This window comes from Pseudoalteromonas sp. 78C3 (assembly GCF_002836695.1).
GTDB lineage: Bacteria > Pseudomonadota > Gammaproteobacteria > Enterobacterales > Alteromonadaceae > Pseudoalteromonas > Pseudoalteromonas arctica.
The window spans coordinates 1-45,141 of record NZ_PJAV01000129.1; the positions used below are offsets into that span (position 1 = coordinate 1).

Here is a 45,141-nt window from a genome sequence, read left to right on the forward strand (position 1 = left end):
AGAATAATTAAAAAGTATAATTTTTTAGTTTAAAGTAACTTTTCAGTATATTTCACAGCCTTTGAGTTACTAAATTTTAGATATCCTTATGAGTTAAGGCTTCTTCAGTCTATTTTGGCCTTAGGTGAGACTGAGTCGATGCAACTTACGTACTACCAATGAATAGGAAATGGAAATCTATAAAAGGCAAACATGCACCGCAATTAAATCGCTATAAATTAAAAAAGAGCAAAAAAACATCAAGTATATTTAAAACTTGGAACGAAAATATTTTTTGATTTAGAACAACAATTTATATGCTACCCCTTTAACTGTTTTATATTTACGTTACACTAAATGTACACCCGTTAGGTAAATGGAGTAGCATATGAACACTATTAAACGCATTATTGCGGTTATTGACCCCACCAAAGATGATCAACACGGTTTAGCACGTTCAATAGATTTAGCTAAAAAATCTGGCGCAAGTATTACCGCCTTTATGACGGTTTACGACTTCTCTTACGAAATGACGACTATGCTATCTGGCGATGAACGCGAAGCAATGCGCGATGCCGTACTAAAAGATCGCCAGCTATGGCTAAACGATTTAGTTTCCCCTTACAAAGATATAAATATTGAAACCCAAGTGGTTTGGCATAACCGCCCTTACGAAGCCATAATCGATACTGTAATTGATGAAAAGTACGATTTAGTAATTAAAGGCACACATCAACATGGTGCACTTAAATCAGTTATTTTTACCCCGACCGATTGGCACTTAGTACGCAAATGCCCCGCTCCGGTATTATTTGTAAAAGAAATGGCATGGCCAGCAAACGGTAATATTTTAGCTGCTGTAAATGCGGTTAGTGAAAATGAAGAACATGTAGCACTTAATAAACGCGTTATTAAAGACGCACAATATTTATGTGAACTTGCCAACGCAAAACTTAATTTAGTTAATGCCTACCCTGCAACTCCTATTAATATTGCCATCGAAATTCCTGAGTTTAACCCAGGACTTTATAACGAATCAGTTAAAAAGCATCATCATGAATCAACCAATGCACTTGCTGCAGAGTTTAATTTAAACCCAGAGCAATGTTTTATTGAAGAAGGCCTGCCGGAGGATGTAATCCCTGATGTAGCGAAGCGGTTAAATAGCGAATTAGTTGTTATTGGTACTGTAGGCCGCACGGGCTTAAGTGCCGCTCTTGTAGGTAATACAGCAGAGCATGTAATTGATAGCCTAGACTGTGATGTACTGGCACTCAAACCCGATGGTTACGTGAGCCCTATGGCAAAGGATTAATTTTAAGCTTTATGTGCAAGTTATAAGCGAGTTATTTTTACGTGTTAATAAGGCACGTTTAAATCAATTTTAATTACATCCTAAACTCGCATATTCAGGTGGTTTGGGTATAATACGCCCCTTTATTTTTAGCAAATAACTTTGCTGTATTGTTTTACTAGGGGGCGTAATTGTCACACTCAGATCAAGCTAAAGCTCAATTTAACTTAAATAAGCTGCAAAAGCGTTTACGTCGCCAAACTGGTCAAGCCGTTATGGACTTCAATATGATTGAAGAAGGTGACCGTATAATGGTATGCCTTTCTGGCGGCAAAGATAGCTACACAATGCTTGAAATGCTTCAACATTTAAAACGTGTAGCACCTATAAAGTTTGACCTAGTTGTTGTAAATCTTGATCAAAAACAACCTGATTTTCCTGAGCATGTTTTACCCCAGTATCTTGATAAATTAAATGTTGAATACAAAATTGTAGAAGAAGATACTTACAGTATTGTTACCGATATTATCCCTGAAGGTAAAACAACGTGTTCACTTTGCTCACGCTTACGTCGTGGTATTTTATACCGCACAGCAAAAGAACTAGGCGCTACTAAAATAGCCCTTGGTCATCACCGTGACGACATGATTGAAACATTGTTTTTAAATATGTTTTACGGCGGAAAGCTAAAAAGTATGCCGGCTAAATTAATGAGTGATAACGGCGAGCATATGGTTATTCGCCCACTTGCATACTGTAAAGAAAGCGACATAAGCCAATACGCATTTGTACAAGGTTACCCTATCATTCCGTGTAACCTATGTGGCTCGCAAGAAAACTTACAGCGTAAACATACAAAAACAATGCTCGCTAAATGGGATGCGGAGCACCCAGGTCGTATTGAAAGCATTTTTACGGCAATGCAAAACATAGTGCCTTCACATTTAGCTGACGCCGACTTGTTTGATTTTAAAAACTTACAAACCGGTGAAGTAATTGATGGTGGCGATATAGCCCTTGATAAACCAGATATTCCTAAAGTGCCTGTTGCTAATGAGCTTGATGAACAAGAAGCGCCAAGTGTAGTTACTATAAATCTAAGCTAACAAATTTAAGGGGGTTGTATTTATGTACAACCCCCTTAAATTTACCAATTCAGCATTGCGTTCTATTTTTAACTCTCAGCTAAGCCTTGTAAAAATTCCAAACTTAACTTTTCTTGTGCATTAGCCTGATATGGTAATTGCTGCAAGCTATCGTACGAAAAATCGTTAATATCAAAGTGACTTATTTCACTATTCCCAAAGCTATTTCGCTCACCTGGGCTTGGCGACATTCTCTCAATAACAAAGTCGCTTAAGCGCATATCTGTAATGCCTTGTGGTAGCACCGACCAATGAGCTTTCAAATTAAGAGTTTGGCTTCCCTTCGTTAACCGCTCTTTAGATACTAAATGAGCAAGTGGTGTATCGCCACTGTATAAATTAGCCCTAACACGATACAAACCACTTTTTACTACCACTATGTTAGCTGGCAAAATCATGTTTTCGTTTTGTGCATAAGCAGTTTCAAAACCTGTTAAAGTTGCACTCGGCGGCATATATTGAATTTGCGCAACTACGGGAACTTTTTTACCCGCAACATCACCCTCTACAAACACTTGTAAGCTACGAGGGTAATCTTCATCCTCTTCAAATGTAATAATTGCTTCACCGTCACGCGCATTGCCTGTATGGGTATTTAACACTTCTTTTGTATCAGTATTTGCAAGCTCAACGACCACTTTTCCAAGCCCTTGGGCGCTTATCTTTATTGTTATTTCTTCTGGGTATACAAAACGATATTGTTTAAGACTTAACGTTAAAGCATCGCCACTTTCATCAATAGGGCTCGATACCGGGTAGAATTGATTTGGCTTTAATCGATCTTCATCTAATGGACTCAATGGCTGAGAATAAGGAGGAAATTTAAGTGCACTTTCATATTGCATAACCACTTGCTGCGCTGCTTTTGTTAAGTCTTCATTAAACGCGATTTGTTTTTTTGATTGTGTTTTTTTTGCTGTAGGTACGTCTATAGGGATCACTTTTACAGGCGATAAATCAGCTACGCTCGCACTGTGTTTAACCTGAGGTGTTATTGGCTCAACAACTTTATGAGCATCATTTTTACCTGTAAACCATAGCGAGAATAAAATAGTGCTAATAATTAAAGCAACGGCATAAAATTTTTTCATTTTTATATTTCAATCTTTTATAAGGCGTATAGTTTTTAACTACACGCCTTGTATGTTATGGAATCACATTATAAATAAGTGCTGATGCGCTTAAATTATTTGAATCCTTAATATAACGATATTGTTTTTTCCAAAACCAACTACCTGTAGTTTTATCAAACGTATTAAAACCTACATTGTCACCTTCCACATTTACGTTATTCATGGCTATTGTTACATTACCTTTTCGCTGCGCGTTATGTATTTCGTTATGGCTATAACTGTCACTCATCATCATTGGATAATGGTTTGGCATAAAGCTACTTACTGCATCACCTTGCGATTTTAAATGGCCATTTGTATCAATACTGCTGCTACAACTTCCAAACGAGCCAGCCGAACTGGCACCACATGAAGAGTGCGATGCAACAACCGAATCATCATTGCCTTTTAAAAAACCACCCGTTAAACCCAAATATGCATTTCCATCGGCAACAAAGCGTAAACGAGGTGTACGTGCATCAGGAAATGGAGATATTTTACGTGCATTATTCACTTTTAAATCGTGTAATACACCAACGGCCTCGGTTACATCACTTCCTAGCCACCATTTGAGTGCTGCATCGACCGCAAAGTTCCATGATGCGCCAGTTAAAGCACTAACAGCTACGTCAGCCAGCTCACTTCCACCACCCGCGCCTGCTAAATCAAACGTAGCAACAATATTAAGCGGCTCTAAGCCTTCGTTTTCTAACCAGTTTTCTTGATTATCAATAATATGGCGTGCAACTAAGTCTCCTGTTGAATGTGTTACAAATACACAGCCATCACTGCATAAATTAGAGCGTGAAATTTGCTTTAGCTTTGGCCACACCCAATCGGTAGCAATTTTACCTTCAATACGCTCATAAGCAGGCCAATCAATTCGCTCATCTGCACGATTATTCCAGTACGATTGCCAATATGTTTCACCATCATTGATTACATCACTACCCGACTTATTTGTTATTTGCGAAGTTTGTAACCCATGAATTAATATAATTTTGTAGTCTTTACTCGCTGCAGAAAAGCTCATTAACATAGCTAACCCCGCACCAATTAGGTGGCTTGGCTTAATTAATTTGTGTGTACGCTTTGTGTTGTTCATACAATTCCTTAATGTTGTGTACTTAATATTTTATTATCATTTAAGGTATTCATGTTGGTTTACATAAGCTTGTCAGCTTAGGTGTTCACTAGGGTCTGTTGTTCTTTGCGGATTAAAATTTGTTCAAACTAGAGGCTATTTAATCACGGCGCGAGATTTGTAACCTAGTGGGCTAAGTAAAAACCGAGCAACAAAGAGTAAATAGCCTCTAGGAAGTATCCTTTGGGCAGCGTCTGTTTGGCATTAATGCTACGTTATCGCCTATTTATGGGGAACAACCACACTACATAGGCTCTGCCTTGCCTAAATACCAAACAGACTGCTGCAAATTTAACCTTGAAAGATCAACAGACTCTAGTATTAGGAACAACGAACAAAAATGCAACAACTTATTATCATTTAGAGAAGAGAAGAAACTTATTTCATACTGATTAATGAGTTAATAGAGGTATAGTTGTTATATTTGAAATTATTAGATGGGTTTCAAGGGGTATATTGAGGGTAGTAAGATTAAAGCGGATACCATTGAAAGTGCCCGCTTTAGAATAAGGACGAAGCTAATCTAACCGTTAGCTTTAAGTTCACTGGTAAATTGCCCAATCGCATTTACAACTTCTTGTGCACCTTGTTGGATCTCTTGCATCACTTCACCAGATTCTTTAGATAACGCCAAGCCTTGCTCTGCCTTCTCTTTACCTTTTTCTATTACAGCCACCGTATTTTGGGTTTGTGATTGGTTGCGCTGTACAACTTCTACAATTTCTTCTGTTGCTTTTGAGGTACGCGATGCAAGCAATCGGACCTCGTCTGCAACCACAGCAAAGCCTCGCCCCTGCTCGCCAGCTCTTGCCGCTTCAATTGCGGCATTTAATGCTAATAAATTTGTTTGCTCAGCAATACTACTAATGCTTTGTACAATACTCGATATTTGTTGCGACTGCTGATCAAGCGCTGAAATTTCATTTGCAGCTTGCTCCATGTTAATAGCCAGCTCAGTCATTACTGCGACTGTATCTTGTATAACGCTCGCGCCTTGCTCTGCTTTTTTATCAGTTTGGGTTGAAGTGCTATAAGCAATTTCGGCAGCTTGTGATATCGCAATTTCTTGATTTACTTGATCAGTGATAACAGTTGCAAACTTCATTACTTTATAAAGCTCATTCGCGTCATTTGAGATTGGGTTATATGACGCTTCTAGCCAAACAATGTTGCCATGTTTATCTACGCGCTTAAAGCGCTCAGCAATAAACTTACCTTCTCTTAATTTAGCCCAAAATTGCAGATATTCTTGGGAGTTGTACTCTGAAGCCTCACAAAATGTGCGATGGTGCTTTCCTATTAATTCACTTTCTTGATAACCCATTGCAGCTAAAAACTGATCATTTGCTTTTAACACATGGCCCTCTAAATCAAATTCAATTACCGCCATAGAGCGATATATCGCTTTAATAGTGTCGCTTTGCTCGCGAGAAGCCGTAATTGTTTTTGTAAGCACACTCCCGAATATAGAAAAATAGAGCAACTGATCTTGCTCCCCTTTTACAGGATGTACTATTAAACGTAACCATTCAGCTTTGCCATCGCTGCGCATAACTTGTAATGCACCGCCCCAATGCCCTTCTTTTTTTATAGCTTGCTGTAGGCTTTTAAATTCTGAAGATTGACGAGACGAATCTGTAATAAAATCATCAAAAGAATTATTAGTTAGATCGTCTTCACTGTAGCCTAGGTTTTCTAAAAATCTATCGTTGGCGTGCGAAATTCGGCCATCATAAAGAATGTTCAGTACTAACATCTCTCGGTAAAGCCCTTCCCACACTTGTTGTAATGGATAGAGTTCTGCTTTTAAAGAGGCTATTTCATTTTGTTTATTTTTTGAAAAAAACATTAATATCCTTACTAACACATTCAATATAAAATTAATTTTAGTATAGAAGATATTTATAATAACGCGATAAATAACAAGCAGTTTGAAGCTAAATTATTAATCAAAAATACAAACTAAGCTTAAAATTGTAACCTTTCATACAAACCAGATGCTCTTGATACGCTTTTATTCATTGCTAGTTGCAGTACTTTTTTGTCAGCTACCAGCTCAAAGGTGTTTTTAGCACGAGTTATTCCCGTATACACTAATTGCCTGTTAATACCCATGCGCGCTTGTTTTAGCGGTGGCAGTACCATAGCGGTGTAGCTAAACTCTGAGCCTTGTGATTTATGAATAGTCATTACATATACTTTATCGTGTGCAGGGAGTCGTGCTGGCGAAAATGCTCGTTGATTACCTTGCTCGTCAATAAATATGGCTTTGAGCTGATTACTTTCATCGGGCATTAAAATACCAATATCGCCGTTAAATAACTTAAGCTGGTAATCGTTTTGGCTCACCATAATAGGCATACCCGTATAGTGATGAGTATTAGGGCTTACGGTAATTAAACCTTGCTGTTGCAATACGCGCTCTATTCGCTGATTTAAGCTATGCACGCCGTAATCGCCCTCTCGTACCGCAGCTAAAAGCTGATAACTAGCAAAAGCAGTATGCACCTGTGCAACATCTGCACCTTGGGCAATTAAGTTAAGGTATTTTGCATAATGACTGGCTGCACTTTTAACAAGCTTTTCAATCGGTTTTGCTACAAAGTCGTAATCTAAAATTACATCGTTAAAACGCCCTTCAACACTTTCTTGTTCTACGTAATTTAAAATACCGGTGTTATTGGTATTTACCGCAAGTGCGAGTTGACCAATGCCGCTTTGTGCATCAAATCGATAACTGTGCTGTAAAAAGGCAATGCAATCTGCGAGTTTAAATTCACTCACGCTTTGCGATACGAGTTTAGGCTCATTATTAAAACATAAGCTATTTAGCTCATCACAACGTGCTTGCGAGTAGCGTGGCGTTTGCCCAAGTGTTAAACCTTGGCATAAATCGCTCATTACACTGCCGGTATCTACCGAGGCAAGCTGATCTTTATCACCTAGGAGTATTAATCGCGCGTGCGCGGGCAATGCTTCTATTAATTTAGCCATCAGCGATAAATCGACCATACTGGCTTCATCAATAATTAGTACATCTAAATGCAGCGGATTGCTTTTGTTATGTCTAAATTTATTAGTAAACGGTTTTACGCCCAATAAGCGATGAATAGTTTGAGCGCTTTGCGGGATTAGCTTTTTTATATCATCAGGAATCGTTGTGAGCTTATTTTTAGCGCCCAAAATAGACTCACTTAAACGTGCAGCGGCTTTACCTGTCGGTGCCACCAGCTTAATGCTAAGCGGTGCGGTTTTATAAAGCGACTGCAAAATAGCCAGTAACTTAGTCACTGTGGTAGTTTTACCTGTGCCAGGGCCACCCGTGATCACGCTAAAGCCTTTGGTGGCGGCAATCGCACATGCCACTTTTTGCCAATCAGTTTCAATTGCAGAATCTGCAGGAAAATAGGTATTTAAAAGTTCTGCCAATATTTCATTATTAATATTGAGCTTTCGCTCGCTCATGCTTAATAATCTATCTGCGAGTGTTTGCTCATAACCTGCAAGGCGCGCAAAATAAAGTCGCTCGTTAAACAATTGTAGTGGTTTACTCTCGCCTACGCTTTCATGGCTTTGTAAATAACTAAGCGCTGTGCGCACATTAAAATTATCACTAAACGGGCTTAGCGTACTGGGTACATTGCCATCGAGTTTATTAAAGTCACTTTTGCGCAAGTTAAAAGGATTACTCCAATCAACTTCATTTAAGGTTAGGCAGCTATGTTGGCTTTGCTGCGATAAGCACAGCAATAAAATAATATAAAACAGTTCATTGTGAGTTTGCTCAATGTCATTAGCACACAGTAATTCGGCAAGCTTTACATCAACCACACGTAGTCGATTTTGCGCTAATAAATACTCAAGTAACGGGACCTCTGTAATCGTATTGTTTAACACAATGTCCTCTAATGGGGCATCTTGTGCTACATTTTTTGAGGTAATAGGCTCTGCTGCTTCATTATTAAGTGTCTCGTCTATATCGTCAAACAAGCCAGGTTGCTCATTTAAATCGCTCATAGCATAGCTCCTTGGCTAAATAAGCCATCTAAAATAGTTACTTGCTCTACAGTTAGCTTTTTAAAGTACACGCCTTGCCCTGCCGGCATCCCACGTAAAAACGTGTAATACACGCCGCCTAAATGGGTTTCTATTGAGTAATCAGCTATACGTTGTTTTAATAAACGATGCAGTGCTACGGTGTAAATTAAATACTGTAAATGGTACTGATGACTGCTCATTGCTTGCTCAAGCATATCGCCTTCGTAATCAGCTGGCGTACTGCCTAAGTAATTAGACTTATAATCTAAAATATAATACTTGCCTTGGTAGCAAAATATTAAATCTACAAAACCTTTTAACAAGCCCTTTACGTGCGAAAATTCAAGCTTACTTTGCGTAAAGCCAAAATGTTTAACCAGCATTTCGTTTAGCTTGGGTGCACTTAAGCTCTCAAGTGGTAAATTAAATTCCATTTCGACTAGGCAATCATTGGGTGTAAGCACACCCAATGAAAGAAGCCCCTCATCTAAAGGACACTCAAGAACATCAAGCACCCACTTTTCAGCCACTTCTCGCCATTGCTCACCTATGTGGTATTTTTCAAGGCTGCGCTTAACTACCTCAGATAAGTTTTGCTCGGTATTAGTTGGGTGAACTATTGGGCTAATAAAATCTATTTGTTCAAATATTTCGTGTAAACAGCTACCGGGCTTTGGCCCTTTAGGAAAACTATAAGGTGATGGTAGTTCGTCCTCTTGCACTGCAAACTCGTCTTTTTCGTGATCTTCATCACTTCGCCCTGGGGCTAATTGGTCGCTGTGCTTTTTAAAGCTCAACGCACTAAAGCTGGTTGCTCGCCAGTTACGCTCAATATTTGCCGTTACTCTATTAACACTTAATGTTTGCTGCGCAATTTTGCCATTACTAAAACAAAGCGTGCCCTGCTCTAATAACGTTTGTGAGGTAAATTGCTGATAGCTCATCGCGCTATTAGCGTCGCAAAACTCACTTAAATGCGTGCGCCATGTTTGGCTACTGGCAAGCTCAAGCCCTGCAAATAACACATGCCCTAGTGCACTACTTTGCATAGCTAAGCGGCTACTTTGCCCTTGCCCAATGTTGTAAACACCAAGCGCACAAAAATGCACAGCGCGAGTAAGGGCTACATACAGCAGGCGTAAATCTTCAGCTAGGCGCTCTTGCTCTGCTTTTTGCAGGGCATCTTCGTCTTTACTTAAATCGTAAATTAGCTTGCCATTATTGTGATAAAGCGCTTCTTTAGTTTCGCGATAACCACTGGCAAACGGCATAAATACCAGAGGGTATTCAAGCCCTTTTGAGGCATGCATAGTGACAATTTTAACTAAGTTGGCGTCACTTTCTAGGCGTACTTGTACTGTTTCGCCGTCTTGTTGGCTTACCTTTTGTGCAAACCAGCGCAGCAAACGCAGCGTGCCTTCAAGCTCTATTTGTTTTTGCTGAAGTATTTCGCCCAAATGCCTAAAGTCAGTCAGCCAACGCTCAACGTTATATCCCAATCCTTGCCATTTAGCGCTAAGCTGGTTATGGCCCATTAAGCGCTCAAGCATGGCCATAGCGCCTTGCTTGTTCCAAATATGGCTAAGTTGAGCAAAAAAGTTTAAGTAGTCTTGCCATTTATTTTCATCATCGGCGAGTGCATGTATTTCGTTATAACTTAAACAAAATAGTGGACCAGCTAAAACACCGCGCAGCAATGACTCGTTATATTGACCATGCAGCGCTGTTAAAAAGTTAAGTAGGTGATGGCTAAGCTCTTGGCTAAAAACGCTTTCTCGCGATAAATACACGCTAGCTATTTTGGCTTCGCTAAGCGCTTTTTTCATTATTTGCGCTTCAACACGGTCACGTACTAATATACAAATATCGGCAGCGCTTACAGGGTTACTGCCAATGCACGCGTCCCCTTGTTTTGCTTTTTCAAGCAGGGTCACTATTTTATTAGCAAAGTGAGTGGCTAAATGCGCTTGCCCTACACCTTTGTTAGTTGGTTTGTTTTTTTCATCGGCGGCTTCATCCACAAATACATTAAATTCGAATGCGGTAGCGGGTTTGCCATCAATTAAAAAAGAGTCATCCGCTTTTTTACCTTTGGCAGCTACTGCGTTAAACGGTATGGCGTCGTTATAAATAAAGCTGTTAGCGTGTTTGCCAAATAAACTATTAACGCTATTTACTATATCGGTGCTTGAGCGAAAGTTAGTCCCCAGCGTAAATTGCTGATCAATCTGTACAGCTTCTTTTGCGCCAATGTACGTAAAAATATCTGCGCCCCTAAAGCCATAAATAGCCTGTTTAGGGTCGCCTATCATGGCAAGCGTAGTATTTTGTTGCCCATAAATTTTACTAAAAATACCGTACTGAATCGGATCGGTATCCTGGAACTCATCAATCATGGCAACCGGAAACAACTGCGCAATTTTTTGCGCTAGTACGTCGCCTTGCTCGTTATTAAGCGCACTGTGTAAATTGGTCAATAAGTCATCTGGGGTGATCACGCTTTGCTCTTGCTTGCGCTTAACTATTGCGGCTTTTACCCAGCGTGCTGCATGTTGTATAACTGCTATTTTAAGCCCTTGGTTTATGGTGTTATTAAGGGCGGCAAGCTCGTCAAACTGACTCAGTAATGGATGCACAAATAATGGCTGATTCTTTTTATAATTGCTCACATCGCTTAAGTTTTCTGTACTCCACACTTCAAACGAATACTTGTTAGTGCCAAATTCAAAAAACAAATCGCCGCCTAAACAAAATGCTTCAAGCGCACCAAGGCTGCCTTTTCGTGCTGACGTTTTAGACCCGCTCAAACCCGAGCTTTTAATAGCACCTATAAACTCTTGCTCTAACACCGCTTTTTTAAATGCAGGCACACGGGTTATGTACTCGTCACGCGCCTTCCATACATCATCTAAATTTATTTGTGGTGTAATGTGCGCATTGGCTTTGTTTAAAATACTCGCCACTTGAGCGAATAAAGCCTCTGGTGCGGCAAATACATCTAAAATAGCATCGGTGCGCTCTTTGTTAAGTGGGTATACAAACGCACGCCAAAAATCTTTAATGGTTTCGAGTAATATGTCGCGCTCATCTAAAATAAATTCGAGATTAAACGCCACTCCCGACTCAAACGCATGTTGTTTTAGCATCCGCTGACAAAAGCCATGAATAGTAAAAATAGCGGCTTCGTCCATTGATTTAGCAGCTGCATCGAGTAAATCAAACGCGCGGTGTTTATCGTCAATTTTGGCAATTACGCCTTCAATGAGTTCGTCGTTTGGGTTTTGCCCAAGCAGTGCGTCGCGTGCAGCAATAATTCGGCTGCGCACGCGGTCTTTAATTTCTTGGGTGGCAGCGTCGGTAAAGGTTACTACCAAAATTTGCTCAACACTGAGCGGCGTATTTAACTCACCTTCTATTTGCATACCTAGTAAGTAGCGTAAATACAGTCCCGTAATTGTATAAGTTTTACCAGTACCCGCACTGGCTTCTATTAAACTTTGACCAATGAGCGGCATAGTAAGAGGATTAAGCGCTTGCATGGTCACTCTCCTTTGCGTGTTCAAATAAAGGCGTGAGCAATTTATCACTCCATTTTATAAATTCGTCTTGGCAATCGTTTAGCGATTGCACCGTTAAGCGAATATACGGATTTTCGCCCTCGCCTCGCCCTATGTATTGCGGGCTAAATTTGCTCATTGCTTTTGTTATATCGCCGCCGCTTTTAACGTACTCATAACCACTTACCGGAAAAAACGGCACAGGCTCTGCGCGCAGCGCTTTGTATAACTCAAACCAATCGGCTAATAGTGCATCGGCATCGGCTTTGCTTATGGGCGCAAAGGTAATTTGCTTATCAAGCCCAAGTAACAATGTTTCTACTTGTTGATCCATACTTTGCGCTGCAAGGTGATAAATAAAGCCTTTAATTAAATCTTTCGCTTTAATACTGGCGCTGCGATAAAACACTTGTTTTTGCAAATAAACATGATTTAGCCAGCCCTCTATTTTGGTGCCTTCAATGGTAAGCAAAACTTCTATCGGCTCACTTTTCCCGCCTTTAATGTGCTCTTTTACTTGCCCTGCAAGCGCGTCAACTCGGTGCTCCATACTTTCAAATATGAGGCTGCCTACATTGGCTTGAGGTAACTCACCCCGCTGCAGTATTTGCTCGGTACTCAGTGGTTGCTCGTTTATATTGGCTTTAAGTATTTCATCAAGGTAAAAATAACGGCGCAGTGCATCTAGGCTAAATGGTTCTTCGTCTTTTGCTACTTCGTTAAATTGTGGCAGGCGTAAACCTAATGTTTGCTGATAAAAGCTCTCTTGTGCGCTGCACACACTTCTAATAAACACATCGAGATCTAGCTGCTCTGGCACAGTCACATCAAGTGCAATAACTGGCTCTGGTTTAATTGACTCACTTGGCAGCCAAATTGGGTTGTAACTGTGGTTACTCAGCACAGTATTAGCTTGCTCATCGGCTAAATAATAATGGCTATTAAAGGGCTGTAAATGCTGCTGATTGATTAGACATGCGGGCAGCGTTTTTTCACTCTTTTCGTTTAATACAAAACTACGGCCAATATATTCTAACAGCTCACTTACAAGCGTTGATGGCATGCGCGGTTGGTTATCAAAACACGAGCGACCAATGTAACTCATGTATAAGTTGTCGCGGGCACTCAGTAGCGCTTCTAAAAATAAGTAGCGGTCATCTAATTTACGTGATCGGTCACCTTTTTGCTTTTTAGAATAAGGCACTAAGTCAAAACCAATGGGCTGTACGTTACGTGGGTAGTCAGCATCGTTTAAACCCAGCATGCATACCACTTTAAATGGCACGGCGCGCATGGGCATAAGCGTACAAAAATTGACTTGCCCAACTAAGAATCGCTGCCCTACGCCTTTTTCTTGAATGCCTTGTTTAACTAAGTAACTAACAATACGCTGCGAAACCGCCTTGCTGTAATCGCCGTTTTCGTGGTGTTTTTGTAACTCTTCGAGCACGTTTTGAAGTACTAATAAATCCCAGCTGTCATCGCTTTCACTTTCGTATATGGCGTTTAACAGCTCGCTTAAAATATGCGCTTTATTGGTGAGCGTATCATCGGGCGTTAACTGCTCTTTAAAGCTTTGCAGTACATCAATAAAGTGCACGAGCTTATTGAGTGTATCAAGCGCCATACCTTCTACTTCGTCAGCGCTGTAAATACCGTTAAACGGGCATTGCTCGTCGCGCATGGCAATGCCAAGCAATAAACGGTTGAGCCCGTGTTGCCAGGTATTTAAATCGATAGCGGGTAAATCAAAGCTGCTTTTATGCGCTGCGTTTATACCCCATTTAACCCCAACACGTTCAAGCCAGTATTGAATTTGCTCGTATTCGTGCGCTTCAAGCCCAAATTTTTCGGCTATTTGCGTAACTTGTAATAAATCGAGAATATCCGACACACCAAAGCGCGAAAACGGTAAGTTAGCTAAACTCGCAAATGAGCTAAGGACAGGCTTTTCTTGCTCTATGGCTAAATCGGCCAATGCGTAAGGAATAAAGCGGCTGCCTTGTGCCCCGCCAAATACAGCTTCAATATAAGGGCTGTAAGTGCCTACATCGGGCATCATGACAATTATGTCTTTGGGGGTAAGCGCTGGGTTTTGATTAAATAAGTTAAGTAAGTAGTCGTGCAAGCGCTCAACTTCTCTGAGCGGTGTATGGCAATCGCTGAGCGTAATGCTGGTGTCGGTTGCGCTGATTGGTAATTTACCTTCGTCGTTTATAAACCACTCTTTGTTATCGGTCAGCGATTCACCTTTAAACGCAAGCTGATAAATCTCGCTTTGTACTTGCCCTAGTAAGGTGTCGTCAAACACATCAATAAAACCATCAATCCAACGGGCATCTAACTGTACGAGTTGCTCAAAATAGTCGCGACCTAATTTACCCCACGACGATAACAACGGATTACCTATAAAGTAGTATTCTTCATCTGGGTTGGTTTGTTTTTTTTGCTGCGCTTCCACCAGCGGCATTTTAGCGTATTTAGCGCTTATTTTAGCCGCTGTTTTTTCATCTATAATATCGCCCCAGTAATGCTCACTCGGGTTAAAAAAGAATAATATAACCTCGGTTTTTTTACTCAGCGCTTCAAATACGTCTAGCTGGGAACTGGCAATCGCCGATATACCAAATAAACTAATGCGTTGTGGCAGTAAGCTATTGTCCATAGTCTCAAGTGCTGCTAGTAACTGCCCTTGCATATTAGCGCGATGAAATTGGCTTTGCCCAAGTTCTTGGCTTAGTTTTACAATGCGTCGCCATAAGTCAGGTTGCCATGGGGCAATGGCTACATCTACATCATCAAGCTCATCTTTGCCGCTATCCCATGTGGCTATCCAGTGCGGTCGGTACATTAAATATTGGTCGTACACATCGGCTATTTTTTCGCACAGCGCAAAGGTTTTTTGCCCGTCAATATCGCCCTCTAAATAAGTTTTTAGCGGTAAATATAATGGCTCGTCAATACAGTTTGGTAAAATTGCAAACAGTTTCCAAGCAAGGTTCGGCTTATTAAATGCCGACTCTTTAGGGACATTTGGCAGCAATTGCTGGTACAACTGCCAAATAAAGCTCGATGGCAGCGGAAAATCCACCTGCGCTGCGACCCCTAAGTTTTCGCTCAAACCTATTTTTAACCACTGCGACATACCCGGCGATTGCACTAGCACCACTTCTTTGTCGAACGGGCTTTGCAATGGGTTTACTTTTAACAGCTGGTGGAACTGCGCTTGCAGGGCTTCCATCCGGTTTGATTGAATAATATTTAGCATATAGCACTGACCTTGCTTGAGATAAAACCAGTGTAAGATATTTTCAATATTAGGGGTAGCGCAAACGGGTAATTGGCTCTAATAAATCAGAGAGTTAAGAACTAACTTACAGATTTTATACGCACAGCATCTATTTTATATACTGTGCGTAGTAGTGAGTTTATTTATAAGGGCTAATACTTGATAAACTAAAGTCACTTTGCATTATTACTTCGCCATCAATGCCTTTTAATTTAAGTGAAATAGTGGGATCAATTTGCTGCCAGTCTATGCTTAAATCACCATAATTTACGTTATGAGTAAAATCCCCTACTCGGTGTTTGTTAGGACTCACGTCTTTCCATTTTTCAGTTAAGCCAGAGCTGGTCATCTCAATTAATGGGTAATCAAGGTTTTGCTGATACTTTGATATTTCACCCCAGTGCGTATCGCCGCTGATGATCACTACCCCATTTACTTTATGCTTTTTAATCAATGTAAATAAACGGTTTCTATCTTCAGGAAAGTTTGCCCATGACTCCCAACCTGTAAAATCGGGTAAAAGCTGTAAGCTTGAGGCAATCAATTTTATTGCAGCAGGCTTTTTAAGCTCTTGTTCAAGCCATTGCCACTGGGCTTCACCTAGCATTGATGCGCCTTTAACATGACTTGGACTATACGGGCCTTGGTTATTTAACTTACGCTTAGTGTAGTATTCAAGCTCACCTACATGGTTTAGCGCATCACGGTTCCAACGTAAATCAGGCATTATTACTTGTATGGTTTGCTCATTTTCACCATACATGTACGAGGTATAAATTCCATCAGGACGAGTGCGACGCGCTGAGTTTACAGGTTCATCCCAAAAATTAAGCATAATTTGGCGTGATTGCTCTTTATGCGGATACTCTTTACCAGCATCGTTTTGGCCATAATCGTGGTCATCCCACATAGCAATGATAGGCGTTTGCGCTTTTAACGTTTTAAAACCAGCCTTTGCCCCTAAACGTTGGTATTTTTCGGCAAGTACATCCATATCGTTGGTATCGCCATAAATATTGTCACCCAAAAATATAAACAAATCCCCCTGCTCTTTGTTAATTGCATTAAATATAGGTATGTTTTTATCTTGATGCCCACACGAACCAAATAGGATTTTAGATGGCGCGGCAGTAACACTTGCGCTAATAACCAAACTCAGCGCCAAGGCAGATAGGGTCAATGGTTTAAATAGGTTCTTCATTTTAAAATTTCGCTAATAGCAGGCGCCATATTTGAATTTATTTCATTTGGGTTCTGCCCAAGAGCCTTTAAAACGGTAGCCGCTATTTGCACTTGTTTAAGCTCATTTTCAGTTTTAATTAAGCCACGTCCTTTTATTGCGGGGCCAATGGCTGCAAGCCAAATATGTTCAGAGCCGACAATTCCTTCTGGGTAGGTATTTTCACCTAACTCTAGTTCAGCAAGTGCACGTTTAGAGCTGTGATGTTGCCAATCATTGGCATTATTGCCACGGCCGTGATCAGTAGTAATAATTAGTGTGGTGTTATTTTTATAACCCGCTGTAGTTTGAATGGTTGCCCATAAGTCTTTTATAAAGGCGTCACTTTGCCTTGCCGATTTAAGGTATTGATCGTAATGTCCATCATGCGCAAAGTCATCGGTTTCGCCTAAACTTATTACTAACAACTTAGGCTTTTTAGCCAACATATACGCTTTAGCAAAGCGATATGTAAAACTGTCTAGTCGTACGTTATACCAAGGACTGGGAATTTCATTTTGTAGCGCATTTAAGAGTGGCGCATCAGTGAATAAATTCTCTTCAATTGACATAAAGCCTGCATTTACATACACGTTACTGCGCTTAGTATTTACAATGTATGGGAATACATCCCAACTGCCAAATAAGGCAGTGCTATCTTTAAACTCAGGTAACTTATCTAAACGCTCTAAAATAGTTTTATTTGGGTTGAGCACTTTGTTGTTACTATTTATATTTTCGTCAACTTCACCGGTGAGTATTTCGTTATAACCAGGGTATGAAAAATACCACGGGTTACTTACCGACATAGTAGAGCCGTTAGTCCTATCGCCAATTATAATCCTTTTTTTAGCCACTACTTGCGTTAAAAAAGGCATTAGTAATTGCTGGCGCTCATTTGCTGTTTTTGCCCAAAACTGGGTCTTTAAATGCTCAGGCTTTTCAACAAAATCAGTATTATTAATTAAGCTATTATCAGCCCCGTTAAATACTTCTTGCCAGCGTACTCCATCAAGCGTTACCAGCACTACATTTTGCGCTGCTGTTGCAAAGTTACTCGCTAATACACTTAAGCTAAATAGTGTTACTTTTATAATTGTTTTCATCGCGTTTTTGCGCCCTTTCATATAATAAAGCCCATCAATGATGGGCTATATTTTAATTCAATTACTAAAACCTAATTAAAAGTCAGCGGTAAATGTCACTGCTGCGGTGCGAGGCGCACCAATGTAATAAGTAGCGCCGTTACCAGTACCACCTGCTAAGTAGCTTTTGTCGGTAACGTTATAAACAACAAACGATACGTCAATGGCTTTAAACGGGCCGGCATCTACGTCAGTTGAATAACCTGCATTAAAATCAAGTACGGTGTAGCCGTCTACTTTATTGCGGGCGCGCGTGTCTTCGTCTTGCCATGCACCTAAACGCTCGCCGGTGTATTTAGCCGATAAACCAACACGAAAGCCATCGCTAAAGTAATCGGTAGATACCACAAATAAATCCTCTGATGAATCTATTATGCTGTCGCCTTTTCTAAAGCTTGGTACTACCTCATTACCACTTTCATCTTTTAATATTACGCCTTGTGAATCGTATGCATTTGGATCATCGGATGAATACTCAGAACTGCTATTAGTATACGACGAGTAGACGCTCCAGCTTGGTGTTAACATATAGCTTGCTGCAAGCTCAAGCCCACTTGAGTCAATACCTCCTACATTTACGTACGAGCCATTTGTACCAATCGTATAATCAATGCCGTCTGTGCCACTACCAGGCGCAATAAAGGTAATGCGGTTATCAAACTTAACACTGTAAGCCGTTGCTGTAAGGGTTAATCTGTCGGCTTGGTAACGTACACCAAAGTCGATATTGTCGGCAGTTTCTGGCTCTATGTTTGTAAGTGTTGAGCTATCTCGCTCAAGCACACCGTCTTTTATTGCGGAAAAATTCTCGCTGTAACTGGCAAATAATTCTGTGCTGTTATTTAGCTGATACAATACACCCCCGCTAAATAACACGTCTGAGTCGCTATCTACTTTATCTGATCTTTCGTTAGCAAAGTGGTCGTACTTTTGTAATTCAACTAAATACTGTTTTGCACCAATATTTAATGTTAAGTCACCAAAATTAATCGAGTCTTGTAGGTACCATTTGAATGTATCGGTATCAAAAGTGTTTTTGTATTGTGTCCAGTAAGGCGTGCTATCAAAGTGATGATAAATACGCGCATCAATTACTTTGTGCCAATCACGCGACTCGTCACGCTCGCTTTGCTCATACCAAAAGCCCGCTTCTATATCGTGATCACCAAATGTAGCTTGGTAATTTGCCGTTACACCTAAGCGATCTTTGTTGTAATGCGTATGGCGGTAAGACATAACCGGCGTTGCTGTTGCATCGTAACACGCAGGATTTAAACCAGGACCCGACTCCCATGGCCAGCTCAAACTTTGCGTACAATCGGCATTTGGTGCAAGCGGATTGCCTTCACTATCAGCAAAACCATAAGAGCCTGCATTAGTACCGCCCTCGGTTGTTGGGTCGCCATTTTCATCAACGGGCGTTGTTAAGTAAGGTGGGATCCAATCGCCACGACCTGAATTTTTATGGTAATAAGGGCTGACGGTTAATAATGAAGTTGGCGAAATCGCATATTCAAATTTTAAATAGCCTAAGGTATTTTCACGAAGCGTCCCCCAACCTTCTGCAAACATTTGGTCAAAGTGCGGAACTCCCGTCCAATTCCATGTTAGCTGATCCCAATCGGGTGTTTGTTCAAACTGCTCAAGGCTTACGCTGTTATAGTTTGTCTCGCTTACATCATCGTAAGATAAACGACCAGTAAGTGTTAAGTCGTTAAAATTAGATACAAACTTAAGCTCAGCGTGTTGGTTGTCTTTACCCCCATTACTGCCAGAACCAATCCAGCGGCTTGTATCTGTTTGCGAGTAACTTACGTACGCTTGTGTGTTATCAAAAACAGTGCCTGTTTCGTGTCTAAAGTAATAACGCGTGGCATCGTGACTGCCTGAGGTATAAGCAAAGGTAGTGCCTTTTTCAAGGCTTGGGTCTTTACTTACAAAGTTAAATGTCCCGCCTAGTGCTTCAAGTGAAGCCGACTTAATATCAGACGTACCTTGACCAACTTCAACCGTTGCCAGGTTTTCGCTATCTAGGTAACGGTTAGCTTTAGCACCACCGCCATAATTAGAGCCACCATTGGGAATGCCATCAACGGTCATACCTAATTGTTGTTGGTTCCCATCAATACTAAAACCACGCATGGTGATTGTAGTAGACCAATCGTCGCCACCAAATGCATCACCTTCATTTATGCTAATACCTGGTAAGTTATCAATAACCGATAATATGCTCGATACCGAACTTTGTTGCTCAAGCATTGCAGGCTCAATAACATTGTTAGCGTAGCTGGTTGGTTTAGCAACCACGGTTACTTCTTCTATGGTGTTGTCGTTAGCATAAGTAGATGTTGATACCGCCATGGCAATTGCCATGCTCAAAAGCGATTTGTTTTTTAAAGCGTACATTGTTGTCCCGTTTGATTTTAATTATGAAATATGAAAACGCGGACAGTATGAATTTTAAATATGACAACGAGGATGAACTTTATTTACATAAAAATTAAACAAATATGGAAGATTTATGGCGGGAATATGTACAAAAAAAGACACCCAAAGGTTTAACTTTGGGTGTCTTAATTATTTTCTAGAACTTATTACAAATAGTAATTTATTTCAATTCAGCTAGCATTTCATCGCTGTATGGTACTAACTCTTCACCGTTTGCAATTTTGCTAATGTAATCTGGGTTTGCAATAAGTGGGCGACCAATAGCGATTAAGTCAAACTTAGCATCGTTAATAGCCTCTTTTGCTGACTCAAAACTATAACTACCTACGCCTACTAATGTACCTTTGTAGCCTGCACGTAAAAATTCAGAGATGCTTTTGCCTTCAAGCGAGTCAAAGCGCATGCTGTCGTCAAAAATACCGCCGTGTAAGTACGCTAATTCTCTGCTTTCAAGTTCTGTTAATAAGTAATCAAATACCGCTTTATCGCGGCTATCTTCGCTCATATTAAAGTAAGCACCCGGTGTTAATCTAAGTGCAGTACGATCACTGCCTACAGCTGCAATAACCGCATCGGTTACTTCTAGTGCAAAACGCGACATATTTTCAGGCGTTTGCCCGTACTCGTCGCTGCGTGTATTTGCAGCGTAATGTAAAAATTGGTCAACTAAATAACCGTTAGCACCGTGAATCTCTACCCCATCAAAACCCGCTTCAATTGCGTTTTCAGCAGCTTTTGCGAAATCAGCAACTAGACTTTTAATATTATCAGTAGTGGCTGCTTTTGGTGTTATGTATGTAAGCTCACGCATACGAGGGACAGAACCTTCAACGCCAATTGCCGATGGAGCAAGTACATCGCCATCAAAAAAGTGAGGGTGTGCAACACGGCCAACATGCCAAAGTTGTGCAAACATTTTGCCGCCATTAGCGTGCACAGCGTCAGTTACTTTTTTCCAACCTTGAATTTGCTCGCTGGTAAATAAACCCGGAGTATTTGGGTAACCTTGTCCGTCTGGACGAATAATAGTTGCTTCGCTAATAATTAAACCGGTTTCGGCACGGCGAGCATAATATTCAACCATATCTTGTGTTGGCACTAAGTTATCATCAGCCATGCATCGTGTTAGTGGCGCCATAAGTACGCGGTTTTTAAGCTCAATCGTGTTATTTAGTTTAAACGGAGCAAGTAGATCAGTAGTCATTTTTAAATCCTTCATTAAGTATATGCTTACTACAATGTGGTCTTTTTACAAACATTCAAGCTTATTTTGAATGATCGCTCAAATTAGTGAGAGATTATACTGATCAATCTACAAATTAGATCTGCATTGCTGAAATTAAATAGCAACTTTTCAACACTCTGTCATATAACTCGATATACTTGTGTGCATATAATTTAGATATATTAATATCAATAGTAATTAAGAGTGAGCTAATTATGACAACGCCAAATTTAAGCGAAGAACACGCAGTAATTTTAGGACTTGGAGCAAAAAAACGCCTAGCTTATATGTTCGAAACCGTACAACAGTTCAAGCAAGTATGGATTTTAAACGATGATGATGGCTGCGTTATGCTTGCCAACGAAGATGACGACTGTGTGCCAGTTTGGCCAACTCGTGAATTTGCAGAAGCATGGGCAACTGGCGAATGGGCTGGCTGCAGCGCTAAAGCAATCCCACTTGCTGACTGGTTTAGTCGCTGGACACCGGGTCTTGAGGAAGATGACTTACTTATTGCTGCCTTCCCTACAGAGGAAGATGATGGCACGATATTGTTTTCAGATGAGTTTGAAAAACAATTAAAAGCGCCAAAGCAAAAATATTAAGGCTCAGAGACCAAATACTCAGAGTTCTAAAATTTATAAACGCGGCACTTAATTTAGTAGCCGCGTTTTCATTTGCAATATCTAAAATTCAAATAAGCCTGCGTAATTGCATCTGGATTTTCTACTTGCGGATAATGCCCAAGCTCTACAAACTCTTGTACGCGCGCATTGGGAATAAGCTTTTTATAATGCTCAATCATGTACTTACCAGAGATGGGGTCTTCTGCGCCTGCTATAAACGTAAGTGGTATATTGCTATTTATGATGGCACCAACCCAGCGTTCTCGGTTTTGCTGCCTCTGCTTTATATAACTAATGAGTTTGGGCATTACGGCTAAGCCATCTTTATAAATTAGCAGCTCCCAAAGTGTGTCTACCACTTGTTTTGAAGGCGGTGTACTCTTACCAAAAATAGTAAGTAGATTATTGCCAAATTTTTGTTTATTCATTAATTTTGGCACTATCCAACCTAGCTTTGAAAGTAAAAGCTTTTGTATAAATAATGGTTTGTGCACTTCTGGAAACAGTCCACCATTTAAAAAGCAAACACTATTGATCGTTATGGCACTTTGATTATGTACTTGCCTTGCTAATAACTCTTGAGCCACTGTATCGCCATAGTCATGAGCTAAAATATGTACGTCATTAATATTTAACGTTTTTAAAAATTGAGTATATAAGTCGGCTTGTTCGGTAATTTTATAAGTAGCGTTTATTGGTTTATCTGACAAACCAAAACCTAGCATATCGAGCGTAATTACAAAATAATGTTCACTAAGCGTTTGCCACATACCTTCCCAATCCCAGCTAGCACTTGGAAAGCCATGTATCAAAAGCAGCGCAGGCTTAGTTATATCGCCAGCTGTTTTAGTAAAAATTTGATGGCCACTAATTTGAGTAAATTGACCCTGTGATTGCCACTGTTGAAGAGAAAACATATATTAGCTTTATTTTTATTATTTATTTGTTAGTTTTATCATAGAGGTAATTAAAAAAGGAAATAAAACCAATGTATAATTTGCATTGGCTTATTAAACGTCATTTTAAAATTTAATAGTGTAATCTACATAAACTCGGTGGTCGGCTCTGTCGCCTTTAACACCATCAACACTGCCTAACTTTTCGGTTGTATAATCTACAAATAACCAGCGCAAACTTAAGCCTTTTATTTTCTCAACTTTATAGCGGGTATCTACAGCCCAATATTTTTCGTCAGCTGTGCCAGCTAACTTACCCAGCGCAGAGTTTTCAGCATCGCTACCGCTTGTGTAGTAAAACTTTGTTGTTAAACCTGGCGATACTGCTTTTAAATCAATACCAAAACGTGCCTGCCACGTTGCCTCGTTTTGATTTGTTAAATCGGCACCAATCAATGAGCGAGTTGGAAATGGGTTTGTACCATGATCGCCACTAAAGTTATCTTCAATCCAAGCATCACTTACCTTAGTAAATGCCGCACCTACACTCCAAATATCTTTTTTCCAATCAGCATCTAAGTAATAGGCAAATCCATCGTTTTCACTTTTAGTTAAACCTGTTAAAGCGCCAGTTGCATCTTCATCATCTAAATCGCCGCCCTCTGCGCCTGTTACAAATAAATCACCATCATCTTGTGAGGTAAATATGCCAGTTGAAAGGGTTAACTTACTTTGCTCAAGTTTAATGTCGTAACTGATTTTTAACCCGATTTTACTTAAATAATTGTGCGAATTTAAATATTCAGCCTCTAATATTAGATTGTCTTTTTTATGCGTAGCACCTACGCCCCAAATTACGCTAATAGCACCAGTTGCCGATTGATCGGTAGAAAAGTCTTCCCATCTATCATCGTGTCGACGGCTCCATTTATCGTAAACGTAACCGTATAATTTAGTGTTACCAATTTTGTAATCGCCAAAAACGCCTCTAAAAGTATTAGGAATAGCCCGACTCCCAGAGCTTTTAAGCAACATACTTTTGGTTTTTTGCCCGCCCACTTTAACGTGACCGTTGTTGCCCAATTTAAAATCTAAAAAATATTGCCCAAATTTAGAAAAGCTATCGTCAACTCCACCGCTCTCATTACCCGCTGGTAAAATATTACCTGCGGCTGAACCCGTAGAATTAATATCCATCACGGTGTAAGTCGATACACCCACACTCACTAAATCGTTTATATAACCCGATGTGTAATTGAGCTCTATACCTTGAGCAAAAGTTGAATCGTCACTTGCGTCGTTATCGTAGTCACGGTCAAAATAAATTGATCTAAGTTTTATATTAAATTCATCTTGTTCTGTCAGCCCATTAACAGCGGCATACGAAGGAATAGAAATACATGTTAATACTGCGCCTGTTGCCGCAAGTAATTTAGATACTCGGTGAGCCATAGTTATCTCCGTTACCTTGTTTTTTTTAAGTTTTCACTGTGCAGTGCATAGCAGCGTGTATTTTTTCGACCTACACGGCAAACATGTCATAAGGTAATTACATTTTAAGTAATCACATTTCTTTCATGCTAGTAAATATAGAACAATATAAACTTATAATGTTTTAATTTCTATATTATAAAATATTAAGAGTTTGTTTTGTTTCGGATGAATTGTAAAAGTAGGTAAAGATTACCTCTTGCTCACTCGTATCTAAGTCGCTAATTTTATTTAAAAAAACATCATAATATTAATTGAATTTTACTTGATTTAAACTTACCAAAGTAAAGTCATGAGCAAAAACTAAAAGCTATCCGTTGTTTTTTGAGCACCTAATATCTACTAAAAAATCGATTAATATAAAAACCAGCACCTTTAGCTAATACTTTTGTTGTTCGCTATAAAGTAGCAAAGAACATAAAAATTATTATATTTATATACATGTTCGTCTTAACTTGGTGAGTAAAATCAACTTTTTATATTACATCCACTCTAAACCTTTATAAAATATATATATTCTAATTAATAACAAAGTTGTATCCTGAATAATAAGTGCTATATTTATTTCGATGATAAAATAGATATACTGTCAGTATATTAATAATAAAGGATGAGTTAATGTTTTCAGGACGACCGGTTAGTAAAAGGTTATTAATCTCGGTGCTTACTCATGCTATTTTTTTCATCAGTGGTGTTGTATTAACTTACTTTGCCCACGCTGCACATCAAGATGCTGTTAATAACAAAATAAATGAAGCCCTCAACAACCGCCTTTCTTCACTCTCAACAGGCGTTACTAGCAGATTCGACTTGTATAAATATGGGCTATACGGTTTAAAAGGATTTATACACGGCATTGGCGTTAATAATTTAAGCTACCAAACAATTTCTAATTACTCTAACAGTCGTAACTACGCCCAAGAATTCCCTGGAGCAAATGGTATTGGTTTTATAAGAAAAGTGAATGCCGAAAACTTAGCTCAATTCTTAAAAACTGCAAAATCCGATCGACCTAACCAAATATTCAAACTAAATAAACTAGCTAACGAAAGTGATGAGCACTTTATTATTCAGTATATATTTCCTGAGCAAAGTAATTCACGGGCTCTAGGACTCGATATTGCATCGGAAAGTACACGTAAAAAAGCAGCATTAAACTCTGCAATTAATAACCAAGTTCAATTATCAGCGCCTATTACTTTAATCCAAGCGGATAACAAATCGAAACAAGGCTTTTTAATTTTACTACCAGTTTATAAAAATATTATTATTCCAACTGATAAAATCCAGCGTTTAGAGCAATTAATTGGATGGACTTACTCCCCTTTATTAATAAACAATATTTTAGACTCTCTTTCCCAAGCTGATGAAAATAAGTTAGTCATTAGCGACATAAGTAACAACGTTAAAACTGACTTTTTTAGCTACGGCATTAAAAGCAACACGGCTGATTATCAGTTAAATAAAGTAATTAAAGTGATGGGAAGAACATGGGAAATCACACTTAGTGCTTCAGACACATTTATTGAATCACTACACTTACCGAGTAAATATCAAGCTATTGTCAATGGTGTTTTTTATACCCTTATTTGTATGTTTATAACTTTAATAATTCAGCTGTTTTTTTATCGTAGAGCACAAAGAACACAGCGAAGAATTATCAAAGCTAAACAAAATAAGCATATGCTGCAGCAAACAAATTTAAAATTAGAAAAAGAAGTAAAATTACGTACTAAAGAAATTGCCGATATAAGTATGCTTCAACAAAGTATTTTAAACAGTGCCAGTTACTCTATTATTGCGACCGACATAAATGGCTTAATTACTTTGTTTAATCCCGCCTCTGAAAAGTTATTAGGCTATAAAGCGCAAGACGTTATTGGAATTGAAAATCCGGGTATTTTTCATTTAAAAGAAGAAATTATAAAAAAAGCCAAACAGCTTAGTGCAGAGTTAAATGAACCTGTTTTCCCTGGTTTTGAAGTGTTTATCTTAAAAGCAACGGCTACAGAGCCTGATATCAATCAGTGGACATACATTTCTTCTACAGGCGAGCACATACAAGTTAATATAAGTGTCACCTCTTTATTAAATAACGAAAATGAAATTGTTGGCTATTTGGGTGTAGCATACGATTTGACCGAACAAATTAATCACGAACAAGCTCTCGGACATGCTAAAGAATTAGCTGAACAGGCATCACAAGCTAAATCTGAATTTTTAGCAAATATGAGTCACGAAATACGCACACCTATGAATGGCATACTAGGTACATTACAGTTACTGCAAGAGCAGCCATTGAATGAAAAATCAAAAGAGTATTTAAAAAAATCACTTTATTCGACCCGCTCACTCACCACTATTATTAATGATATCCTCGATTTTTCTAAAATTGAAGCTGGGAAGCTTTCATTAGAATATAAATCATTCGACCTTTTTGAACTTATTCACCACTTAGAGTCTGATCTTGGCCTGCAAGCCAGTGATAAAAATATATACCTTAAATTTATAATTAATATTGAGCATAAGTACTGGGTGGGCGACCCCGTTAGACTCAGACAGATATTTTTAAACCTAATATCTAATGCGATTAAGTTTACGTCGCAAGGTGGCGTTACAGTCACCTTTAGGCTAACCGACGAAAACAAAATATGTTGTTGTATATCAGACACCGGAATTGGAATTTCTGAGCAGGCTATAGAGCGATTGTTTGAGCGCTTTGAACAAGCAGAGCAATCCACTACGCGTGAATATGGCGGTACAGGTCTTGGTTTACCTATTACTAAATCATTAATAGGTTTAATGAATGGCGAAATTAAAGTAACAAGCCAATTAGATTCAGGTAGTCAGTTTTATGTGTACTTACCATTAAAACAAGCACAGATTGATGACAGCACATTAATAACAAAAAATGTTGAGCTTCCTGACCTATCTGGAAAAACTATTTTATTAGCTGAAGATAATAAAATAAATCAGCTTGTTGCATCTGCGATGCTTGAGCCTACAAAAGCCACCATTATTATTGCTAACAATGGTTTAGAAGCAATCTCATTATACGAGTCACACAAGCCAGACATTATTTTTATGGACATTCAAATGCCTAAAATGGATGGTCTTCAGGCATGTAAAAAAATTAAGGCGCTTAATAACGAACAAATTGTTATCGCGTTAACCGCTAATGTTTTTACAGAGCAAAAAGAAATATACAGGCAGTTATTTGATGGTTACGTTTCAAAGCCAATTGAAAAACATGAGCTTGTAGGCATGTTATCAACACTCTATTTAGTTAATAGTTAGTCATTGCGAAGGCATTAAAAAACCCAGTTACTAATACCTTTCGATATTAGTAACTGGGCTCTAAGAATAATGGTGGGGGGAGAGGGATTCGAACCCTCGTTAGGGATAAACCTAAACACACTTTCCAGGCGTGCGCCTTCAGCCACTCAGCCATCCCTCCACAGTGCTGCAATTGTGTAATGCAACAGCGCGCTATAGTATGAAATAGACCCTTAAGGTGCAAGGCATTTTTAAATATGAGCCTTTAAATGCTTACTTATCAAGCAATAGCTTATCTATAGGCACAAAAAACGGCTAAATCTAAGACCTAACCGTTTTAATTTATACTTTTAAAATTACTTAGCCATGCTCGCAGTAAATTCAAGCATGCGATTAAGCGACTTAAGTGCGCCTTCGCGTAAATCCATATCAACGAATACTTCTTTACCTTTAGGGCTTATGAGAGCTTCCTCAATCGCTTTTAAGCCATTCATTGCCATCCAAGGGCAATGTGCGCAACTTTTACATGAAGCGCCCTCACCTGCCGTTGGAGCCGCAAAAAACTCTTTATCTGGACATAGTTGCTGCATTTTATAAAAGATGCCGCGATCGGTTGCTACAATAAACTTTTTATTGTCCATTGTTTGCGCAGCTTTAATTAATTGGCTCGTAGATCCAACCGAATCGGCAAGTGCAACAATTTCTGCTGGTGACTCAGGATGAACTAATACGCCTGCATCTGGGTGTAGCGCCTTCATATCTTTTAAGGCTTTAGTTTTAAATTCGTCATGTACAATACATGCGCCATTCCACATAAGCATATCAGCACCGGTATTTTTTTGAATATAACTACCAAGGTGCTTATCTGGGCCCCAAATAATTTTTTCGCCTTGCTCATCAAGGTGCTCTACTATTTCAAGTGCACATGATGAGGTTACAATCCAATCTGCACGCGCCTTAACTGCGGTAGAGGTGTTTGCATACACAACCACTTTACGGTCAGGGTGCTCATCACAAAACGCTGAGAACTCGTCTATCGGGCAACCAATATCTAGCGAACACGTCGCTTCAAGCGTTGGCATAACAACCGTTTTATTTGGCGTTAAAATTTTGGCTGTTTCGCCCATAAATTTCACGCCCGCGACGATGATCATATCTGCATCGTGACGTGCACCAAAACGCGCCATTTCTAGCGAATCGGCAACGCAACCGCCGGTTTCTTCAGCAAGTGCTTGAATTTCAGGATCGGTATAATAATGTGCAACAAGTACTGCATTTTTATCTTTTAGTAATTGTTTTATACGCGCTTTATATTCGCCTTGCTCGTCATTTGTTAACGGTGCTGGCTTAGGGGGGAAAATATAACCTTCAGGCATAATAGTTTGAGCTAGACTCATGTTCTCGACCACTTATCTACAGTGCATTAATTAGGGCGAATTATACGAGAATATAAACACAAATAACAGCAAACTAGTAAAGCTGTTTATAAAAATTAGAATGGGAATTTAAAAAAGAATATAAAGGAAAGTATTAGAGAGTGGTGGGTCATGATGGATTTGAACCATCGACCAATTGATTAAAAGTCAACTGCTCTACCAACTGAGCTAATGACCCGCTCTAATATAAATCTGCTTTGTAAAAAGCTGCGTAAATCCGCCGATTAAAACTTTCATAGAATGGTGGGTTATGATGGATTTGAACCATCGACCAATTGATTAAAAGTCAACTGCTCTACCAACTGAGCTAATAACCCAATCTATGCGCTTATTCAATTATGAATGAAGCTTATGTATATCCGCCGATTGATGCCAAACATTATTCATAAGAATAAAGAATGGTGGGTCATGATGGATTTGAACCATCGACCAATTGATTAAAAGTCAACTGCTCTACCAACTGAGCTAATGACCCGCTCTTATATAACTTTTCATAGAATGGTGGGTTATGATGGATTTGAACCATCGACCAATTGATTAAAAGTCAACTGCTCTACCAACTGAGCTAATAACCCGCTCTATGCACTTATTCAATTATGAATGAAGCTTACGTAAATCCGCCGATTGATGCCACACACTATTCACAAGGAATAAAGAATGGTGGGTTATGATGGATTTGAACCATCGACCAATTGATTAAAAGTCAACTGCTCTACCAACTGAGCTAATAACCCGCTCTATTGTTGCGTTTAAATGCAACTTACTACTTTACGTAAATCCGTCGATTGGAACCAATCACTATTCAAAGGAATAAAGAATGGTGGGTTATGATGGATTTGAACCATCGACCAATTGATTAAAAGTCAACTGCTCTACCAACTGAGCTAATAACCCGTTCCAGTTGCTAACTTATTTCTAAGTTAAAGCCTGCGTAAATCCGCCGATTGATGCCACACACTATTCACAAGGAATAAAGAATGGTGGGTCATGATGGATTTGAACCATCGACCAATTGATTAAAAGTCAACTGCTCTACCAACTGAGCTAATGACCCGCTCTGACGTTGCGTTTTATAACAACTTAGTATTCTACGTAAATCCGCCGATAAAAGACCATTCAAAGAATGGTGGGTTATGATGGATTTGAACCATCGACCAATTGATTAAAAGTCAACTGCTCTACCAACTGAGCTAATAACCCGCTCTTTTTGTCGCATTTCGAGTGGGGTAACCATTCGTTTGCTGCGGGCGCTTATAATACTTATTTATAAAATGAGTGCAACCGAAATTGTCTCTTTTTTTAAGTTTTTATGTCTAGATGCACAAAATTAAACCGTTTGTGCTCAAACTACATGCAAATCCAAGATTCTTCGAGAGTTTCCATGTAGTTTGCTCGCCCTAACTAGAAATTTAATCGCTAGTGAACTTTAGTTTCCTAAACGATCAGTTGCTAGTTTTGCAGCGGTTGTACTTGGGTATTGATTGATAAGATCGCTCAATATTTTTTGTGCTTGCGCCGCTGAACCTTGATCTTGTAAAAGTGTGCCTAACTTTAGCATTGCATCTGGACGTTTATTAGAATTTGGAAATTCGTTCACAACGACTTTAAAGTGCTCTACTGCTTTTACACCATCATTTTTAATAGTAAGCAACTGCCCTAACCAATAATGCGCATTAGACGCATAGACAGAGTTTGGGTAGGTAGTTAAAAACGTTTGAAATTCAGGAATCGCTTGGTCATAGCGTTTATCTTTCATTATTAACGCAACAGCGCGCTCATAGGCTTCGTTTTCAGATAAGTCACTGCTATAGGTCTGTGCATTGCTTTGTTGCGTGTAATCAGTTGCGGGAGCTGCTGCTGGCTGTGTATAAGCCTGGCTCACGCGGTTTTCAATTTCTTGATACAACTCACGCTGACGCTGCAGTACTTTTTCAAGCTTGTAGCTTTGCTCTTCGGTTACACCTCGAATTTGGCTTACTTCGTCTTGTAACAAGTTAAGCTGTTGCTGTAACTCTACTTGCAAAAAGTTACGCTGTTGCATCATATTCTCAAGCGACGCTAATCGCTTCTCAATACTTGATTGTGAACTCGCAGCTTCTGAAACAGGAGCGGGAGCAGCCATTAACTGGGTGCTCCCGCTCAATATCATGGCTGCCAAAATAATTTTCGGCTTCATAATATCTCTTATCTTAGTAAACTAGTACCGCACGGCGGTTTTTAGCGAAAGCTGATTCAGTGCGAGACTTAACCATTGGCTTCTCTTCACCGTAGCTTACCACTGACATTTGGCTAGCTGAAACACCTAAGCTTAATAAGTATTTTTCAACTGCTTGGCCACGGTGCTCACCTAGTGCAATATTGTACTCTGGAGTACCGCGCTCATCTGCATGGCCTTCAATTAGTACTTTAACTGATGAGTTTTGAACTAAAAACTCAGCATGTGCACGAAGTAAGTCTGCGTACTTGCTTTCAACTGTCGCAGTATCAAAATCAAAGTAGATTACTTGCTCTTGACGAAGTGCTTCGTACTTTTGACGAAGTTGCTCTTCTGCTTGTTGCTCAGGAGAGATTGTAGCTACTTCAACTGTATCAGTGTTAGTTGATTGCTCAACAACGCCTTGATTTGATTGGTTTGCAGCACCTTCATCAATATCTGAAGATGAGCTACAAGCTGCTAATGTCATTACTGGCACAGCAATTAGCAGGCCTTTAAGTATTTTGTTAAGTTGCATTGAGTAGATTCCTATTTTGAGTAAACCAGTAATATTACTGTAAGTATGGCGACCAAGCTGGTGCCTTTACTTGTCCGTCTAGCACAGGTAACCGTGCCTTAAAGCGGCCGTCCATCGATACTAGCGCAAGTACCTGTTTATTATTATGAAGCGTGCTATATATAATCATCGAACCATTTGGCGCTATGCTCGGTGATTCATCTAGGCGTGTTCTCGTTAATACTTGGAACGCGCCTGTAGCCAGCTCTTTCTTAGCAAGATGGTACTGCCCGTTGGTACGGTTAACCATCACTAATTCTTTTCCATCTGGTGTTATTGAACCAGCAAGATTCATATCACCATCAAAGGTGAGTCGTTGTGACCTACCTGTTTTTAAATTTAACTTATAAATCTGAGCATTACCACCCCTTTCAGATGTAAACACAATATCTTGACCATTAGGGTGCCAAGATGGCTCAGTATCTATGCTACGGTGATTTGTTAAGCGTGTTTCTTTACGTGTAGCTAGGTCAAGCATGTAAACTTCTGTTGCACCCGTCTTGTCCTTAGAAAGCACTAACAATAGCTTTTTACCATCTGGCGAAAACTGCGGTGCACCATTAATACCACGGTAGCTTGCTATTATTTCGCGTTTACCTGTGTATATATCTTGAATGTAAATTTGGCTTTGACGGTTTTCAAACGTTACATACGCTAACTTAGTACCATCTGGTGACCACGCTGGCGACATTAAAGGCTCTTTTGAGCGAAGTAATACTTGCTCATTAAATCCGTCATAATCTGCAACAACTAACTGATAAGGCTTATCATCATTATCACGTACTATTACATAGGCAATTTTAGTTAAAAATGCGCCTTTTTCACCAGTCAATCTTTCATAAATAACGTCACTGATTCGATGAGAGTAACGGCGAAAACCACTTTCACCAATAACACTTTCACGCGCTTCCAAAATATGATCTTGGCTTTTAACTAGCTTACCATTACTCATCATTTGTGTGTTGCCACCGGTAATTTGGCCGCGGATCACGTCAACTAACTCATAACGCACTAAGTAACGCCCATCAGTTTGCTGCTCAACTTCGCCCACTAATATCGCTTCCACACCTTTATTAACCCAAGATGCGTAATCAATTTCGCTGTCTTTGGTTGGCTGTTGTGGCATCTGCGCTACATCTACAGGTTTAAATTTACCACTGCGCATTAAATCAGCAGCAATAACACTGCTTAATTTTTCAGGGATCGGGCCAACACCTTGGTACTTAAAAGGTACTATAGCAATGGGCCTTGCACCGTCTACACCCTCAGTTATTACAATTTCAAGTGCTGCATTAGCAACACCCACAAACCCAAACAGTAAAACTAAACAGGCTATTTTTATTTTGTTGAACATATCATTCCTTTAAAATTCTGGCTTGATTGTTAAATTAATATTCTTAAGTTGTTCGAATACGTCTTTATCTTTAGATACCGGTAATGTGTCGGCCATGCGCACTGCTCTTAATGCAGCTTCACATACCAACTTATCGCCACCTAATGATTTAACTTGCGTTACTAAACCATTAAAACCTAAACGAATATTTACTCGGCACTGTTGGTTTTTCATTTTTTCATCAATCAATAAGTTTTGCTGAATACGCGCCATAATTAATGCACGGTACTTATCAACTTCGCTTACCACTTGTTGTTGACGTATTTTACTACGGGCAGCCTGCTCTTTGGCAAGTTGCTCTTGTAACATTTGCTCTTGCATTGCTTGCTGGCGTTTACGTTCTGCCTCGGCTGCACGCTCTTTTGCTTCTTCTTCACGTTTTTTACGTTCAGCTTCTGCTTTTTTAAGTGCGTCTTCTTCGGTTTTACGCTTATCAGCAGCAGCTTTTGCTGCACTTTCAGCTTCTTGCTTTTGCTTTTCGGCTTGCTTAGCTTTAGCGCGCTCTTTTTGCTCAATGGCACGTGCTTTTTTAGCTTGTGCTTGCGCCTCGGCTGTTTCTTTTTCTTTAGCTTTACGTTCTTGCTCTAGCTTTTTAATATGCCTAGATTCAGATTCGCGTTGCTTACGTGCATTGGCCGCTCTGCGTTCTAAATCGCGGATACGTTTGTCTTCAGCACTTTTTTTATCTTTTTCTTTCTTTTGAAGTTCAGCAATTTTTTGCTCAACTTGTTTTTGATCAACTGTAACGGCTGATACTGCTTTATCTGGCGTAGGTATAGCCGAATTAAGCGTTACCTCCATTACTTTAGGTGCTGGCGGATGAATGTTTGCAGACGCATACAAAAAACCACCAATGCCTAAATGAAGTACTATCGATTTTACTACTGAACTATTCATACAGCTACTTCCCCTCAAAGGATTCAGTCATTAATCCTACTGATGGTACGCCTGCATTTTTCAAAAAATCCATTAGTAATAATACTTCTTGATACGACACCTTACCCGAGCCTTTAATCATAACTGGCACGTCAGGGTTTTTCATTAACTGTAATTTTATAACCGCAGCAACATCAAGTGCTTCCATAGGCTCTTCAGGATCAGTACCTACGCTTACATAATATTTACCCTCTGCATCAATTGAAGCAATAATGGGCGGAGTATCTTTAGTATCAACTAAATCAGACTCTTCCATTTTAGGTAAATCAACTTTTACACCGTGTGTAATAAGCGGTGCTGTTGCCATAAATATAATAAGTAATACCAACATTACATCAATGTAAGGTACTACATTAATTTCTGCGACCGGACGGCGCTTTTTACGCTGATACATTCGCTTGTGCCTCTATTTGTGTAGCTGCTTGACGGTGTAAAATATTAGCAAACTCTTCCATAAAGTTAATATAGTGAGACTCAAGCTTTTCAACACTGTTTGAAAAGCGGTTATAAGCAATAACGGCCGGAATTGCCGCGAATAAACCCATAGCAGTCGCAATAAGTGCCTCTGCTATACCGGGTGCTACCATTTGTAATGTAGCTTGCTTAACTTCACCTAGTGCAATAAAGGCATTCATAATACCCCACACTGTACCAAACAAACCGATGTACGGACTAATAGAACCTACCGTTGCTAAAAACGATAAGCTAGATTCAATTTTTTCAATTTCACGAGAAAGCGCAACACGCATAGAACGATGCGTCCCTTCCATAACAATACTCGCACTTTGAAATGTATTCTTTTTATGACGAGCAAACTCTTTAAAGCCTGAAGTAAATAAGGCTTCAATACCTTGAGACTGACCGCTGCGTGACGATATTTCGTTATACAATTTACTTAGATCAATACCAGACCAAAATTTTTGCTCAAATTTCTTAGCATTTGATAGTGCATCTGATATTGCTTTTTTACGCTGAAATATAATTGTCCACGACATTACAGACATGGCAACTAGCCCTAACATCACTAACTGAACAAGCAAGCTTGCTTCTAAAATTAGGTCTAAAAAATTAAGCCCTGATCCCACGTTAAACTCCTAAGTAATTTCAAAATACGGCAAATTGGTTAATTTGTGTAAATATGACCGTTTATACGGTCAAAAGTTGCATCTAGTGTATCTAGTCCATTTCAAGCTGACAACGGTATTGCTATGAATAGGCAACAAAAAACGTTAAAAAACAGCTTTAGTTGGCATTTCCCTTTGCCTCAGTATTTTATTTAATCTTTTAAATAAACTCGCTAACTATAAATATGCGTAAATATATAAGTAAAACGTCATAAAATGCGCCGTTTATTCAAAATAAGAGCATAAACACTCAAAACCTATAAGCCTTACCTTCACGTAACAGTAAAACTAATACCGAGCCACATCAAAATAAATTACTTAAGCTAGAAATTTCATTAACTTATAAATTTAACGATTAATTAACGCGCAAGATTCAAACAACAATAAAATTCACCGAATTAGTTTTTCTAATCTGAAAATACAAATTTTCTAGTTTGAACAAAAAGGTGATCTTACGTATTATTCTCCCATACCGAACTAGCGCACTGAATGAGATAGTTTCATTAAGCCAAGTTCTTAGTAATAGGATATTTTATCGTATTACATTGTTTTACTCTTTCTGGATAAAACCAAATTCAGTAAAACGTAGTTCCCTGGATTACTTCCTTCAACTTGTTGTTTGCCCGCATTTTTTGCGGGCTTTTTTTTGCCTACAATTTGGTGCGCTACATACTTTATTTATAAACTAATAATTGCCCTAACTATTTTACAATAAGTAATTCGGTTACTAGTTTGAATGGTACGCAGGATAGCTTCGCGAGTCTTAACGCCCTGTGAATTAACAGTTAACTATAAAGCGTATAAGTATTTTTAAATAACATTTGCAACAGTTTGGTGAGGTTTTGGGTAAAATACCAGCCGTATAAATATTTGAAAGAAAGGGATACTAAGTCAATTACCTGCTGCGCAATAAACCACAGCAAGTAATGTTTATGATGAGGCTAGTCTTTTTTAGGAAGTAAACCAAAGTGATGATATGCACTGTCAGACACTATTCGCCCACGCGGAGTACGCTGAATAAACCCTTGCTGAATTAAAAAAGGCTCTATTACATCTTCTATTGTTTCACGCTCTTCACCAATAGCTGCAGCTACATTGTCGAGTCCTACTGGGCCGCCCATGAATTTTTCAATTATGGCGAGTAAATATTTGCGATCCATATAATCAAAACCACTTTTATCTACGTCAATCATATCAAGCGCTTGCTTAGCTACTTCGGCATTTACTGTACCGTCAGATTTTACCTGTGTGTAATCGCGTACACGGCGTAATAAACGGTTTGCAATACGTGGTGTACCACGTGAACGTTGTGCAATTTCGGTTGCGCCATCATCACACATTTCTAAACCAAGATAATGTGCAGAGCGCCCTACTATGTGCGACAAATCTTCTACAGAATAAAACTCTAATCGCTGCACAATACCAAAACGGTCACGCAGTGGCGATGTTAGCGAGCCTGCTCGCGTAGTGGCACCAATAAGTGTAAATGCAGGTAAGTCTAATTTAATAGAACGCGCAGCTGGGCCTTCACCAATCATTATATCAAGCTGGTAGTCTTCCATTGCTGGATACAGTATTTCTTCAACTTGCGGGCTTAGCCTGTGTATTTCATCAATAAACAGTACATCGCCTTCTTCTAAATTAGTAAGTAACGCAGCTAAATCACCTGCTTTTTCAAGTACAGGGCCGGATGTTGTTTTAATACTTACGTGTAATTCGTTGGCTACAATATTTGCAAGCGTGGTTTTACCAAGCCCTGGTGGGCCAAATATTAATAAATGATCGAGCGCTTCACCACGGGTTCGAGCAGCTTCAATAAAAATTTCCATTTGCTGCTTAACATGAGGCTGGCCTCTGTAGTCGGCTAAAAGTTTTGGTCTTATTGCACGATCTATAGAGTCTTCATTTGTTTTTTCAGTCGCATCAATTAAGCGATCCGCTTCAATCATGGGTTACTCACAACATTGATTTTAAAGATTCTCTAATAAGAACCTCAGTAGACATATCGGGTTTGCTTATCGATTTTACTGCTTTTTGAGCTTGTGGCAATTTATAACCTAATGCAAGCAGTGCCGATACGGCATCATCGGCTGCGTTATTAGCTATTGTCGCATCGCTCATTGGCTCTATTACTGCGCTGTCGCTAAATGGCGTAAATAAATCATTACCCCAATCTTTTAGCCTGTCTTTCATTTCGAGTACTAAACGCTCGGCTGTTTTTTTACCTACACCGGGTAATTTAACTAGCGACGTTGAGTCTTCGTTATTTACACAGCTTACAAATTGCTTTGCCGACATGCCCGATAAAATAGCTAAGCCAAGTTTTGGACCAACGCCATTTGCTTTTAATAGCTCTCTAAACAAGGCGCGTTCAACTTTATTATTAAAACCAAATAATAGTTGAGCATCTTCACGCACTACAAAGTGGGTGTAAACAATCGCGTTTTCACCAATTTTTGGTAAATCGTAAAAACAGGTCATTGGCATTTGTACTTCGTAACCTACACCACTTACTTCAAGTAATATTTCTGGTGGCTGTTTTTCGACTAAAATACCATTTAAGCGGCCTATCATAGTTATTTCCTTAAACGTCCTCTAACGGTTTTGCTTGCGCTACCCGCTAGTTTAATTAAATTTTGTTCTGAGTGAGCGTGGCAAATCGCAATAGCGAGTGCATCAGCTGCATCGGCCTGTGGCGTACCGGGTAGTTTTAAAATATTTTTTACCATGTGCTGCACTTGTGTTTTATCAGCGCCACCGTTACCTACTACTGCTTGCTTAATTTGCCTAGCTGAGTATTCAAATACGGGTAAGTCGGCCATTGCAGCGCCAACAATCGCGGCGCCTCTAGCTTGGCCTAGTTTTAAAGCTGAATCGGGGTTATGCGCCATAAATACTTTTTCAATGGCAAAGGTTTCTGGTGAAAACTGCTCAATAAGCTGTGTAATGCCTTGATAGATCATTTTAAGCCTAACCGGAAAAGGATGATCGGCTAACTTAATACAACCACTGCCTAAGTATGTAAATTTAGAACCTTGGTGGGCAACAACGCCATATCCGGTCAAACGTGAACCAGGATCGATCCCTAAAATAATGGCCAAACAGCACTCCATTGTTATTATTTTTAAATTACGCTAATAATGCCAGAGCACTGTATAAATTACCAGTACAAAGAAAAACAAAAATGCCCACGTGTTAGGTGGGCATTTGAAGGAGCATGTTAGTTTAAGCTTACCCTAGGGCACGCACTAATCCTTGGGTATTTTGTTTAAGTGTTCGGGCAATCATTAAATAGCCTAAACCAGCCACAAATACACCGCCAGCTACCGGACCAATAATCCATATATGCGGATGTAACTTACCTGCTAAATCAAACATTTGTTGCTGCACAATTAAAAGCGCTATATCACTAAAAAATGCAGCAACTAAGCCAGCTAAACCGCCGAGTAATAAAAACTCGTACAAGGTCGCGTTTTTAATTAATCGGCTTTTAGCCCCAAGCGTTCGCAGTATGACAATTTCTTGCATACGCTCACCTAAACTAGCTTGCACTTGCGATATAAGTACAAGCGCGCCACACAGCACAACAATTGCAAGTACAAAGCCAATGGCGAGTGATACTTGCGAAATAGTTGTTTGTATTTGCTTAACAAAGTTATCAATATCAATCGCTGTAATAGTAGGGTAAGTACGCAATAACTGGCTAAAATCACGCTTTTGATCTGGGTTTATACGTACCGACGAAATATACGTTGCCGGAAAATCTGCAAGTACATCTGGGCTTAAAATAATAAAAAAGTTAGGTTTAAGCGTGGCCCAATTAACTTTGCGCACACTGGTGATTTTAGCATCGAACGACTGCGAACCAATTAAAAATGTAAGCGTATCGCCTATCTCAACATCTAAACGCTCAAGCATCGACTCCTCTACTGAGGCTTCAGCCATCGCATTTTTACCAAACCACGTGCCTTGTGTTACTTCATTCTGGTCAGGCACATCTTTAAGCCATGTAAGGTTTAGCTCGCGGCCAATACCTGCACGTGCTTCTTCGTCTTTTTTCTCGTTGTCTTGCAGCGATACAGAACGTGCTACCAACTCGCCATTTACCGCATTTACGCGCCCACGAATAGTGGGATAAAACTCTGATACTTGAATATCTTTTTGAGCTAAATATTCATTAATTGGCTCAAGCTCATTTTGCGTAATATTAACTAAAAACGCATTAGGCGCATCGGCAGGAAGTTGCGACTGCCAATCAGATATCATGTCGTTTTTAAGTACCACTAAAAACAGCAGTAATTTAATCGCTAACGAAAAACTAATTAACTGTACCGCGTTCACATTTGCACGCTTTTGAATAGATGCAATTGCAAGCGACCAACTGTTACCTGGTTTTAAGCCAAGCTTTCGACCGCCACCAAATATTAATTTAGATATCAAAAACAACACACCAATTAGCGCAAGTGTTGATATAAACAAAATAAGCGTTATTTTTATGTTGTTACTAAATAACCACATTAATAAAAACACGGTTAGCGCACTCATGCCTAAATGCACACGACTTACTGCCAACTTGTCACCTAAGTTACGGCGCAGCACTCTAAGCGGTGGAATATCAAATAAATCAAATAACGGTTTAATAGAAAACATAACGGCACAAATTACGCCAGTGCTTATAGCCACCAGCCAAGGTTTAAAGCCACCTAAAGGTAGCTCTGTGCCCATACTTTTCGATAAGTAACTTGTTGCTATTTCTTGCAAGCCATAACCAATTAACAGCCCAATACTTACCGCCATTGCACATACAAGCAATAAATGGAGCATGTATATTTTGCGGATCATTGAACGGCTACCGCCTAGCGTTTTCATCATCGCTACTGGGTCGTATTGGCGTTCACAATAACGTTTTGCTGAAACGGCTATAGCCACTGCGGCTAAAATAATACCTAATAGGCCGGCAAGTAATAAAAAGCTCTCTGCACGGTTTAAACTATTTGAAATAGGTGATTGACGGTCTTTAACGCCGTACCATTGTTGGTTTTCTTTCATTTGTGGTTTAAGCCACTCGTAAAAGCTATTTATATCGGCCTCACTACCTGCATAAAGTTGGCGATAATAAACACGACTACCTGGCTGCACAACTTCGGTTTTTGCCACATCGTCAATATTAATAAGCACGCGACGGCTGCTCGAAAATACATTAAATGGCGCATCGGGCTCTTCTACAATAACTTTTGAAACATTAAATAATGCAGCGCCAAGCTCTACTTGCGCGCCTATATCAATATTTAAACTGTAAAATACTGATTCACTTAGCCACACATTACCAGGCGTTGGCCCGCTATTAGCAACCTTAGTTTCACCTGTTAAGGTATCCTTAACTTTTAACTGCCCTTTTAACGGGTACGCATTAGATGCCGCTTTTACTGAGCTAAACTGCATTTCATCATCGGCAAACAACATAGTGTCGAAGTACACCATTTGCGCCGTTTTTAAATTTTGGCTCTGTGCTTTAGTAATAAAAGCAGTGTCGAGAACATGATCGCTTGCAAGTACACGGTCTGCTGCAATAAAAGCACTGCTTTTTTGCGCAATACTTTGCCCTATTCGCTCAGTAACCATAGACAGTGTAAGCACGGTTAAAACAGCAAGGGCGATAGCTGCGCTTATAACTGTTAGCTCACCACGGCGAAATTCTCGCGAAAATAACTTAAGCGCTAACTTAACCCACATTAGCAACGTCCTCTACTTGGCTTTTTACCAGTAAACCCGCCTCTATTTGAATAGTGTGCTCACATTTTTGTGCAAGCCCTTCATCGTGAGTAACCAAAATAAGCGTGGTGCCGTGTTGCGTGTTTAAATCAAATAATAAGGATTCAATCATTTTACCGTTTTTGCTGTCTAAATTAGCCGAAGGCTCATCAGCAAACAGTATTTTAGGTGTACCAATAAATGCTCGCGCAATAGCAACACGCTGTTGTTCACCGCCAGAGAGTTGCGACGGGTAATGATCAATTCGATGGCTCAAGCCTACTTTTTCAAGTAATGCAATTGCTTGCTCTTTTGCATCACTTTCGCCAGCAAGTTCTGCTGGTAGCATAACGTTTTCTAGTGCAGTTAAGCTTTGTACTAACATGAACGATTGAAACACAAATCCAATTTTAGCCGCGCGCAGTGCAGCACGCTCTTCTTCATCTAAATTGTGTAATGGCTCGCCATCTAAAAATATTTCGCCGCTGCTTGCGGTATCCAGCCCTGCTAATAAACTGAGTAACGTTGATTTACCAGAGCCCGACGTGCCAACAATAGCAACAGACTCGCCATGCTTGACATTAAAGCTGATGTCACTGAGGATGGGCAGCTCGCCTTCAAAGGTGGAGACTACTTTAGACAAACCATTAACCTGAATTATATTTAATTGAGAAAGCGCTGACATATGACTCATTCAATCCTTCGTTTAGTATTCATTTTATTTTTAGTTATCAAACCGCTGAGCGCAGCAGCCGACAACACGATTTTAATACTCGGTGACAGTTTAAGCGCAGCCTACGGACTTCAACAAGAAGAAGGCTGGGTAAAATTGTTACAAGATAAATACGATGACGAACAAGCCGACATTGAACTTATCAACGCCAGTATTAGTGGCGAAACATCTGGTGGAGCCCTACGCCGTTTAGATGCATTGCTTGAGCAATACGAACCCACTCATGTACTTATTGAGCTAGGTGCTAATGACGGTTTACGTGGTTTTCCAGTCAAAAAAATGCAAACTAACTTAACGTCTCTTATTCAAAAAAGCCAAGCAGCTAATGCGATGACCGCCTTAATGGAGATTTACATTCCCCCTAATTACGGTCCGCGTTACAGCAAAATGTTTACAGACACTTTCTCGCGCGTTAGCGAAGAAACAAATGCGCATCTAATGAACTTTTTTATGCTCGATGTTGCTGGTCAACCTGAGCTAATGCAAAACGATAGTTTACACCCTAACAAAAAAGCTCAACCATTAATACGAGATGAGATGTATGACTCGATCAAAAAGTGGTTAAATAAAGACTAGCCAATTAATATACCGCAAGAGTGCCTTTTTAGGTCTCTTGCGTAATAAACACCCAAACAAACAATCGCTTATTGATTTTTAAAAAAATACACGTACTATTGCATACAAATCGGTATGTGGCGCAGCTTGGTAGCGCACTGTCATGGGGTGGCAGGGGTCGAGAGTTCGAATCTCTCCATACCGACCAATTAAATCAACATCTTAGATTTAAATTTAATCCCGAGCCTTCAATTCTTCCGTAAAATAATACTTTCAACGTTAATTGATATCACGAGTGTCTAGGTGTAAGGTTAATTTCAGATCTAAATTTATTTGAGGCGGTAAAATGAGTGAAAATAAGAAAAAAATCACAAAGAGTATGATTTTAAGATCTGTTGCTAGCTCTACTGCCATCGAAACTGGCGAAACAGTTAAAACAATAGAGAAAAAGCTAAAAGCAAACAAACTCAAATATGAGTCTCTTTCGCTCGCTATTTAATTATATCTCTCACAAGCCTTTCAATGTGTTGGTAATTTTTATTTACACCCGCTTGAATTGACTTGAAATAAAAGTCTTTATGCTCGTCCCACAAGCTATAATCAAGCGTTCCTTTACCAGCTTTACTGCACAAAAAATCCATTAATAAACGGCTTATCCTACCGTTACCTTCACGAAATGGATGAATTAAAATAAACTCAACATGGCTCTGCGCTATAAATGACACAAGCTCTTCATCTGTCATTTCTGGTAAATTATTAAATCGAGATAAATACTCACCTTCAAATAACCTAATATTTTTCTCAATTTGTAAAGGCGACATAAACTGAAATCCGCCCTTGCCCATATCAATACTTCTTATTTTACCTGCCCATTCGTATACATTACCTAGCCACTGCCTGTGCCAATTAGCAATATTTTGAAAAGAAAATGTACCATTTTTTGAGTCAGTCGTCGTAAAAATTTTTTCATATAGCTTAACTAAAAGAACGGCTTCAATATCATCCATTTCCGTTTCATCAACAATCGCTAACTTGTTTGCTAAAACTAGCCTTTCAGACCCAGGTTGATATTGCGCTTCAACAGAGTCACTTTCGTATTTAGACATTTTATTGAACCAATAAAATAATGAGTGTAAAAGTGCGTACCAACCAATGCAAGTAACCTTTAGCGTTGCCCATTTTATGTAAGTCAAAGCTTAATAAGTCACCAAATATTAAATACCACAATAAAACTAAATGGCAAACTTAAAGATAATCAAGCACCAAACATCTTAATACTCATTATCAACACAAATAGCATTCTCTGCGGGGCTTCGTGCACATGAATTGTTGACCATAGCCAAAGTTGAAGAGCGCAAAGCAGATAAACGGCCAGCTTTTGATTCAAAATGGTCTGGCAGAAACGGCGTGCTATATACAGTGACAGGTAAAGGAGGCTTAACACGCGAAGTCCTAATACCTTACAATTTATCAGCTAAATTAGAACTTCGAAAACTTAAACAACCTGCCACTGTTGTTGACAGAAAAATAAACTACTTACAGCTTTACGATATTCGAGGTGGTAAAAAGTGGTCTGATTCATTTAATAAAGCATCAAACCCTACGCTTTTATTTTCAAATGGTGCACACGGACTCAGGCATAGCTACGCACAAGAAAGGCTATTAGAGCTGATACTCAACCAATATCCATATCAAATAGCATTAGGAACCGTTTCGCAAGAAATGGGGCATTTTAGACCAGAAATCACTGAGGTATATTTAAGGTAACTAAGGAATAAGAGTACATTGAACGCCCTAAGCATTTTCTTTATTACTTATTTAAATAAAGACAAAATTACTTTATACCTTCTTCACTAGCAAACTACATTTTGTTAGAGTTAAAATATTGTTTAAAATAGCCTTTTAGTGATAATTGAATGAAGTTAGCTTTTCTCTACATTGAAAACCATAAAGCACTAGAAAATATTGATATACGGATCAATAGTTCTCACAATTGTAACTATTTCAAGGGAAAATTAACTCTGCAGTCCTCCCCGAGTGAACTTGATTACTACCAAGGCTTAGATTGCAGTGCAATAATTGGTAAAAATGGTGTCGGTAAGAGTACTATTCTTGATTTTATAGAGGTTGCTTATCAAGGAACTGAATCTAGCGGAATTATTGTATGGTTTGATGATGCAAATGAAAAATACCATATATGTACTATTAACATTCACCTTGATGAGAATTTAATTGTAAGTAACAAAGATTTTGTTTTAGAAGAAAATTTATCAAAGCTAGTTAAGCGTTATAAGATCAGGCTCATTAAAGCTAATAATTTGACAGGTGTAGAAACTAATGATTTTTCAGCAAGAAGGGAATCTAATCCTTTTATCTATGATATGTCCCTATCCCAGTACGTGAAAGGGAGTAAAAAGGTTATTACTCAACGGACAAATCGTTTAATTGAGTATTTTAAGCTAAGTACATCTTTTAACAAGTCTAAAAGCACAAAAGTCAAATTTACCTTTCAATTCAATGCATCTTCAACTTCATACTTAAAATCATTACTAAATAAT

The 45,141-nt window shown here is 39.3% G+C and carries 33 protein-coding genes and 10 tRNA genes; 9 read left to right on the forward strand and 34 right to left on the reverse strand.

The annotated features are described in order from the left end of the window. Positions 1-367 precede the first annotated feature (367 nt). Positions 368-1,294 (forward strand): universal stress protein UspE, encoded by a 927-nt coding sequence (gene uspE, locus CXF76_RS06865; protein ID WP_007585634.1) that lies wholly within the window; start codon positions 368-370, stop codon positions 1,292-1,294. Between the two features lie 170 nt (positions 1,295-1,464). Further along, positions 1,465-2,379: a tRNA 2-thiocytidine(32) synthetase TtcA gene (gene ttcA / locus CXF76_RS06870; protein WP_007585631.1), complete on the forward strand. Its 915-nt coding sequence runs from the start codon at positions 1,465-1,467 to the stop codon at positions 2,377-2,379. 68 nt (positions 2,380-2,447) lie between these two features. On the opposite strand, the gene CXF76_RS06875 is transcribed toward ttcA, so the two are convergent. The 10 genes from CXF76_RS06875 to CXF76_RS06920 form a co-directional block, all read right to left on the reverse strand. Next, on the reverse strand, positions 2,448-3,509 hold the full coding sequence (locus CXF76_RS06875) for a hypothetical protein (protein WP_024590467.1): 1,062 nt from the start codon (positions 3,507-3,509) through the stop codon (positions 2,448-2,450). A 55-nt stretch (positions 3,510-3,564) separates the two neighbouring features. After that, on the reverse strand, positions 3,565-4,635 hold the full coding sequence (locus CXF76_RS06880; RefSeq protein WP_024590468.1) for a hypothetical protein: 1,071 nt from the start codon (positions 4,633-4,635) through the stop codon (positions 3,565-3,567). A gap of 562 nt (positions 4,636-5,197) precedes the next feature. Beyond that, positions 5,198-6,523, reverse strand: a complete 1,326-nt coding sequence (locus tag CXF76_RS06885) for a methyl-accepting chemotaxis protein (protein WP_101163322.1) — start codon at positions 6,521-6,523, stop codon at positions 5,198-5,200. Positions 6,524-6,642: 119 nt separating this feature from the next. Next, positions 6,643-8,691, reverse strand: a complete 2,049-nt coding sequence (gene recD / locus CXF76_RS06890; protein WP_101163323.1) for an exodeoxyribonuclease V subunit alpha — start codon at positions 8,689-8,691, stop codon at positions 6,643-6,645. After that, the gene (gene recB, locus CXF76_RS06895) at positions 8,688-12,251 is read right to left on the reverse strand and encodes an exodeoxyribonuclease V subunit beta (RefSeq protein WP_101163324.1); all 3,564 of its coding nucleotides are present in this window, start codon (positions 12,249-12,251) and stop codon (positions 8,688-8,690) included. Before recB ends, recD begins: the two co-directional genes overlap by 4 nt. Then, the gene (recC, locus tag CXF76_RS06900) at positions 12,238-15,537 is read right to left on the reverse strand and encodes an exodeoxyribonuclease V subunit gamma (protein WP_101163325.1); all 3,300 of its coding nucleotides are present in this window, start codon (positions 15,535-15,537) and stop codon (positions 12,238-12,240) included. Before recC ends, recB begins: the two co-directional genes overlap by 14 nt. 160 nt (positions 15,538-15,697) lie before the next feature. Next, the gene (locus CXF76_RS06905; protein ID WP_101163326.1) at positions 15,698-16,759 is read right to left on the reverse strand and encodes an alkaline phosphatase D family protein; all 1,062 of its coding nucleotides are present in this window, start codon (positions 16,757-16,759) and stop codon (positions 15,698-15,700) included. After that, on the reverse strand, positions 16,756-17,883 hold the full coding sequence (locus CXF76_RS06910) for an alkaline phosphatase family protein (RefSeq protein ID WP_101163334.1): 1,128 nt from the start codon (positions 17,881-17,883) through the stop codon (positions 16,756-16,758). The genes CXF76_RS06905 and CXF76_RS06910 overlap by 4 nt, the downstream gene beginning before the upstream one ends. A 75-nt stretch (positions 17,884-17,958) precedes the next feature. Then, positions 17,959-20,328, reverse strand: coding sequence for a TonB-dependent receptor domain-containing protein (locus CXF76_RS06915; RefSeq protein ID WP_101163327.1), 2,370 nt, complete (start codon positions 20,326-20,328; stop codon positions 17,959-17,961). A 202-nt stretch (positions 20,329-20,530) separates the two neighbouring features. Next, positions 20,531-21,574, reverse strand: coding sequence for an alkene reductase (locus CXF76_RS06920; RefSeq protein WP_101163328.1), 1,044 nt, complete (start codon positions 21,572-21,574; stop codon positions 20,531-20,533). 236 nt (positions 21,575-21,810) lie between these two features. On the opposite strand from CXF76_RS06920, the gene CXF76_RS06925 reads away from it, so the two are divergent. Next, positions 21,811-22,200 (forward strand): DUF2750 domain-containing protein, encoded by a 390-nt coding sequence (locus tag CXF76_RS06925; protein ID WP_007585609.1) that lies wholly within the window; start codon positions 21,811-21,813, stop codon positions 22,198-22,200. Positions 22,201-22,268: 68 nt separating this feature from the next. On the opposite strand, the gene CXF76_RS06930 is transcribed toward CXF76_RS06925, so the two are convergent. After that, positions 22,269-23,138 (reverse strand): alpha/beta fold hydrolase, encoded by an 870-nt coding sequence (locus CXF76_RS06930; RefSeq protein WP_101163329.1) that lies wholly within the window; start codon positions 23,136-23,138, stop codon positions 22,269-22,271. Positions 23,139-23,243: 105 nt separating this feature from the next. Then, positions 23,244-24,569, reverse strand: coding sequence for an OprD family outer membrane porin (locus CXF76_RS06935; RefSeq protein WP_101163330.1), 1,326 nt, complete (start codon positions 24,567-24,569; stop codon positions 23,244-23,246). A 657-nt stretch (positions 24,570-25,226) separates the two neighbouring features. Here CXF76_RS06935 and CXF76_RS06940 point away from each other — a divergent pair. After that, the gene (locus CXF76_RS06940) at positions 25,227-27,905 is read left to right on the forward strand and encodes a CHASE domain-containing protein (RefSeq protein ID WP_101163331.1); all 2,679 of its coding nucleotides are present in this window, start codon (positions 25,227-25,229) and stop codon (positions 27,903-27,905) included. Between the two features lie 70 nt (positions 27,906-27,975). On the opposite strand, the gene CXF76_RS06945 is transcribed toward CXF76_RS06940, so the two are convergent. The 21 genes from CXF76_RS06945 to CXF76_RS07045 form a co-directional block, all read right to left on the reverse strand. Then, a tRNA-Ser gene (locus CXF76_RS06945) sits at positions 27,976-28,065 on the reverse strand. Between the two features lie 175 nt (positions 28,066-28,240). Beyond that, positions 28,241-29,281 carry a quinolinate synthase NadA gene (gene nadA / locus CXF76_RS06950; RefSeq protein WP_007580396.1) on the reverse strand — a complete coding sequence of 347 codons (1,041 nt, stop codon included), beginning with the start codon at positions 29,279-29,281 and terminating at the stop codon, positions 28,241-28,243. Between the two features lie 141 nt (positions 29,282-29,422). Next, positions 29,423-29,498 (reverse strand) — tRNA-Lys (locus CXF76_RS06955). Between the two features lie 63 nt (positions 29,499-29,561). Continuing rightward, positions 29,562-29,637 (reverse strand) — tRNA-Lys (locus tag CXF76_RS06960). Between the two features lie 82 nt (positions 29,638-29,719). Further along, positions 29,720-29,795, reverse strand: a tRNA-Lys gene (locus CXF76_RS06965). Between the two features lie 24 nt (positions 29,796-29,819). Beyond that, positions 29,820-29,895, reverse strand: a tRNA-Lys gene (locus tag CXF76_RS06970). Between the two features lie 83 nt (positions 29,896-29,978). Then, positions 29,979-30,054 (reverse strand) — tRNA-Lys (locus CXF76_RS06975). Between the two features lie 84 nt (positions 30,055-30,138). After that, positions 30,139-30,214 (reverse strand) — tRNA-Lys (locus CXF76_RS06980). A gap of 84 nt (positions 30,215-30,298) precedes the next feature. Continuing rightward, positions 30,299-30,374 (reverse strand) — tRNA-Lys (locus tag CXF76_RS06985). A 70-nt stretch (positions 30,375-30,444) separates the two neighbouring features. Further along, positions 30,445-30,520: transfer RNA gene (locus tag CXF76_RS06990), tRNA-Lys, on the reverse strand. 226 nt (positions 30,521-30,746) lie between these two features. Then, on the reverse strand, positions 30,747-31,496 hold the full coding sequence (gene ybgF / locus CXF76_RS06995) for a tol-pal system protein YbgF (RefSeq protein ID WP_024590479.1): 750 nt from the start codon (positions 31,494-31,496) through the stop codon (positions 30,747-30,749). A gap of 13 nt (positions 31,497-31,509) precedes the next feature. After that, entirely contained in the window at positions 31,510-32,052 is a 543-nt protein-coding gene (gene pal / locus CXF76_RS07000) for a peptidoglycan-associated lipoprotein Pal (RefSeq protein WP_024590480.1), read from the reverse strand. A gap of 34 nt (positions 32,053-32,086) precedes the next feature. Beyond that, positions 32,087-33,445: a Tol-Pal system beta propeller repeat protein TolB gene (tolB, locus tag CXF76_RS07005; protein ID WP_101163332.1), complete on the reverse strand. Its 1,359-nt coding sequence runs from the start codon at positions 33,443-33,445 to the stop codon at positions 32,087-32,089. A gap of 9 nt (positions 33,446-33,454) precedes the next feature. After that, the gene (gene tolA, locus CXF76_RS07010) at positions 33,455-34,381 is read right to left on the reverse strand and encodes a cell envelope integrity protein TolA (RefSeq protein WP_007580388.1); all 927 of its coding nucleotides are present in this window, start codon (positions 34,379-34,381) and stop codon (positions 33,455-33,457) included. Between the two features lie 4 nt (positions 34,382-34,385). Next, complete coding sequence (tolR, locus tag CXF76_RS07015; RefSeq protein ID WP_007580386.1) at positions 34,386-34,814, reverse strand: protein TolR; 429 nt, start codon at positions 34,812-34,814, stop codon at positions 34,386-34,388. After that, positions 34,801-35,505: a protein TolQ gene (gene tolQ / locus CXF76_RS07020; protein ID WP_007580384.1), complete on the reverse strand. Its 705-nt coding sequence runs from the start codon at positions 35,503-35,505 to the stop codon at positions 34,801-34,803. Before tolQ ends, tolR begins: the two co-directional genes overlap by 14 nt. A 980-nt stretch (positions 35,506-36,485) precedes the next feature. Next, positions 36,486-37,493 carry a Holliday junction branch migration DNA helicase RuvB gene (ruvB, locus tag CXF76_RS07025; RefSeq protein ID WP_007580382.1) on the reverse strand — a complete coding sequence of 336 codons (1,008 nt, stop codon included), beginning with the start codon at positions 37,491-37,493 and terminating at the stop codon, positions 36,486-36,488. Between the two features lie 7 nt (positions 37,494-37,500). Continuing rightward, a complete protein-coding gene (ruvA, locus tag CXF76_RS07030; protein WP_002960647.1) occupies positions 37,501-38,118 on the reverse strand; it encodes a Holliday junction branch migration protein RuvA in 618 nt (205 codons plus the stop codon). Between the two features lie 2 nt (positions 38,119-38,120). Continuing rightward, entirely contained in the window at positions 38,121-38,645 is a 525-nt protein-coding gene (gene ruvC, locus CXF76_RS07035) for a crossover junction endodeoxyribonuclease RuvC (protein WP_002960649.1), read from the reverse strand. A 130-nt stretch (positions 38,646-38,775) separates the two neighbouring features. Beyond that, positions 38,776-41,277, reverse strand: a complete 2,502-nt coding sequence (locus CXF76_RS07040) for an ABC transporter permease (protein ID WP_101163333.1) — start codon at positions 41,275-41,277, stop codon at positions 38,776-38,778. Further along, entirely contained in the window at positions 41,267-41,980 is a 714-nt protein-coding gene (locus CXF76_RS07045; protein ID WP_101163335.1) for an ABC transporter ATP-binding protein, read from the reverse strand. Before CXF76_RS07045 ends, CXF76_RS07040 begins: the two co-directional genes overlap by 11 nt. Here CXF76_RS07045 and CXF76_RS07050 point away from each other — a divergent pair, their 5' ends adjacent. The 3 genes from CXF76_RS07050 to CXF76_RS20700 all read left to right on the forward strand — a co-directional run bounded on the left by CXF76_RS07050 (position 41,981) and on the right by CXF76_RS20700 (position 43,082). Continuing rightward, a complete protein-coding gene (locus CXF76_RS07050) occupies positions 41,981-42,604 on the forward strand; it encodes an arylesterase (protein WP_007580376.1) in 624 nt (207 codons plus the stop codon). It abuts the gene before it with no gap. A 110-nt stretch (positions 42,605-42,714) separates the two neighbouring features. Further along, a tRNA-Pro gene (locus CXF76_RS07055) sits at positions 42,715-42,791 on the forward strand. A gap of 138 nt (positions 42,792-42,929) precedes the next feature. After that, positions 42,930-43,082, forward strand: a complete 153-nt coding sequence (locus CXF76_RS20700) for a hypothetical protein (protein WP_165783594.1) — start codon at positions 42,930-42,932, stop codon at positions 43,080-43,082. Here CXF76_RS20700 and CXF76_RS07060 read toward each other — a convergent pair. Continuing rightward, positions 43,075-43,689: a Fic/DOC family protein gene (locus CXF76_RS07060; RefSeq protein WP_039490143.1), complete on the reverse strand. Its 615-nt coding sequence runs from the start codon at positions 43,687-43,689 to the stop codon at positions 43,075-43,077. The genes CXF76_RS20700 and CXF76_RS07060 overlap by 8 nt on opposite strands. Before the next feature lie 223 nt (positions 43,690-43,912). Here CXF76_RS07060 and CXF76_RS07065 point away from each other — a divergent pair, with 223 nt between their 5' ends. Both CXF76_RS07065 and CXF76_RS07070 read left to right on the forward strand, forming a co-directional pair. Then, entirely contained in the window at positions 43,913-44,350 is a 438-nt protein-coding gene (locus tag CXF76_RS07065; protein ID WP_232785106.1) for a hypothetical protein, read from the forward strand. Positions 44,351-44,499: 149 nt separating this feature from the next. Beyond that, a partial coding sequence (locus CXF76_RS07070) for a hypothetical protein (protein WP_157823342.1) occupies positions 44,500-45,141 on the forward strand: 642 nt, incomplete at its 3' end.

What these genes read in the sequence shown, in the direction of transcription:
- CXF76_RS07045 (WP_101163335.1), bottom strand. Translation starts at nt 41,980, where the DNA reads ATGTCAGCGCTTTCTCAATTAAATATAATTCAGGTTAATGGTTTGTCT.
- tolR (WP_007580386.1), bottom strand. Translation starts at nt 34,814, where the DNA reads ATGTATCAGCGTAAAAAGCGCCGTCCGGTCGCAGAAATTAATGTAGTA.
- nadA (WP_007580396.1), bottom strand. Translation starts at nt 29,281, where the DNA reads ATGAGTCTAGCTCAAACTATTATGCCTGAAGGTTATATTTTCCCCCCT.
- ruvB (WP_007580382.1), bottom strand. Translation starts at nt 37,493, where the DNA reads ATGATTGAAGCGGATCGCTTAATTGATGCGACTGAAAAAACAAATGAA.
- uspE (WP_007585634.1), top strand. Translation starts at nt 368, where the DNA reads ATGAACACTATTAAACGCATTATTGCGGTTATTGACCCCACCAAAGAT.
- CXF76_RS07050 (WP_007580376.1), top strand. Translation starts at nt 41,981, where the DNA reads ATGACTCATTCAATCCTTCGTTTAGTATTCATTTTATTTTTAGTTATC.
- recB (WP_101163324.1), bottom strand. Translation starts at nt 12,251, where the DNA reads ATGCAAGCGCTTAATCCTCTTACTATGCCGCTCATTGGTCAAAGTTTA.
- CXF76_RS06875 (WP_024590467.1), bottom strand. Translation starts at nt 3,509, where the DNA reads ATGAAAAAATTTTATGCCGTTGCTTTAATTATTAGCACTATTTTATTC.
- CXF76_RS06910 (WP_101163334.1), bottom strand. Translation starts at nt 17,883, where the DNA reads ATGAAAACAATTATAAAAGTAACACTATTTAGCTTAAGTGTATTAGCG.
- CXF76_RS06915 (WP_101163327.1), bottom strand. Translation starts at nt 20,328, where the DNA reads ATGTACGCTTTAAAAAACAAATCGCTTTTGAGCATGGCAATTGCCATG.
- CXF76_RS06925 (WP_007585609.1), top strand. Translation starts at nt 21,811, where the DNA reads ATGACAACGCCAAATTTAAGCGAAGAACACGCAGTAATTTTAGGACTT.
- CXF76_RS20700 (WP_165783594.1), top strand. Translation starts at nt 42,930, where the DNA reads ATGAGTGAAAATAAGAAAAAAATCACAAAGAGTATGATTTTAAGATCT.
- pal (WP_024590480.1), bottom strand. Translation starts at nt 32,052, where the DNA reads ATGCAACTTAACAAAATACTTAAAGGCCTGCTAATTGCTGTGCCAGTA.
- CXF76_RS07040 (WP_101163333.1), bottom strand. Translation starts at nt 41,277, where the DNA reads ATGTGGGTTAAGTTAGCGCTTAAGTTATTTTCGCGAGAATTTCGCCGT.
- CXF76_RS06880 (WP_024590468.1), bottom strand. Translation starts at nt 4,635, where the DNA reads ATGAACAACACAAAGCGTACACACAAATTAATTAAGCCAAGCCACCTA.
- CXF76_RS06905 (WP_101163326.1), bottom strand. Translation starts at nt 16,759, where the DNA reads ATGAAGAACCTATTTAAACCATTGACCCTATCTGCCTTGGCGCTGAGT.
- recC (WP_101163325.1), bottom strand. Translation starts at nt 15,537, where the DNA reads ATGCTAAATATTATTCAATCAAACCGGATGGAAGCCCTGCAAGCGCAG.
- CXF76_RS06885 (WP_101163322.1), bottom strand. Translation starts at nt 6,523, where the DNA reads ATGTTTTTTTCAAAAAATAAACAAAATGAAATAGCCTCTTTAAAAGCA.
- tolA (WP_007580388.1), bottom strand. Translation starts at nt 34,381, where the DNA reads ATGAATAGTTCAGTAGTAAAATCGATAGTACTTCATTTAGGCATTGGT.
- ybgF (WP_024590479.1), bottom strand. Translation starts at nt 31,496, where the DNA reads ATGAAGCCGAAAATTATTTTGGCAGCCATGATATTGAGCGGGAGCACC.
- tolB (WP_101163332.1), bottom strand. Translation starts at nt 33,445, where the DNA reads ATGTTCAACAAAATAAAAATAGCCTGTTTAGTTTTACTGTTTGGGTTT.
- CXF76_RS06920 (WP_101163328.1), bottom strand. Translation starts at nt 21,574, where the DNA reads ATGACTACTGATCTACTTGCTCCGTTTAAACTAAATAACACGATTGAG.
- CXF76_RS07060 (WP_039490143.1), bottom strand. Translation starts at nt 43,689, where the DNA reads ATGTCTAAATACGAAAGTGACTCTGTTGAAGCGCAATATCAACCTGGG.
- CXF76_RS06935 (WP_101163330.1), bottom strand. Translation starts at nt 24,569, where the DNA reads ATGGCTCACCGAGTATCTAAATTACTTGCGGCAACAGGCGCAGTATTA.
- ruvA (WP_002960647.1), bottom strand. Translation starts at nt 38,118, where the DNA reads ATGATAGGCCGCTTAAATGGTATTTTAGTCGAAAAACAGCCACCAGAA.
- CXF76_RS06930 (WP_101163329.1), bottom strand. Translation starts at nt 23,138, where the DNA reads ATGTTTTCTCTTCAACAGTGGCAATCACAGGGTCAATTTACTCAAATT.
- CXF76_RS06940 (WP_101163331.1), top strand. Translation starts at nt 25,227, where the DNA reads ATGTTTTCAGGACGACCGGTTAGTAAAAGGTTATTAATCTCGGTGCTT.
- recD (WP_101163323.1), bottom strand. Translation starts at nt 8,691, where the DNA reads ATGAGCGATTTAAATGAGCAACCTGGCTTGTTTGACGATATAGACGAG.